Source organism: Chitinophaga horti, from assembly GCF_022867795.2.
In the GTDB taxonomy this organism is placed as follows: domain Bacteria; phylum Bacteroidota; class Bacteroidia; order Chitinophagales; family Chitinophagaceae; genus Chitinophaga; species Chitinophaga horti.
The window spans coordinates 3344148-3401818 of sequence record NZ_CP107006.1; the positions used below are offsets into that span (position 1 = coordinate 3344148).

The following is a 57671-nucleotide window of genomic DNA, read 5'->3' on the forward strand; positions in this document are numbered from 1 at the left end:
CTGTTCTTCTTCGGCAGCGTAGAGAGAACTACCCGTAAAAGCCCCGTAGACTTCAACCCGCTGGAGGCAGATGTGTTTACGGAAGCGGAACTGACCAACATTTCCAACGTATTAAAAGATACTTATGGTTACGATCCAGGGGGATTTGGTGCGCAAACGAGAGAGCGCTCCTCTACTTCCCTGTTCGGCCGTATCGACTGGAACATTAACGAGAAGCACAGGCTGACTTTACGTCACAGCTATGTTGACGGTAGCGATATTAACCCCGGTACCCGTAACAGGGAAACGGTTTCGTTCTTCAACAACGCCTACGAATTTCCTTCCAAAACACATACCTCCGTACTGGAATTGAACTCTGCGTTCTCTAACCGTATGAGTAATGAGCTGAGGATCGGTTATAACAACGTACGTGACCGCAGAACTTCACTCGGTGATCCGTTCCCGTCTGTATCGATCAACGATGCTGCTACCAGCCGCCGTTTCAACTTCGGTAACAATAACTCGTCTATGGCCAACGCGCTTGACCAGGACATCTGGACCATCACGGACAACTTTACCCTGTATAAAGGTAAACATACCATCACCGTGGGTACCAGCAACGAGTTTTACAATATGATGAACACCTTCATCCAGAACGCGAACGGTACTTACAACTACACTTCCCTGGATGCATTTTTGAGCAATAACGCAAAACCTTCTCAGTACCAGATCTCTTATACTACTGCTGATTCTACTGATAAATCAGGTGTAGGCTTTAAAGCGATGCAACTGGGCCTGTATGCACAGGATGAGTGGGATATCAAAAAGAACCTGCGCGTTGTGTTCGGCGTGAGAGTGGATCTCCCTATCTTCAATACAGACGCTCCCTACAACGATGCATTTGCGAAAGACCCTGCCTTCGCCGGTTATTCTACCGCTACTTTGCCTAAGAAACGCCTGCTGGTTGCGCCACGTATCGGCTTCAACTGGGACGTGTTCGACAATGCACAAACGCAGATCCGCGGTGGTGTGGGACTGTTTACCGGCAGGGTACCGTTTGTATGGATATCTAACCAGTACAACAACTCCGGCAACCGTTATACCGCCATTAACCTGAGCAATGCAAACATACCGGCCGCTATGCGCTTCCGTTATGACGCAGAAGATCCGTTCCTGGCCCAGTACACTGCTTCGCAGCTGATCGCCCTCGGTGCTAACGTAAGACCAGGTTTGTCTAACGTGAACATTACAGACCGCGACTTTAAGTTCCCGCAGGTATTCAAAACCAACCTGGCAGTAGACCAGCAATTACCATGGGGCATCGTGGCCACAGCAGAATTTAACTTCTCTAAAACCATCAACAACGCTACCTGGGAGAACCTGAACTTCGTTCCCATGAACGACTCTATCCGTTTAGGTGGTACAGAATGGCGCCCTATGTGGCAGCGTAAAACTACCAACTGGGGCGACCAGGTGGTGCTGATGAAAAATACCAACAAAGGTTATGCTTATAACCTCACTGCCGACTTCCAGAAGTCAACAGCTTCCGGTATGTTCGCGAAAGTAGGTTACTCCTTCGGCCGCTCTTATTCTCTGAACGATGGTACTAACTCTACCGCTGGTTCTAACTATCGCTACTCTCCAAACACTGCGGGTCTTAACGATCCTGCTTACGGTCTTTCCAGGTATGATATGGGACACAGGGTACTGGCAGTTATCAGCCAGAGCTTCAAATACGGTCCTAAGAAAATGTTCGGCACCAACGTGAGCCTGTTCTACAACGGGCAGAGCGGCACGCCGTACTCCTGGGTATACTACAACCTGAACGCCGACCCTACCGGTGACGATATTGGTTCGGGCACCAACAATGACCTGGTGTACGTACCAACTGCAACAGAAGTGGCCAGCATGCGTTTCGTAACAGTTGCCGGCCGTACAGAAGCACAGCAGCGTGAAGATCTCGAAGCACTGATCAGCGGTGACAAATACCTGAGCAAAAGAAGGGGTAAAAATGCAGAGAAATATGCTGCCCGTACGCCGTTTGAGCATGTAGTAGACTTCAAATTAACGCAGGACTTCGTGCTGTATAAAACACACAAGATCCAGTTGTCTATGGACATCCTGAACCTGGGTAATCTGCTGAATCACAAATGGGGCAGAACGCACTTCATCAGCAACTACGTAGCTACGCCGATTACTTACAACTCTAAAGATCCCGTTACCAAAGAAGCCATCTATCAGTTTAACAGAGGCCTGTTGAACTACAACGACGGCGGTAACGATCCTTACTATGTAAACCAGTTCACTTCCCGCTGGAGAATGCAGCTGGGTGCACGGTATACTTTCTAATTAAGCTTGCTTACTACATACAAAGAGCGCTTCCGGCAACGGGAGCGCTCTTTTTTTATAGGGGGGCGGGAGGTTGATCAGTGCTATGCTGCACGCTGCAGTTAGAAGGAGCTTTGTTCATTTATCTTGTAGTGAGAAGTTGATCAGCGCTACGCTGCACCCTGCCGGTAATGGAAGCGTTGTTTCTTTATACCGGGAAAAGAGGCTGATCAGCACTACACAGCGCGTTGCCGGTAATGAGCGCCCCGGGAGACAGAAGGTTAACTAGTATATAAAGCCAATATACCTGCAAGATGAAGGGAGATGCGTTGCTTAAAACGTGGACTTGTTCCAAACAAGCTTTGAAGACTTCATGAAGATTACTTTTAGCGTGAAAACCGGGAAGTGAACGACAAATGCTGGCGAAAAGGCAGCGCAAAACACCCCGCCTGCCCTTGTCACCAGCAAAACCGGGACTTATGGACACGACGAAACGCCGGCTACCCTGGTGTACAGCTGGAAATTCAATACCATCAACAATAAATTCGGAAAAGGGCAAAGACTAGCCAGGTGGGAACCGGGAAGCGACAATCACAGGCAAACTTACCGCTGCCGTGTTACGCGCGCCCCTATCCCGTACACGGGGCTGCTTTTTTGTGCGCGGCGCAGGTTTCATGGGTGGCATTACGGCCATCACGTCCAGTGCATTGAAGTACTTCATGCGCATAGGACCATTGGCGTTATAACAAGTTACCTCCAGCAGGATGATCACTTGTTTGTCTGCCGGTACCGGGAGATGTAACTCCACTCCTTGTTGCGGGGCTGCGGGGTTGAACAATACTGATCCGGAAACGACGGCTGTGCAGGTACCCAGGTTGAAATCGGGCACCAGGGCGATAGCGCGGTACTGGAGCGCAGTAGCCTTCGGGGCAAGATAACTGCACGGGTTAGTGACGCTTACAGACACCGCTCCATCAAAATGACGTACGATCTCTATATCGTCGTGCACGAAAGTATTAGCGTTTACACGGAGGCCGTTAAGGCGGCTTAGGTCGCCGTAACACATGGTACGGCGGCCGCGTTTATGGGTACGGTCGGCGCGAAGCACCTCGCCCATGGCGCGGTTCAGGCGGTTACCGAAAGTAGTATCGTAGGTGAGGTCTGCCACGTTTTCGAGCGCATGCCGCAGGATGCGGGCGCAGCGGGAAGCAGTGCCGAAATCGCGGGCGGCCTGCCGGGTGGCAGTGGTTTGTTTAACAAAAGCAGGCATGGAGCGCATACAACTTTTACCGCGGTAGTTATACCCGATCACGTTGCCCAATTTGCCTGTAAAAGGGAAAATCCCGGTTTGAATGGCCATATCATGCAGTGTTTTAGTGTGTACGCCAATGAAGCAAACATAGTACCGGATTATAATATATTTATTTCGATCAGATGTTTGTGATTGAAACGGGTATTTGGAGGTAGAAATGAAATATATGAAGTTTATCTTTGCAGCATGTCAAACTTGCACTTTCGCAACGCCGTGGCAGCCGATCTGCCGCGCATCGTCGATATATATAATTCCACCGTGGCGGGCCGCATGGTTACCGCAGATACGGAGCCGGTAACGGTGGCCAGCCGGGAAGAGTGGTTCCGCAAACACGACACCGCAAAACGCCCCCTCTGGATGGTAGAGAACGAACAGCAGGAAACGGTAGGCTGGGTCAGCTTCTCCTCTTTCTACGGCCGCCCTGCCTACAGCGGCACGGTAGAAGTAAGCATCTACCTCGACGAGCAACAGCGTGGCAAAGGCTATGGCAAACAGGTACTCGCCCGCGTACTGGACGAGGCGCCCCGGTACGAGGTGCACACGGTGCTTGGCTTCATCTTCGCTCATAACGAACCTTCGCTGAAGCTCTTTTACCACTTCGGTTTCGAGGACTGGGCCAGGCTGCCGGATGTGGCGGTGCTGGATGGGGTGGAAAGAAGTTTGGTGATTGTGGGGAAGCGCGTTGATGGACGATAGGGGCGATGCAAACTTCGCGTATGATCTTCGCATCTGCCAACAAAAAGGCTCTAAGTCCACCGACTTAAAGCCCTTTATATACTACATTCACATAATAACCAATGTTACGCATCTGCCGATACCCACTCCAGGAACTTCGGCATCACACCGGCCCAGGTGGCCAGATCGTGTTTACCGCCTTTCACGAGCGAGTATTCGATCTGCTGCCCCATCACGTACCCTTTCTTCTTCAGGGCTTCTATGAGCGCTTCGGTATCATCTACGGAGTCGATCACGCCATTGTTGTTACGATCGGCCTGCTCGTCCTGGGTGCCGCATTGTAAAAAGAATTTGAGCGAAGGATCGTAGTTGCCTTCCCGGATCTGGCGATGCATGATACGGTCGCTTTCTTCGCGGTAGCCACTGGCCAGATCGCGACTGCGCCACCAGAGGGAGCCGGAGAAGATACCTACGGACTGGAAGTCGCGCGGATGGTTCCAGACGATGTCCAGCGCGGAGAGTCCGCCCAGGGAGAAGCCTGCGATAGCTTTTTTATCAAAGTTAAGATGATATTGCTGCTGCACGAAAGGAACGAGCTCCTTGATCATGAAACGGCTGTACAGGTCGGCCCGGCAGCCCCTGCCCTGGAAGTCGATATAGCCTGCCGTACCATACTCCTGCCCTCGTTGCGGCCCCGCATGCACAGCCACCACGTACAACCGGCTGGGGTTGTTACGAAACAGGTTCTCGAGCAACTGCTCCAGCCCCAGGGCCGGCATATCCTGACCGTCGTTCAGCAACAATAGCCTGGTAGGGCCCTCTGCCGGTGGATTTACAGGAACATAGCAGTCGAAAACAACTTCCCTTTGTAAAAAGGAAGAGAATTGCAGGAAGTGATCAATCCTGACGCTTTTTACGATAGCTTTACTGCCCATACTCTAAATTTAATTATTTTTTTGACGAAATACAATGTGAATAGCGGAAACAAACATTAAAAACGATAAAAAACATTACATATATTTTTTCATCATTTGAAGCTGGCTTTTTTCATAACGCGGTCCTGTTGCCGTAGCCGAACCAATACATGCATCAATCTTTATGCCCCGAAGGGCTGGGGTGGGATATTTAAACAAATCTTTACACAGGAAGGTTCGATTTTACTTGACTTTTCGCCTTTGAAAAGATAAATTTGATAGGCACCATCCTCATTTTTCACCCAAACCCACCCTGCGTGACAGAAAACTACTACACATGGCACTCACCGCATACCGACCGCCCTTTTGAGATGCTCGTATTCGGTGATCGTGGATTTCCGTTGATTTTCTTTCCCACGTCTATGGGGCGTTATTATGAAAGTAAGGACCGGGGATTGATCGACGCCGTGTCATGGTTTGTAGACAATGGCCTGGTGAAGATCTACTGTGTAGACAGTGCCGATGCCTGGAGCTGGTACAACAAGCAGGCGGCGCCTTACGAGCGGGCCCGTAATCATGCAGCGTACGATCAGCTGATCTTGCAGGAAGTGCTGCCGAGAGCGGTCGCGGAAACCGGATTTAACAGGGTAGCCGTGTCGGGATGTAGCTTTGGCGGATACCACGCTGCGAACTTTGCGTTCCGCTACCCGGAGCACGTATCCTACCTATTCTCCCTGAGCGGTGTATTTGACATGCGTTTCCGGATGGACCATTACTACGACGACAATCTGTATTTTCATAACCCGGTGGATTACCTGCCCGGCAATCAGCACCCCGACCTCTGGCGGATGGGCATTATTCTGGGCACGGCCGAAAAGGACATTACGCGCAGGCACAACGAAGAGCTCTCCGGGATATTGACCGCGAAAAACATCTCCCACTGGCTGGATGTGCGGCCGAATGCCGTACACGACTGGCCGGTATGGAAAGACATGTTCCCTCATTACCTTTCACTCATGAAATAAATCACTTCCCATGAAAAAGATAGGCATCCTGTTTGGCCGCGAGAACACCTTTCCGCAAGCATTTGTAGACCGTGTGAACCAGCTGGCACCCAATGGCGTAAGCGCCGAATTCGTGCGGCTGGACAAAGTAATCCAGGGCGACCCGTCGGGCTACAGCGTGATCGTTGACCGTATTTCGCATGACGTTCCCTTTTACCGCGCCTTCCTGAAAAATGCAGCCATCAGCGGAACAGCGGTGATCAACAATCCTTTCTGGGAGAGTGCGGACGAGAAGTTTTTCAATAATGCCCTGGCAGTAAAGCTGGGCATACCCGTACCTAAAACCGTAATACTCCCCTCCCACGAGCTGCCGCCAGATACGAGTGGCGAATCCTTCCGCAACCTGGCTTACCCGATGGACTGGGAGGCGATGTTTGATTACGTGGGCTTTCCGGCATACATGAAACCTTTCGCCGGGGGTGGATGGAAAAACGTGTACCGGTTGGAAGATAAAGATGCCTTTTACGAACAACATACAAGTACCGGTCAACTCGTGATGCTACTGCAGGAAGAAATCGTGTTTGAATCGTACTACCGCTGTTATTGTATCGGCGGCAAGTATGTACGCATTATGGCCTATGATCCCCGTAATCCGCACCATGAAAGGTACCAGGCCTCCTTTCCGGCTAAAGCTAAACTGCTTAAAACCATCGAAGGATATGTGCTGAAACTGAACCGCTACCTGGGCTACGACTTCAACACCGTGGAATTGGCCGTGAGAGACGGTATCCCATACGCTATTGACTTCTGCAATCCCGCCCCGGACGCAGATCGTGCATCAGTAGGAGAAGAAAACTTTGAATGGGTAGTGAACACCATGGCGAAGTATGCACTTGAACGGTCCAACTCTGCCAGGGAGGGATTAGACAACCTCACCTGGGGACAATACATCCATCACGCCGTCGCCCGTACGCCATTGAACGAAACATCGCTGTAAGCCTAAAACAGTTAACTTGCATCCATATGGATTTAAAAGACCTCACGCTCGGCATCGAAGAAGAATATATGGTGTTGGACCCGCAAACGCGGGAGCTGAAAAGCCATGAGCAGAAGATCGTTGAGCAGGCCCACAAAGTGATCAAAGACAAAGTGAAGGCCGAGATGCACCAGGCAGTGGTGGAAGTAGGTACACAGATCTGCAGCAACATTACAGAAGCGTATGAGGACGTGGCCATGTTGCGTAAAACCATATCACAAATCGCCGGCGACCTGGGTTATTCCGTGGGCGCCTCCGGCACGCACCCTTTCTCTAAATGGGAAGCGCAGCTGATTACCGACCATCCCCGTTATATTGAACTGCTGAACGAAATGCAGGATGCTGCGCGTTCCAATCTTATTTTCGGTTTGCACGTACACGTAGGCATGCAGAACCGCGAGATGGCGTTACACATTGCCAACTCCGTTCGATACTTCCTGCCGCACATCTTTGCGCTGAGCACCAATTCGCCGTTCTGGGAAGGGCGTAATACGGGCTTTAAATCGTTCCGTACGAAGGTGTTCGACAAGTTCCCGCGTACCGGCATCCCGGACTATTTCGCGAGCATCGAAGAGTACGACAATTACATCAAACTACTGGTTAAGACCAATTGCATCGATAACGCCAAAAAAGTATGGTGGGACCTCCGCGTACACCCTTTCTTTAACACCGTGGAGTTCCGCATTTGCGACATCCCCGTTACGGTGGAGGAAACCATTACCATGGCCGCGCTGTTCCAGGCGGTATGCGCTAAAATAGTGAAGCTGCGCAAGCAGAACCTCAACTTTATCATTTACAACCGCGCCCTCGTGAACGAGAACAAATGGCGGGCATCCCGCTATGGGATCGATGGGAACCTCATCGATTTCGGGAAGGAAATGGAGGTGAACGCAAGAGCATTGATTTACGAGCTGCTCGATTTTGTAGACGATGTGGTGGATGAATTGGGCAGCCGTGCCGAGGTGGAGCGTACCATTAAAATCCTGGAAGAAGGCACCGGGGCAGACAAGCAGCTGGCGGTTTTTGAACGTACAGGCAGCCTGCCCAGCGTGGTGGATTATGTTCAATCGCAGTTCCTCAAAGGCTGTTAACCACGGTTTTCGTAATTTTGTACCATGCAGAAACAATGGAGAGTAGCTATCCTTGACATGTATGAGGGCGTACCGAACGAGGGTATGCGTTGCATCAGGGATATTGTGCGCCATTACGCAAACGAACACCAGCTGCTATTGCAGATGGACGAGTTCGAGGTGCGGATGGACGGCCAGATGGCAGACCTTTCGTATGACCTGTACATTAGCACTGGCGGTCCGGGCAGCCCGGTAGACAGTGAGGGCAGCGAATGGGAACGAAAGTTTTTTGGATTGATGGGCGACATCGAACAATGGAACGCCACGCAGGAACCTAAGAAGCATGTGTTCCTGATTTGTCACTCCTACCAGATTTACTGTCGCCACCACGGTTTAGGCGAAGTATGTTTACGGAAGTCACCTGCCTTTGGCGTATTCCCGGTACACAAAACAGACGCCGGTAAAAGCGAAGCAGTATTCAGCCAGTTGAACGATCCGTTCTACATTGTAGACAGCCGTAACTGGCAGGTGATCGGCATCAACCAGGATAAGATAAATGCCATGGGCGCTAAAGTGCTGGCCATTGAAAAAGAACGGCCCCACGTACCGCTGGAACGTGCTACCATGGCCATCCGCTTTAACGATTACTGTGTAGGTACCCAGTTTCACCCGGAGGCCGATGCGACCGGTATGCTGAAATACCTTAAAAAAGATCAGAAGAAAACGCAGGTAATAGCCGCGCACGGCGACGAAAAATATTACAGCATGCTCGAGCAGCTGGACGATCCGGACAAGATCCTTTACACGCACGACCATTTGCTGCCGGCCTTTTTTCAACAGGCGGCCACATTGGTGGAGAGCTAAATCCTATACGCTATGGTACCCGCAATCAGACTGAAATACAATAATACTTTTACGGACGGGCAGTACCGGCAGTTCCTGCAACAGCTCGCCGTAAAACAAGGTACCGAAGCGCCCCCGTTCCGCGTAGCCGAAACGCCGGTATTCGTGCCGAAGGCGCTGGGCGATAAATTACTGCAGGCAGGTGAAGATGTGATCAACACCATCCTGCAGCCGGATTTTAAAACGCGTACGGAAAAGTCGATCCCGAAACATTTGCATGTACCCGGCGAGAATGCCCACTCCCACTTCCTGATCGTCGACTTCGGCATTTGCCTGGACGAGAACGGGGAACTCACACCGCGGCTGATAGAACTGCAGGGCTTTCCGAGCCTGTTCGCCTACCAGGAACTGATGGCCCAGGCCTACCGTGACCACTTCTACGTACCGGAAGCTTATCATAATTTCTTTAACGGTTTCGATAGAAACACCTACTTCAATTTCCTGCGGGATATTATCGTCGGTCCGTACGATCCGCAACACGTGATCCTACTGGAAGTGTTACCGCATCAACAAAAAACAAGAGTAGATTTTTACTATACTGGAGAACAGCTGGGCATACCGGTGGTATGTGTAACAGAACTGATCCACGAAGGCAAAAAACTGTTCTACCTGCGGGATGGCGTAAAGACCTCCGTAAAGCGTATATACAACCGCGTTATATTCGAGGACCTGGAACGTTACAAGGAGCAGCTGGGCCCGATGGGGCACCTGTTCCATGAGCTGGACGTGGAGTGGATACCGCATCCTAACTGGTTTTACCGCATCAGCAAGTACACTTTGCCCATGATCAACAGCGCCTATGCGCCCAAGTCGTGGTTCCTGCACGAGCTGCCTGTATTACCCAAAGACCTCGACCAGTACGTACTTAAACCCCTGTTCTCCTTTGCCGGCAGTGGGGTGAAGATAGACGTAACCCCGGCGGACATAGACGCCGTGAAAGACCCGGAGAACTGGATCTTACAACAGAAAGTACATTACGCCCCCGTGGTGCAAACGCCGGAAGGGAACGCTATTTGCGAGATCCGCTTGATGTATGGCTGGCCCGAAGGCGCGGCCCGTCCCGTATTAATGCACAACCTGGCCAGGCTTAGCAAAGGCCGGATGATCGGCGTTGGCTTTAACGACGGGCAAACCTGGGTAGGCGGCAGCTGCGCATTTTTTGAACCATAAATACCCCACATATATGCAAAGAGTAAACATCAGCACCGGCGCGGTATGGGAAAGCAAAGTAGGCTACTCCCGCGCGGTAAGGATAGGCAACCTGGTAGAAGTTTCGGGCACCGTATCGGCCGATGGTGATAAAATTATTGGAGAAGGTGACGCGTACGAGCAAACGAAACATGCCCTGGCCAAGATAGAAGCCGCCCTTATTAAAGCCGGCGCCACGCTGCACGACGTGGTACGTACACGTATGTTCGTTACCGATATATCTTTATGGGAAGATATTGGCCGCGCCCACGCAGAGTTTTTTGGGGCTATTCGTCCCGCTACGACCATGGTAGAAGTGAATAAACTCATCGACCCACGTTTATTGATCGAGATAGAAGCCACGGCGGTAATGGCTCCCGGACATTAAGTGAGCGTATCTGCCATGAACTTACCTCGTGTTACGTTGTTTGCAGGATTGACCGGCCAGGGAAGCGGCCAGTATAATGAAAGCAATATGTTTCACAGGTAGTTGTTGAAGGAACGAAGTATAAAAAAACAGCCGGGCGTTTGGCCCGGCTGCAAGTAATATTAAGCGCCGAATTTTTCCTGCCAGGCCAGCATACCACCTGTAAGGTTTTTGATATTGCTGAAGCCCATTGTTTCGAGGACCATGGCCGCCTGTCCGCTACGGTTGCCGCTGCGGCAGTAAACGATCACTTCTTCGTCTTTCAGGTTGTCGATCGAATCGGTTTGCATAGAGCGGATGTCGCCCAGTGGCAGGTGGGTACCGCCAATGTTGAACTCCTCACGTTCGTGTGGTTCGCGAACATCTACCATGTTTACCTGCTCGCCCTTATCCAGCCTGCTTTTCAGTTCTTCGGGTGTGATATTTTCCATGTTATACGTTTTTAAGATAGGCAACGAAGTTACTCATTTTCCGGCACCACCGTATTTTCTGCCGGTGCAGGCGGTGTAGCACTCAATACCAGGTCGATCACCTCGCCCGCCCTGATCAGGTTACGATCGCCAAACTCATTACGCGCCGACGGTGTTTGTTTGATCACGTAAGCGTTTGATGTATCCGCCACTGGTCCGTCCATGAACATGGTACCCAATACGAGGTTCGTACCGGAGAGTACCGCTTTGGCCTCGATAAACGTGAGACCGATCAGCTCAGGTACCGGGTTTTCTACGTTGCCGGTGCCGCTGCTCAGTACCAGCGAGATGTTGCTTCCTTCAGGCACCATATCCCCCGGTTTTACCGGTTTGCCGTCCAATAATTGCTCCAATACGGTGTTGGCCGCGAAGTCAGGACGATACACTGTATCTCCCACATTCAGCCTGCGGCTTCTCAAGTTCATTTCCGCACTGCGGAAAGTCAGGCCTTCGAGGTCGGGCATTGCCACCATGGGCGGAACGATCTTTCTCACCGTCAGGTACACCGTACGCCCTACTTTCACGACATCACCGCGCTCCGGTGTTTGCTCCCAAACCGTGAGGGCGGGGATAGAATCGATATACACAGAATCCCTTACATCTACTTCAAAACCGGCATCTTCGAGGGCGGCGGTTGCATCTTCTATACTTTTACCCCGCACATCCGGCACCTGTAATGTATCACCATGGCGGGTAATGACACCCAGCGACATAAAGAAGATCACTGCCAGCAGCAGGACCAGTCCAATGGCGACCAGCAGGTTAAACCAGAAAGGCTTTTTCGTAATTTTTTCGAACACGTTTTTTATGTTTTTAGCCGGACAATGCTTCGTGCATTTCCGTTATTAGTTGGCCATCAGGCGATAAGGAAATCCTATTTTTTACGCAAACATTCTTCAATTAACATGCCGTAAAACTCCTGCAAGGTTTTGCCGGCAGCCCTTACCTGTTGCGGCACCAAACTGTTTTCTGACTGTCCGGGCATGGTATTTACTTCGAGGAAATACAGGTTCGCGGTATTATCTTCCAGGATGAAGTCGACACGCACAATGCCACGGCAGTTCAGCCGGTCGTACAACGCTGCCGCCGTCTTCCTTATTTTCTCAGCTGCTTCCTCCGGGATAGGCGCTGGCGTAATTTCTTCCGATACACCCGGTGTATACTTGGCCTCATAATCGAAAAACTCTTTGCTGCTACGGATCTCCGTGAGTGGCAGGATCGTGAGTTCACCGTTCACCTTATACAGTCCGCAGGTTACCTCGCGGCCTTTAATAAATTCTTCGATCAGCACCTGGCTGTCTTCTTTAAACGCTTTAGTGATCGCTGCTTCCAGCTCGCCCGTCTCGTTCACCTTAGACATACCGATGCTGCTGCCTCCTTCGGAAGGCTTCACGAATACCGGTAAACGCAGTCTGGACAAAATAGCTTTGGTATCGTACGTCTGGTCGCGGAAGATATGTTCCGATTTGGATACGTTTACTACGTTATAGGCGGCTACCACCTTGTTGCAATAGCTCTTATTGAAGGTGATGGCGGAAGTCACCATGCCGCAGCTCGTATAGGGGATGCCCAGCATTTCGAAGTAGCCCTGCAGGCGCCCGTCTTCACCCGGCGTGCCGTGTATACCAATAAACACCGCATCGAAGTTGATCTTCTGGCCATTGACCGTGAGGGAGAAGTCGTTTTTATCGATCTGCACCGCTTTTCCATCGGCACCCGTGTAGGCCCAGCCTTCGCGGGTCACCACGATCTTGTACACGTTGTACAGGTTAGCGTCGATATGTTTCTCAATAACGGCCGCGCTTTGCACGGATATTACGTATTCCCCGGAATAACCTCCGGCAACGAGGGCTATATTTTTCTTCATATGAATGACCAGTAAGTCAGCAAAAATAAAATTATCAACTTTAAAAGTTGCAAGTAAAATGATTAAAAATAAAAATAATAATAATTTGAACTGCCTGCGTGGCGAAGGTCGGCATTTCCGCATAAAAAAGCCCGGTTCAACCGAACCGGGCCTCTTATCGAAGAAATTTTCCTTATTATACGTGCAGTTTGTCCTTCTTTGCCATCAGTTCATCCACTGTTTCCTGGTACATTTCGTCAGGTACGCAGCAGTCTACCGGGCATACCGCGGCGCACTGGGGCTCTTCGTGGAAGCCCTGGCACTCGGTACATTTATTAGGAACAATATAGTAAGTATCAACACTCATGGGGGCATTACGCTGATCGGCGTCCATTGTGGAGCCATCCATCAGTGAAAAGCTGCCTTTAACAGTTGTTCCGTCAGCCAGAGCCCATTCTACCCCTCCTTCGTAAATTGCATTATTGGGGCACTCCGGCTCACAGGCGCCACAATTGATGCACTCGTCGGTTATCTTGATTGCCATGTTATAAACTTTTTGTTTAAGTAGTAAGCCATTAATTTTGCAAAACAAAAATAGAACATCTGGAATTTAAAAAATCAATTTATTTCTACCCATTCATGGATATATCGCAAAAAATAGCTGCACTGGTACGTTTAGGGCAATATTTGGACCCGGCTGACAAAGCGGGTAAAGACGAGCTGGAGGCCGTAAAGCAGCGGGCATTCGAGCAGAACGGCTGGTTTACACCGGAATTTATAGACCTGGCGCTGGCGAACATCTCGCGCTATTACCTGGATGGCAACGCCCTGCGCACCTGGCTGGATCAATACCCTAACGCCGGATCGCCTGCTACCGTAAAGGAAGTGGGCATCGTAGCGGCCGGTAATATTCCCCTGGTGGGCTTTCACGACTGGCTGTGCGGCTTCTTGAGCGGGCACAAGGTACGGTTGAAACTCTCCGGCAAGGACGAAGTGCTGATGAAACACATCCTGGCCAAGCTGGCCGAGTGGTACCCGGAAACGGCGGCGCTCACCTCCGTGGAAGAGATGCTGAAGAACTGCGATGCGTATATTGCGACGGGCAGCAACAATTCCGCCCGGTATTTCCATTACTATTTCGCCAAATACCCGCATATTATCCGTAAGAACCGCACTTCTACGGCTGTACTCACCGGTACAGAAACGGAGGAGGAGCTGGAGGCGCTGGCAGCGGATGTGATGGTTTACTTCGGCCTGGGATGCCGGAACGTGACGAAGGTGTACGTACCCGAAAACTACAATTTCGAGCCGCTGTTACAGGCGTTGCGGAAGTACGAGCATCTGATCGACCACAATAAGTATAAAAACAACTACGACTATAATCTCGCTTTGTTACTCCTGAACAACAACTACTACATGAGTAGTGGCAGCTTACTGATGCAGGAAAACCCGTCCCTGTTTTCGCCGCTGAGCGTGTTGCATTATGAATTTTATACGGACATACTCGCCCTGCATGCTGAACTTCGGGCCAATGACGAGGTACAGTGCATCGTAGGCCGCGGTGGGGTCGCGTTCGGGGCCGCACAGCAGCCATCACTCAGCGATTATGCCGATGGGGTTGACACGATGGCATTTTTAACGGGGTTGTAACTAACAAAATTTCAGGTTATTTGTTATTCTGACAGGCACTGCTAAAATTTTGGCAGTGCCTGTTCCGTTTTTATTTAAATGACTTTAACGATTGATATAAAAATGTGTTAAAGTGATTCTCTCTCTGCATTATAGATTAAACGCGGCCATTAAATTTGTATCAAAGGCATACTAATTGATCTATCAACACGAAAGCAAAAACGAAAATTCGATAACAATTTTTAAACCCTTAGAAATATGAAATTTCGACAAATTGCGGCAACCATTTTACTTAGTTCTGCCACTGCTTTTGCCAGCATATTTGTTTACAACAAATATTTACAGGACAAGCCGGGCATGTTCCAGAACGGATCGGACGATATTCCGGTGAACTACGCTAAATATACCAGCATGCCGGGCACGGCAGGCGCTAACGCTGCACCTACTGATTTTCAGCAGGCGGCCAAGGTCGCCTCTCCCGGTGTAGTGCACATCAAAACAAAGATCAACCCACGGAAAGTGAGCAATAACCTGGAGCGCCGTAAAAGCCCGCTGCAGGACCTGTTCGGTGGTGAAGACGACTTCTGGGATGAGTTCCTGGGCAACCGCGGAGGACGCCAGTATTATATTCCCGGCCAGATGGCTTCCGGTTCCGGTGTATTGATCTCTGACGATGGGTATATCGTAACGAATAACCACGTGGTAGATGGTGCCGACGAAGTGAGTGTAACACTTGCCAACAACAAAACCTTCCCTGCCAAGATCGTAGGTATCGATCCTAATACCGACCTGGCAGTGATCAAGATCGAAGCGACGAACCTCCCCTACCTCCTGTACGGTAACTCCGACGAGGTGAATGTAGGTCAGTGGGTACTGGCGATCGGTTACCCGTTGAACCTGGATGCGACCGTTACCGCTGGTATCGTGAGCGCCAAAGCACGTAGCATTGGTATTAACAGGCAGAACAGCCGCCGTGCGATCGAGTCTTTCATCCAGACGGATGCGGCCGTGAACCAGGGTAATAGTGGTGGTGCATTGATCAACACCGCGGGTGAACTGATCGGTATTAATGCTGCTATCGCCTCTCCTACCGGTGCGTACGCAGGTTATTCTTACGCCATCCCCGTGAACCTGGTGAAGAAGGTGGTAAATGACCTGTTGAAATATGGTAACGTACAACGTGCCTACCTCGGTATCAACTATAGTGACCCATCAGTCATGACCGAAAGGGAAAGGCAGGAACTGGGTGTGAGTCCGGACTTTAACGGTGTGGCCGTAGCCGCGGTTCCCGAAATAGGCGCAGCTTACAAGGCTGGTATTAAACGTGGTGATATCATTACAGGTATCAATGGCGTACCTACACCTACTGCTGCCGAAATGATGGAACAGGTGGCCCGTTACAAACCCGGTGACAAAATCACCATCAGCTACCTGCGTGACAACAAGGCTTATACCGTTAGCACCACGCTGAAAAATGCGGCCGGTACTACCGACATCGTAAAAGCAGACGTACTTGACTATCTCGGTGCAGACCTTGAACCCATCCGCAGTGAAGCTGCCCGTGAGGTAGGTATAGATGGCGGCGTACAGGTAATCGGCATCACCACCGGTATCCTGAAAAAGCAGACCACCATGAAGCCAGGCTTCGTCATCCTGAAAGCAGGCGATACGAAAGTAACGAGCCTCGAAAGCCTGAAAAAGGCACTGGAAAAGAATCCAAGCACCCAACTGGTAGGCTTCTACCCTCGTATGGGCGGCGGACTGGTGTACTATAACATCAAGATGACTGAAGACTTTTAGTAACGTTTTTCATATAGGTTTTATAGGTTAGGAACGAAAAGCCCCGGCGATGGCCGGGGCTTTTCTATTGGACAAAAAAAAGCCGGCATCACTGCCGGCTTCCTTAATAATATAGCCGCATCCTATAAGTTGATCACCCCTTTCAGCTGGGTAAAGAACTCGTCCTTTTTGCGGGAGGAGATCGGAATGTTTTTCTGGTCACTCATGATAACGGCGGTACCCAGGCCTTTGATGATTTTCACGATGTGGTGAATATTGATCAGGAAGGATTTGTGTACGCGGTAAAAACCTTTGTCGGACAGCATCTCTTCATACTCCTTGAGAGACTTGGAGATGAGGTGCGAAGCATTGTTGATCAGCTGTATTTTGGTGTAGCTGTCGAACGCTTCGCAATAAATGATATCTTTCAGATCTATTACGTTATACCCGTCGTTTACCGGGATTACGATCTTAGAGAAGGCGTTATCGTTGTTTTTTACGTAGTCTTTAAGGATGGATGCCAGTTCGTTCAGGCGGCCTTTTTTGCTCTTCTTCACTTTTTCGAGCGCATCTTCCACCTCGCTTACCTTGATAGGTTTAAGCAGGTAATCCAAAGCGGCAAATTTAATGGCCTGAAGCGCATATTCCTGGAAAGCGGTAATGAAGATGACTTCAAAATTCAGTACAGGGAACATTTCCAGCAGCTGAAACCCGTTGTGGGGAGGCATTTCGATATCAAGAAAAAGCACATCGATAGGATTCTCCTTGATCATTTCAGCGGCATCATGGATATTTTGCGCTTCGCCGATAACTTTTACGTCTTTGCAATAATTCTCCAGAATATTCCGGAGGATATGTATGTTGCGGACTTCATCGTCAACGATGGCAGCTTTTATAATACTCATAGCATCTTTACAATGGGAATCCGGACCACCACCAGGGTACCTTCCCCGGAGCCTGACCCAGACTTAAATTTATCAATAATTTCTAGTTTTCCAATGCTTCCATTAAAAGATTTAATGATCTGCAGTCTTTCTTTGATTACGCTGATAGCGGTGGATTCGTGCTTTACCAACTTATTGCTTTTTAACGCATTAGACTGTTCCCAGCCGATGCCGTCGTCATCTACCGCGCAGTAGAGCAAGTCGTTTTCAAGCTTCATTTTCACTATAAGCCGCCCGCTCCCGTTTTTAGGAGCAAGTCCGTGTTTAATGGCATTTTCGAGAATTGGCTGAATCAGCATCGGCGGTATATATATGGTATACTCCTTTAGCTCCTCCTCTATTTCAAACTGGTACACGAATGAGCTGGCGAACCTGATCTTTTCCAATTCCAGGTACCTGGTGAGGAATGCGATTTCATCTTCCAGCGAAATAAACGACTTCCGTGAGTTGTTCAGCATCTGGCGCATCAGGGTGGCAAAATCTGCCAGGAAATTGAGCGCTTGTTTCTCTTCTCTCTCCAGTATAAGATGCTGTACTGAATTTAACGAATTGAAAATAAAATGCGGATTCATTTGGTTGGTTAAGGCCTTGGCCTCCAGTTCGGCAATCCGCCGGTTATACTCGGTTTTTCGTTTCTCAGCCGCTTTTATCCGCCGCACAATAAAACGCAATATAATTAAAATTCCCAATACTCCCAGTAGCACCAGTATGCCCCTGGCCCACCATTGCTGGTACCAGCGCGGCATAATATCCATCGTAAGTGCCAGCGCCGGCCCCCAGTCGCTCCTATATTTACGTGCCCGTATCAGCAACTGATAGTGCCCGGGCTGCAAGTCCGGGAAGGGAATAATGTTCGACTTGGTAGTCACCCAGCTGAGGGTGTCGCCAGACAAGTTATATTGATACTCGACCAGGTCGGGCAGATCGTACGCAATAGCACCGAATTCCACCTCGAATGCACCTTTGCTTTCGTAGAGATGGGTGAATTGCGCCTTCGGTAGATAAGAACTGTCGCCGTACCGGATCGCATTCATGTAAATCGTCGGCGGAATGGTATCCATCGGGATGTTGTCTGCATTGAAGTAACACAAACCGTTAGAGGTAGCGATCAGCAAAGTATCCCCATCAGAATGAATATCACGGATATCGTCGGACATGAGGCCGTCGGTGGACGTAATATTCCGCAGCAGCGACTGCGACTTCGTGTCGATCACCGATACACCTCGGTTGGTCGCTACATACAGGCGGCCGTGGCCGTCGTAATATAGCTGCTGGCAAATATCGCTCGCCAGGTTTTCGCGGGAGGTGAATTGTTTTTGTACTTTATTATCGCGCACCATGTATATACCCTGGTCACTGGTGCCCACCCACAGGTCGCCGTTAATCCACTCCAGGTCCTTAATGCTTTGCTTCAGTCGCATATCCCCGCTGTTAGCGAGTTCGGGCGCTACCGATTCGGAACCATAGTAAAGTCCGTTGTTCGTGCCGATGTAATAAGAGGTATCCGTAGGACAACTTACCGCCATCGCCAGTACATCCAGCGGCACCGTTTTTTGTTCCCCGTTTCCCAATGTGACCAGTTTTTTATCTGCCGCCACTCTTATCTTTCCCGAGGGCGTTACCTTGATATCTTTGATCATACGGATAGCCTGCAACAAACGTACCCGCTGGCTGAGGCGGTCGAGCAGAAATATATTATTATCCGTACCGACGAGCATGTCCTTCTGCTTGTAAGGCGAGATGTACAACACACTGTTTCGGCCGCCTGTCGAGTCGAGACTGAACTGGCGCACACGCCCGAGGGTATCTACCCGGCTGAGCATGCCACCGTTCTGGCCCACATAAAGGCTGCCATCCTGCTTGTCCTTACGCACGCTAAATACAGAGTGCGACATCAACCCATTCGTATTATCAAGATAGCTGAAGTAGAAGTTTTTGTAGGGAATATGATACACTCCATCCCCATACGTGGTGATCCAGATATTGCCGTCGCGGTCGTTCAGGATAGATGTGATGAAGTGATTGTTCAATAAACGGCTTGCCTTTTTAGCGCCTTTAAAGAAATCCTTGATGAAATACAGCGCGCGCGGCGTACCTATCCAAAGGTTGTCACGGTCGAGGCAGATACTGCTGATTTCTTCATTGATGCCAAAATCGCGGCCATTGAAGAAAGGCACCACGTCCTTTTTGGTGTAAGAGAACGCCATGTTCTTATACGTCAGCACGGCGCGCTGGCGGATGCGTTCGATGAAACCGATCTCGTTCAGGCCATATGGAACGGTGGTATATACCGTTTCCGTTTTGTCTTTCAGGTCCTGCAACGAGTTCAACCTGAAAAATGCCTGTAGCGGCCGGAACGTACTGTCATTCTTCAGGAAGAAGAACTTATCCGTAGGAAACGTTTTCCATTTATCGTAAACCGCGGTGCGGCCGTTGTAGAACACAACGCGGCCTCCCCCGTTCAGGAAGTACAATCCCTGAGCGCGGTCTTCGAAAACATTTTCAAGTTCTGATAAGCCGTTATTTCCCAGGCGAAGCGTGGAGTCGTTTTCGGCGTTATGTACGAAGTGATTGCCGAAAAATGACAGCTTGCCATTATAACTAAAGAACCAGACCCGGTTGCGCGAATCTGCCGCCAGTTTTATTACGTCATTATCTGTGAGTCCGTCCTTTTTGGTATAGTTACGAAAACGTTTACCGTCAAATTTGCTCACACCGGTGGGCGTAGCAAACCAGATGAAGCCGTCCCGGTCCTGGGCGGCTGCATACACGGTAGCATTTGCCAGTCCGTCTTTTACGTTGTAATTACGGATAAACAGGCCCTGTCCATGTGAAGAAAGGGCCAGCAGCAGGCATACGGGCAACCACCTCGCGATATACTGTATAGATGGCATCAGCTAAATTTAACTCTTTATCCTGATATTAAGTTAGCGACTTATATCTTCTAAGTTATTTCCCAACGAGGTGTATCGGTTAATAGTGTGTTTAGTAAGCTCTTGCGAAAAGTACGCGCTCTTTCGACGGTTTGCCTGTCAATATACAAACACCCTCTTCCTGTGGATTATCCAAAGGAATACAACGGATGGTCGCTTTTGTACGTTCCTTGATTGCTTCTTCCGTTTCGGCAGTGCCATCCCAATGGGCAGATATGAAGCCGCCTTTTTCGTCGAGCAGTTTTTCGAACTCTTCGAAGCTGTTGGCCGGTGTGATGTTTGCCTGCTGGAAAGCTTTCGCCTTGTCGAACATACCCTGCTGGATCTCGTCGAGCATGGTTACGATCGTACCTGCCAGTCCATCCAGGGAAAGACTTGCTTTCTCTTTTGTATCGCGGCGGGCCACTTCGGCTACGTTATTTTCCAGGTCGCGGGCGCCGATCGCAACGCGAACGGGTACACCTTTCATTTCGTACTCGGCAAACTTCCATCCCGGACGGGCATTATCGTTGTCGTCGTATTTTACACGGATACCTGCTTTTTTCAGTTCGGCTACGATTACACTGATCTTTTCGTCGAGGGAGGCTTTTTGATCAGCTCCTTTGTATATAGGTACGATTACCACCTGCAACGGGGCTATTCTCGGAGGCAATATCAATCCATCGTCGTCGCTGTGCGCCATTACCAGGGCTCCTATCAGGCGGGTTGATACGCCCCAGGAAGTCGCCCACACATAATCGAGTTTGTTCTCCTTGTTGGAAAATTTAACGTCGAATGCTTTAGCAAAATTCTGGCCAAGAAAGTGTGAAGTACCTGCCTGAAGGGCTTTACCGTCCTGCATAAGCGCCTCAATGCAGTAAGTATCAACAGCACCGGCGAAACGTTCCGAAGGAGATTTTACCCCTTTGATCACTGGAACAGCCATATAATTCTCTACGAAATCGGCATAAACTTCCAGCATCTGTTTGGTTTCAGCTACCGCCTCTTCCGAGGTGGCGTGTGCGGTATGCCCCTCCTGCCAGAGGAACTCGGCGGTACGGAGGAACAGGCGCGTACGCATTTCCCAACGTACAACGTTGGCCCACTGGTTAATGAGGATCGGCAGGTCGCGGTAAGATTGGATCCAGCCTTTGTAAGTATTCCAGATGATGGCTTCGCTGGTAGGACGGACCACGAGTTCTTCCTCCAGTTTCGCTTCCGGGTCGACCATAAGGGCGCCTTTTTTATCCGGGTTGGTTTTCAGACGATAGTGAGTCACTACGGCGCATTCTTTGGCGAAGCCTTCGGCGTTCTGCTCTTCCGCCTCGAACAGGCTTTTGGGCACGAACAGCGGGAAATAAGCGTTCTGGTGGCCGGTTTCCTTAAACTTGCGGTCCAGCACATCCCTCATGTTCTCCCACAATGCAAAGCCATAGGGCTTAATCACCATGCAACCCCTCACGGCAGAATAATCCGCCAGCTGGCCTTTGAGGACCAGGTCGTTATACCATTGGGAATAGTCTTGTGAGCGGGCTGTGATCTCTTTACTCATATCGTTTTTCTTTTAACCTTTAGTCATGTTTAAAATTGCATAAGCCTATGAATGTCAGCTAATTAAAATAATTCGAAACCATCCATCCCGGAATTTAACTGTAACATAACAGCCAGTCTGACCGTTTATGTTATTGGCTTACTTTTTGTTTCATTATAATATGAAACAAACGCAAACATAATACGAAATCGGCAAATGCTCAATTGGTTTGCGAAGATAATAAAACCGGATTGGGCGTTGGCATGTTTGGGCGACAAAATTGCATGTTTCAACGGGAATTTCGCGTAAAAATGATTAAATTTGATATAAATAAAATACACTCAAGATGATGAAACCTATGACATACAGTGCGGCAGTGGCGATGCTCATTTTGAGCAGTTGTTCTTCCGCATACAAGACAGCGCAGACGCCGGATGACGTGTATTATTCTCCATCCAAACCTGTGTACGCCAGCAATACGCAAAGGCAGGCATCTTCGCAGGCTGTTGACCAGGATTCTGAACGTTACGTTACTTATGATGATAATGGCCGTAGTACGGACACTTACGTGACTTATGAGGATGAGGATGAAGAAAAGTACGACTACGCACGCCGTCTCGACCGCTTTAACAGGCCTTATTCCGGTAGCTACTGGGATAACTATTACTACGACGACTTCTACTTTGGCGGACCAAGCCTCTATTCCGGTATGTACAGCCCTTATTTCGGCAGAGCCGGTTGGGGCATGTCTATGGGCTTAGGCTGGGGTGGCGGTTTTAACAACTGGTACTCTCCTTACAGCGCCTGGGGCTGGGGTTCTCCGTACAATCACTTCTATTATGGCATGCCGGCCTACAGCTATTGGGGCGGTGGTTATGGTGGATGGTACGGCGGTGGTTCACCGTGGTTCGGTTCACCGTGGTACGGCGGGTTTTATCCCGGTGGTGTTCATGGTGGCGGTGGCAGCTACAGACCAAGACCTGCGAATGCATGGAGCCCACGTGGTTCTACGTCTTCACCTGTTTACGGCAACAGCCGCGGACGTTTATCCAACGGAAGCGGTAGTGGTAACTACAATGGCGCCGCTCCTGTAAGAACTTTTGACAGGACGCGTACAGGTGGTAACACTGGCGGCAGGGTTGCGGCACCAAATACAGGTGATCGTGGCAATGCAGGCGTTCCCCGCAGAACATTCGACAGATCTGGTTCAGAACGTCCGGTGACTGCTCCGTCAAGGCCAGCAAACAACCAGCCTACACGTAGCTTCGACCGTTCCAGCTCGAACAATAACAGTCAGCCGTCTTATAACCCTCCACCATCAAGGTCCAGCTCACCGTCTTACACTCCAAGTAACAGCGGTTCCAATTCAGGTAGCAATAGCGCTCCTGTAAGGTCTGGACGCAGAGGCTAGTCACAATATTGAAATACCCCGGGCCGTTACTAACCCGGGGTATTTTATACCAGCCTATTTTTGCCGTTCCATTTTAAAATACTGTTTACAAGATGAATAAAAGAATCACAGGTCTTTTAGTAGCCCTTTGTGTATCCGGTCAGTTAATGGCGCAGGATGAAGCAGATGCGCTACGTTACAGCCGCACCGTTTCGGGCGGTACAGCACGCACCCAGGCCATTGGCGGAGCGATGGGCTCTCTCGGTGGCGATTACTCTGCAGCACATATGAACCCGGCAGGTCTGGGCTTTTTCAGAACGAATGAGTTCGTGATCACGCCAGGATTTTATTTCCGTAATAACGAATATACTTACCGCGGTTTCAAGGGAGACGACAGCAAGTCAGGCGCCGCGCTGCCTAATGCAGGTCTGGTGTTTGGCATGCCGACTAACAACCCGAATTCCAAATGGAAGAACGTAACCCTGTCACTGGGTTTCAACCGTACGGCGAACTTCAACAACCGTCGTTATGTGGATGGCGACAACTTCGATCATTCGCTGACAGAGAAGTACCTGGAGGACCTGATTAATAGCGGAACCACTTCTATATCTGCCGCTACGAACAACTTTCCGCTTGGCGCGAGCCTGGCTTTCAATACGTTCCTTATTGATACGATTGCCGGCGCGGGTGGACAGATTGACGGTTTTCGCAGTAATGTATTTCCGAGCTATGGCCTTCGCCAGATCGATGAGATCGAGGAGAAAGGTGGTACCGATGAATTTGCGATCGGTTTTGCCGGCAACTATTCCGACAAGTTATATGTGGGCGTAAGCCTGAATGTGCCGAGCATTCACTATGAGCGCAACCGCACGTACACGGAAGGCGACATCTCCAACGACTCTCCGGATAATGATCCCGGGTTTTACTACTGGACATTGACCGACCGTGTTAAAACAGATGCGGTAGGCTTCAATGCTAAATTGGGCTTGATTTACAGCCCCAATGGCGCGTTCCGCCTGGGTGCTGCGTTTCACCTACCTGGTACAACCTGAAAGACGCATCTACAGCAGAAATATTTATCGACTCTGAAACTTATGATCCGAATGGTGATGGTACGCAACGTTTCATGAACACCACCGACCTTACCGACGGCTACCCGGTTGAATACGAATACAACCTCCGTACACCCTGGAAAGGTATGGTGAGTGCCTCTTACATCATCGGCGCCAATTCTTCGGATGTAAAGCAGCAACATGGTTTTATTACGGCTGATGCGGAATATGTGAACTATGCCGCGATGAAGTATAAGTTTAACAAAGGCAGCCAGTCCGACCGTGACTATGCCAATGCACTGAACAACTCCATCGACCAGATGTATAAAGGTGCATTGAACGTGCGTGTGGGTGGTGAGCTGAAATTTAACGTATTCGCGGCGAGAGCAGGTTTTGCGTACTACAGCAGCCCTTACGAAGATTCCAACATGGACGGCTCTAACATGAAACTGAGCGGTGGTGTGGGTTACCGCAACCGTGGCTTCTTCATCGATCTTACTTACGTACACACGATCGCCAAAGATACCTACTATCCATTCCGTTTGCAGGACGATGGTGGCGTACCCGTTACAGCAGCGCAGGGCAACCTGACAGGCGGTAACATCCTGGCCTCCGTGGGCTTCAAATTCTAAAAGGATTCAATCGAGAAATAATGCAGAAGGCCGGTCACTGACCGGCTTTTTGTTTTAGTACCCATTGCAGCACCTCCTCCCCTTTGCGGGCGTCGAACCAGGTGGTGGCGGGGTCTTTACGGAACCAGGTGAGCTGGCGTTTGGCGTACTGGCGCGTGTGCACCTTAATATTTTCAGCCGTTTGTGCGAGTGTAGCGTTGCCGTCGAGGTAGTCGAACACCTCGGTGTAACCAACCGTTTGCAGGGCGTTGTGTTTGCGGTAATCCATTACACTTTTCACCTCTTCTACCAGGCCGTCGGCGATCATCATGTCCACCCGGCGATTGATATTTGCGTGCAATTCTTCTTTGGGTAAAGTCACCCCTATCTTAATGATCCGGAAGTTGCGCTGTTGCGGCGTAGCAGTACGATACACCATGATCGACTGTCCCGTGGCTTCCAGCACTTCGAGCGCGCGCATGAGGCGGGCAGGATTTTGCGTTTCGGCTACCGCGTAGAAAGCGGGGTCGCGTTGCTGCAATGTTTCCTGCAGCCAGGTGAGGCCATTTTGTTCATAGCCTGCCCGCACAGCATCCCGCACCTGCGGCGGAATAGCTGGGATTACATCCATGCCCTCGCAGAAGGCGCGGACATACAACCCCGTGCCACCGCACATGATGGCCGTATCGTTCCCTTTAAAAATATTAGAAGCATATTGCAGGGCCAGTTGCTCGAACGTGGCTGCATTCACCTCTTCGCGGATGGAGTGGGAATTGATAAAATAATGCGGCACGGCCATCAGTTCCGCAGGGGAAGGTTTGGCCGTGCCTATAGAAATTTCTTTATAACACTGTCGGGAGTCTGCGGAGATGACCGCTGTTTGAAAGTGTTGTGCGAGCTTTATGGCGAGTGCGGTTTTGCCCGCTGCCGTAGGGCCCGTGATGATGATAACGGTTTTGCTCATCGGCTAGAAGTAGTTCTCCTCGCTGCCGCCTTCGTCGCTGCCGCCTTCGTCTTCGCGTTCTGTTTCTTCCCCGTCCTCTCCTTCTTCGCCAAAGCCGTCTTCGGACGTGCTGCCTTCGCGGTTCAGGTCATACTTTTCTTCCATCTCTACGAGTTTATCGCCGATGAGGCCTTTGGTACCGTACTGGCTTGGCGCAAGGCCTTCCTTACGTACACAGGCAGGGTATTGTACTTTAATGCTTTCTTCTTTGGATACGCCGATCAGTTCTACCATGAACGTCCAGTTCTTGGCGAAGTCGTATACGTAAATAAACTTCTGGTTAGGATCTTTTACTGCTGCAGCGATCTTGGTTTCGTGCATCAGCAAAGGTTCTGCCTTACGTGGCTGATCATCTTTTTCGAGAATGATTTCGCGGCCACGCTGCCAGTTATCGTTGCTGCGATGAAAAGTGGCTTTGTGTTTGGAGTCAAACTCATATGCCTTCAAGATGGCTTCATGAAACGCTAAAAAAGACTGATCAGGCTTGATAGCAATATCTCTGTACACACTTTCGTCTTCCTCCCAGTAAACTCTGAATTTCAAAACCGGCATATATAACAGTTAAGGTTTGCAAAATATGGCTGATGATAAACGGTAACCAGCGATGAATTTAAATCAATTTGTTATAACCTGAAAATTACGGACAACCCTTAATTGGTCAAAATTAACACTTTATTTGACAGGTATCAAGTTCAGTTCCCTGGCCTTTTGCAGCATAAACTGGTAGGCAGCATCGTGGCTATTCTCAATTTCGCCGTCCAGGATTGCCTCACGGATGGCGGTTTTAAGATCACCTACCGCCTTGCAGGGGGTAATCCGAAGGTTTCCATGATCATCTCTCCGGTAACGGGCGGCTGCCAGTTGCGGATGCGATCTTTCTCTTCTACCTCCTTCAAACGTTCGCGCACCAGTTCGAAATTCTCGAGGTAGCGCTTCACTTTTGCTTTGTTCTTGGAAGTGATATCCGCCTCGCACAGCATCATCAGCGACTCAATATCATCGCCTGCATCGAACAGAAGGCGACGTATAGCCGAATCGGTTATATTTTCCTTGGTGAGCGATATGGGGCGTAGGTGAAGTTCTACCAACTTCCGTACCAGCTTCATCTTTTCGTTAAGCGGAAGCTTCAGGCGTGTGAAAATACGGGGTACCATTTTTCCACCTACTGCGTCGTGACCATGGAACGTCCAGCCATGGCCATCTTCGAAGCGTTTGGTAGCCGGCTTGCCAATGTCGTGTAAAAGGGCGGCCCAGCGTAACCAAAGATCGTCTGTGTTACGGCAAATATTGTCGATCACCTGTAAGGTGTGGTAAAAATTATCTTTATGTCCTTTGCCGTCCATGGTTTCCACACCTACCAGGTCCGTCATCTGCGGGAAAATGATCTTGAGCAGGTTGGATTTATAGAGCAGGTCCAGCCCCACGGAGGGCTTGGGCGACAGCAGAATTTTATTCAGCTCGTCGGTAATACGCTCCTGCGAAACGATTTTGATGCGTTCTGCATTTTTGCGGATGGCTTCAAAAGTTTCGGGCAGGATAGTAAAATGCAGTTGCGAGGCGAAACGAATCGCCCGCATCATCCGTAAGGGATCATCGCTAAAAGTGCGGGAAGGCTCCAGCGGCGTGCGAATCAGCTTCTTGCCCAGGTCTTCCTGTCCACCGAAAGGGTCGATCAGTTTACCGTAATCCTGTTCATTCAGGCTGATAGCCAGTGCATTAATGGTAAAATCCCGGCGGTCCTGGTCATCTTCGAGCGTACCGGTTTCCACGGCAGGTTTGCGGGAATCGGAGCGATAGCTTTCGCGGCGGGCGCCTACGAACTCAACCTCCACATCCTGCCAGCGGATTTGCGCTGTACCAAAGTTTTTGAAGAAAGCCACGTGAATGTTGGGGCCGAGCAATTCCGCGGTGCGATGCGCCAGCGCGATGCCGTCTCCAACACAAACAATATCAACATCTTTCGTTTTACGTCCTAATATCTTATCCCTCACAAATCCACCAATCAGGTAGCAGGGCACGCCGAGCGACTTAGCCGCTTGTGCAATGCGCTCGAACAGCTGTCCTTCCGCGGGTGTAAAGGGAATGTCCATATGCCTGAAATTCATATCCAAGGCGCAAATGTAAATGAATTAAGTCAAGAAAAGGAATCGCCTAAGGCCTTATTACCTCCATTTCGCCGGAGGGCAACAGCCTTACGATGCGCGAAGCCTGGGCCGCAGCCGCTTCCTCCCGGCGGTATAGCACCGCATAATCCACGCCATTTATGATCCGGGGCGACACGGCGCTGAAATTTGCCGGCGAAGGTTCCCCACTGATATTTGCAGACGTGGAAACCAATGGTTTACGTAGTCTTTTTACCAGGTGCCGGCAAAAATCTTCCTTCACGATACGGATGGCTACGCTGCCATCCTCGTTAATGACATTGTCTGCCAAGCCGAGCGCGCCCTGGTAAATCACCGTGGTGGGCCGGTCGAAGCCAGCGATAATATCTGCGATATCCGGAGGCGTGTGGGCCACATATTTGAGCAAGTCGCGCACGTCGGCCAGGAGAATGACCAGGCTCTTTTTTTCATCGCGGTCCTTGAGTTTAAACACTTTTGCCACAGCCGCCGCGTCGGTGGCATCGCAGCCTATCCCCCAGATCGTATCAGTTGGATAGAGAATGGTGCCGCCATTGCGGAGCGCTTCCAGGCTGTTAACGATGTCCTGTTCGAAGTTCATGTTGATAAATTTCCATTACTACTTCCGCCGTTTTTTGAGCGGTAAATTGTTGTGCATGGTCGAGCCCCTTCAGGCGCATACTGTTGACCAGGGCTGTATCGCCCGCTACCCTTTCCATCGCATGCGCGATACTCTCGGGCCGAAGCGGATCGATGTAGAGCGCAGCCTCGCCGCCCGTTTCATGAAAGCAGGAACCCTGCGAAGTGATTACCGGCGTCTGGCTCCAGAGCGCTTCCAGGATGGGGATGCCGAATCCCTCGAAAACAGAAGGATATATGAGTCCTGCGGCCCCCTGATAAAGGGCGGGCAGGTCGTGGTAAGCGAAGCTGGCCATCTCGTTAAGAAAGAAAACCTTTTGCCCCAGCCCATGCTCACTCACATATTCCTTTACCTTCTTTTTATATCCTGAGCCATCGCCTAACACCACCAGCGGCAGCGACGCGCCGTTGAGGAGAGACATAGCTTTTACAATGCCCAGGAGATTTTTTCGCTCTATAATAGAACCCACGTACAGGAAATATTCCTTTGGCAGGTTATACTTATCCAACATTACGTTGATATGTGCTTTCGGGTGTTCGATCGCAAAAGCCGGATCACACGCCTGGTAGGCAACGGAGATCTTTTCCGGCGGTGTTTGATAATAATGCACCAGGTCATCCTTCGTCTGCTGACTGATCGCAACTACCCTGTCGGCCTTTTCGCAGGCGTATTTCGCCTTTTTGCGGTAGGTGTATACATCGATGGGATTGTACTGCTCCGGGTAGCGCTCAAAGATCAGGTCGTGCATGGTAACGATGCTTTTCACCCCTGTTTTATGGATGCCGAAAGGAAGTTCGTGACTAAGGCCGTGAAAAATATCCAGCTTATGACGCGAAAGTTCGCCGGAAATAAAACGGCTGCGCCAGGCCGAACGAAACAGCTTATGCAAAGCCTGCTGCGGCTGTACCGTGTGCATATTGGAATAAGCGCCGGCGGCAAACATGCCGGTGATTTTAGGAGCGAACAGGTAATATTGATGTTCCGGGTGAAAAGTAGCAAGGGAATGGATGAGCGTCCGGCTATAATTGCCGAGCCCTGTTTTGTTCTGATAAGCCCTTTTGGCGTCGAAACCGATATTCAAGCGTAGGATACTTTGATGAAACGCCAAAAGTAACAGGAAAAATCGGCAATCCGGCCCATCTCTACATTTTTCGCTTTCTTCTTTTATTTTTGCGGAAAAATTATCAATCCGATGGAATTACAGCAACAGATATTAGCGGCTTGGAACGACCGGGCGCTTTTGCAGCAAACCCAGTACTCCGATGCAGTAAGGGCAGTGATTGAAAGTGTGGACAAAGGTAAACTGAGAGTAGCAGAGCCAACCGCAGATGGATGGCAAGTGAACGAGTGGGTAAAACAGGCCATCCTGATGTACTTTTCCATTCAGTCTATGGAGACTATGAGCCTGCCTCCTTTCGAGTTTTATGATAAAATGAAACTGAAAACCAATTACGCGGAACTCGGCGTTCGTGTAGTACCTCACGCGGTTGCACGTTACGGCGCATTTATCGCAAAAGGCGCTATTCTTATGCCTTCTTATGTGAACATTGGTGCTTATGTGGACGAGGGTACCATGGTGGATACCTGGGCGACCGTAGGTTCCTGCGCGCAGATCGGTAAGAACGTACACCTGAGCGGTGGCGTAGGTATCGGCGGCGTACTCGAGCCCCTGCAGGCCAGCCCCGTAATCATTGAAGACGGTGTGTTCGTAGGTTCGCGTTGCATCGTAGTAGAAGGCGTACACGTAGAGAAAGAAGCCGTACTCGGTGCAAACGTGGTACTGACAAAATCTACTAAGATCATCGACGTAACAGGTGCAGAGCCTGTTGAATTTAAGGGTCGTGTACCAGCGCGCAGCGTGGTGATTCCTGGTTCTTACACCAAGAAATTCCCTGCGGGTGAATACCAGGTGCCTTGCGCGTTGATTATTGGTCAGCGTAAAGCATCTACCGATTTGAAGACGAGTTTGAATGATACGTTGCGTGAGTTCAACGTGGCTGTTTAATTTTACTTGGTGGCCCTGCTTTGGCGGGGCTGCTCTTTTTTTGTTCCTGTTTTGAAAAAAAATTTGGAAATAAATTAAGGTTGCTTACCTTTGCAATCCCTTAACACGGAACAAGATGCCCAGATGGCGAAATTGGTAGACGCACTGTGTTCAGGTCGCAGCGCCGGCAACGGTGTGCTGGTTCGAATCCAGTTCTGGGCACCTGAAAGAAAGGTCGGAGTTTTACTCCGGCCTTTTTCTTTTTTACGTTTAGGAAACGCACTACATATTGGAAGGATAATCCGTCTTTTTAGTCACGAGCGTATTACATCCGACAACGAGGGAATAACTGTAAAAATTCGTTACAACAAAATGCCTTTGGGGCTGAAATTTTTGATGGGTCTGTTGTTTTTTAGTGACAGGTATATTCCAGTTCCTTTCACTTAGGTAAATCTTCTCCCACGGCTACGTTTTCTATACTTCTCAGTTAAGGCGTTGATCAGTCCATCCAACGATAACAAAAACATCGCGTAAAAAAATCTTGCTACTCTAATTTACGCTTATTATTTTCGCCTTGTTATTCACCTGGAATGGCCGTTAATCTGATACCTGTACCGTGACCCGTAATTGAATCCGCAAAGACGCAGATCGCTAACATCCGCCAGTAACATTATTAACCTATTAGTGCAAACCCGATGTGGCAAGTGGTGCACCTATGCGATTTTTTTATTGACGAATGTTCGCTCAGTCGTGTATGGCCATCTCTTTACCGCTTCAATTAACCAGTTAAACACCTGTTGGCCGGTTATTCGCCGCTTTGGACGAGACTAAGCATATAAATTCGCTGCCATAGCAGGGCGGACGCTCCCTGTATGCGGCTCTGGAACATTAAAATCCCTGTAAGAAAAAGTATTAACTATGAAGAAACGCATTATACGTAGGATCATCATCATCCTAACCTTGTTTGCTAGCTGTAACCTCTCGGTCCGAGCCCAAACGAACTATATTCCACCCGCACCGCAGGTGTCCTTCGCAGCCCCTGAGCAGTCCGCGATTGCTAAATTTATCAATTACCCGGTGAGTTACAATGCCGGGCTTCCCAATGTGTCCATACCCATATATGAGATTAACACCGGCGAGCTTGTGCTGCCAATTTATCTGAGCTACCACGCCTCTGGTGTAAAAGTATCCGAGTACGGTGGGTGGGCCGGTATTGGCTGGACGTTGAATATCAATCCGTCGATTTCGAAAAGCATTAATGGGTTCGATGATGATATGGGATACTTAGCGAACACTAACTTTGGAAAAGTATTTACGGATGTTCACTATAAAAAAGACATCATCAACGGTGAAAAGTGGACGGATGAAACGCCGGACGATTTTTACTATAAGTTGCTGAAAAAGAGCGGTCGGTTTACCTATAGGAAGGATTGTAGTAACTGTACCAGTTATGGGATTGAAACATTTCCTTTCGAGCCAATTACTATAAGTCGCGCCGGCAGTCAGTTTAACATAACCGATGAAGACGGCACACTATACAAGTTTGGTGGCGTCTCCAGCGGACCTGCATACGATCAGGATGCCAACAGCCTTCATATTGTGACCTTTAAGGCACGCGAAATTATCTCGCCTTCCAAAGGCGATACGATCAGGTTTTCCTATGAGCAAAACCAATTCCCAACTGCTGTGTCCTCCGGTGCACATAATGACTTCATCACACTAGAAGATAAGACTACGGAAACAGCTTTAGTAGTTACTACAGGATGTTCCCCCCAGGACTATAATAAGTTTACGCCTGCTATTGCAGAAAATACATTGGCGGCATTGCAGTCTCGATACATCTGGGGGTATCAGCAAAACGGTTCCTTCAGCGTGCAAACTTGCCCGCCGGGTGTGGGTGCAGGGGCTCCGGGCAGTTCTATCAGGGAGTCGCGGCTAACTACTATTCAGTTCAGGGGAGGACGTATTGAAGTTATCGGAGCGTCCGGTAAACTCAGCAAAATAAGAGTGTTTAACAGTCATAACGTTTTGCTAAGGGAGATTGAATTTGTACTCAACAGGAGGACTGAGCGGGAATACCTGGACGCTTTGCGTTTCAAGGATGCTAGCGGTAACATTATTGAAAACTACACATTCAATTACTATGGCACCGCAATTCACCCTCTCTCTGCCTCGTATGATCACTGGGGGTATAACAATGCTGGTGTAAATCCGATTTCGTCTGGTTCGAGCGCAGTCCCCTTCTTTTCAACACTCGCATATCCGAAACCAGATGTGGCCTGGACGCCGCCTTCCGTTTCACTTAACCTCGGATACGCAAATAAAGCATCCGATGAATCCAGTGCGTGGCAAGGAACTTTGTCGAGCATCAAGTTCCCCACTGGGGGACAAACCTACTTCGATTATGAGCTAAATAAATATGTAGATGACATATCTGGCTTGCTAATGAATGCAGGAGGACTCAGGATCAGAGAAATCAGAGAATACGAAGCCCCGGGCAGGCTAGCGTTACATCGGGTTTTTAAATATGGGAAAAATGAATCAGGAGGCGGAGTCATCAAACATATACCAGTGATTGATGACTACCGTACAGACCAAACCAAGTTATACTATCATGCTAATGGCTCCATCAACTATTTTAGCCGCCGCTTCCAAACGTGGCGTTCTAACCTGCCTTATGATCCTTTCTTTGCTGGGGGGGCGAGTGTTTTGTATGATGAAGTAACGGAGTACATAACAAGTTACGGTGATGTAAACGTGAACACTGGTAAAACTGTTTATGAATACAATGTGACGGAAGACTTAAAAAATCGTAGGATAAAACTCGATCCTGGAAGCTCTGTATACATCGATTTTAAGAATGACTCATGGCTGTATGGGCAATTGATTGGCACAAAGAAGTATGCAAACGACGGCGGCATTTACAGGTTGATCACCCTCGATACGCTCATTTACAACCGTAAAACCTTTGCAAACCGCGCCGTGATGGGTGCTAAATGGGCGCCATCTACCATATCCATGCTTACGGCAGGTCAAAATGCTTACCCAATCGATGCCTGGATTCATAATGTCGGCATGTGGGGTTATAGTTATGATGATGTTCCGGGTTACACGTACCTTGAGAAGGAGTTGCACCGTGAGGTGACTACAGCCGGGGATTTGATGTCTACTAAAGAATATTTCTATAATAATGACGAATTACCGCGTCCCAGTAAAGTACTAGAGGTCAACAGCAAAAACGATACAGTGATCACGCATGTAACATACCCGGGCGACTACGGGCCTGGTCTGATGGGTGCCATGGTCGGACAAAACTTTGTCGGCGTTCCTGTAGAACAGTACCGGGAAGTGCTGAAAGGCGGTATTGGCAATGTTACAGATGGAAAACTGAATCAATTCGTTTATGGCTCTAATCATGGGGCCGGCGGCTTCTTGCTGGAAAAGCAGCATTCCTGGGCAAACGTTGCTCCGGTACCCGAATCATCATTTACGCCGTTTGATGGGTTTCAGGGATTCGATTCACGCTACTCGGAGGATATAGAGTTTTCCGCATACACATCGAGCGGCAGGATACAGGAATATAAGACGAAGGATGGTGTTGTTATTGTGATCCTTTGGGGCTACCACGGGCGGTATCCGGTGGCCAAAATTGCCGGAGCGGACCATATGTCGGTGCTAAATGCCCTCACTAACCTTCAAGCGCAGATCAATAGCAGCACTAGCGTACCGAATAACGATGCCAACGTACGCACCCTGTTGAATGTAATACGAACGCACTTCGCTACCAATCCCACCATACAAGTTTCTACTTACACCTACATTCCGCTTGTAGGCGTTACTAGCGAAACAAACCCTGCTGGTAAAATCACATATTATGAATATGACAGTTATGCAAGGCTGAAAGTAGTTAAAGACCAGGACGGCAATATTCTAAAGCAATACGATTATCAATATCAGGTTAACCCATAAAATATCCCGACCATGAAAAGTACTTATAATTTCGTTTGCCGATGCCTTCCGCTTCTCATTGGGGGTATGGTTGTCTTTACCAATGTTATCGCGCAGGAAATACCCGATAATATTCTACCACCGGTCAAAACGCCACAGCCTATCCAACCGGCTTACCCGCCAGGGATGACCGTCAACTACGTACGTACATATAATCTACAGAAACCCGTCAGCACCACAACCGGCGTAACCGCCCTGACGGATCCGAAAGACGTACTCCAGGTAACAGCGTATGTTGATGGCCTAGGCAGGCCATTACAAACTGTATCAAAGGGCATATCTCCTGCCAAGCTAGACCTGGTGGCTCCTTTGTACTATGATGTTTTCGGCAGGGAGGTCACTAAATATCTACCGTACGTCGCCAATACAGGCAACGGTGCATTCAAGATGTCCCCTTTTATGAGCCAGGACACCTTCGCGAGGTCTCAGTACCTGAATGAACAAATCTTCTATAGCAAAACTGAATACGAAGCTTCTCCCTTAAATAGAGTGGTGAAAACAATGCCTGCCGGCAACAACTGGGCAGGCAGCAACCGCGGTATTGCAGAAAGCTACCTGGTAAATACTGTGTCTGATTCTGTAAAGATATGGGACATTGGATATGAGAACGGGGCATATCCAGTTGCCCGCGCAGGATTTTATGCCATTGGGCAGTTGCGTAAACAAACTACCACTGATGAGGCAGGCAACAGCGTTGTTGTTTTCAAAGACAAAAACGGGCAAGTGATACTAAAAAAATTAATGCTACTCCCAACTGCCGCTGCTGGTTACGCCGGCTGGCTATCTACTTACTACGTATACGACGATTTCGGCCGCCTGCGTTATGTGATGCCACCCAAGGCGGTGAATACACTAGCAGCCAACGGCTGGAACCTTTCATCCGCTTCGCTCCGCAGCGAACTATGTTTTCGCTATGAGTACGATAGCCGAGGGCGCATGTGCCTGAAAGAATTACCAGGCGCCGCCGCCGTAGAAATGTTATACGATACACGCGACAGGCTGGTTTTTACCCGCGATGCCAACCTCCGGAAAGCCAGCAAATGGCTGGCTACCTTCTACGATGATTTAAACAGGCCCGTCATGTTGGCCTTCTTTGAAAGCCAGCAGACGGCAACACAACTTAGCAACCTATTGGATGGCGCAATAGGTGGACTGGCAATGAACCAGCCAACACTGGTGCCAGGATCGTTGTCTGTGAATGTGCACGACGGCAGGGCTATCTACAAAGCAGGTAAAGAGATTATTTTCAACCCTGGTTTTGACACAGGAGAAGGGATCGAAACAGAGACGCTGATCGACAGCACCCAAACATTGTACGCGGATGCGCTGCAACTTAGTGTGCCCGCAGGGTTATTGTCTGCCGGCACTATAGCACCCCTGAAGTATACATTCTATGACAACTATTCTTATATGGGTAGCAAGCCACCTGCTTCGACGAGTGGCCTTACTAATCTTGGAGAAACATATACAGACGAACTGCCTATAGATATGGCAATGAAGGGCATGATGACCGGTATCAGAGTAAAACTGCTGGATGGCGGCAATAAATGGCTGACCGCTACGACTTACTATGATAAAAAAGGTCGTGTCAGGCAAATATTATCGGATAATGTTGCCGATGGTTTGGATATCACAACATCGTTGTACAATTTTGCAGGCCAACCTGTACATGTGAGACTTCAGCACACACAGCCAGCAAGCGCTGCTACGCCACAAACCACCGTTCATACCTGGACTACCTATGATCATGCCGGGCGCGTGTTAAGAGTAGCAAAGCAGCTAAACGGGGGCAGCGTGGTAGATATCGCTACCAACACCTACGGTAGGCTAGGTCTACTGCAGTCTAAGACCTTCAAAACAAGTGATGACACACCGATTGAGAGTCTTCACTATGAGTATAATATTCGCGGCTGGCTTAAAAGTATTAACAAAGACTACTTCAACGGCGGCGCCCATTATTTCGGCCAGGAACTGAGCTATGATCATGGCTTTACAACACCTCAGTATAACGGCAATATCGCTGGCATCAAATGGAAAGGTGCTTCTGGTTCCACGCGCGCGTACGGCTATCGTTACGATCGTGCTAACAGGCTGTTAAAGGCCGACTTTACGCAGGAGTCGGATAATTGGACCCGAAACTCACTGGTGAATTTCGATGTGAAAATGGGCGATGGCATTAATCCCGAGCAGGCATACGATGCCAACGGCAATATCCTCCGAATGCAACAGTGGGGCATATTGGCAGGCAACAGTCCAAAAATTGATGATCTGCAATATGACTATCTCGCAGGCGGCAACCGACTCAAGGGCGTAACAGATGGCGGTCTCGCTTCCACGACATTGGGCGATTTCAATGAACTGTTAGTGGGCCTTGACGATTACGGTTACGATAGCACTGGTAATATGATACGTGATGAAAACAAAAGTATCCGGGGTATCGGGTACAATTACCTTAACCTGCCCGAAGATATCGTGGTAACAGGCAAAGGCCGCATCCGTTACGTGTACGATGCCTTAGGCGTAAAACACCGGAAGATCGTCACGGACTCCACTCAACCCATAGTGAAAGAAAATAAGACAGATTACATCGGTGGCTTTGTTTACGAAAACGACACCCTGAAACTTGTTAGCCACGAGGAGGGGCGCATCCGCCTGGATTATGCCGGCACGTCGCCCGCATATACATATGATTACTTCGTGAAAGATCACCTTGGAAACGTACGCCAAGTACTAACTGAGCGTTCCACACAGTCCGTGTACCTGGCCACTATGGAAAGTGAGCGATCCGCTACGGAGAACGCCTTGTTTGCAAATATTGATGCCAGCAGATCAGCAAAGCCGGTAGGCTATCCACAAGATGGCAGTGCGAATGCCGTCAACCATTTTGTCGCGAAGCTAAATGGCAGGAGTAAAGACAGGCGAATAGGCCCATCACTGGTACTGAAAGTTATGGCTGGCGATACTATTTCAATCGGTGCACGGGCCTTCTATAAATCGCAGGGAACCCAGCCGCCCCCAGGCAAAACTACAGCCACAGATATGGCGGCTGCACTGGCACAAGTCTTCAGTGGTACACCTGGTGGGCATGCTCACGCCGGCGCAGCTGGCGAGGGAGTGCGTACGCCCTTTGGCGGTGGATTTACGGAAAATCAGTACCAGCGTTTGAAAGATAAGGAGCCCGGCTCCCAGGTCATGAAAAACCGCCCCAATGCCTATTTAAATTTTGTCCTGTTCGACGAACAGTTTAAATTGGTGGAAGAGAATAGCGGCGTTCGGCAGGTACAGGAAAAGCCAGACGAGTTGCAGACACTCGCCGCTGACAAGATGGTAATGAAAGAAAGTGGCTTCCTGTATGTATACGCGAGTAATGAAAGCGCACAGGACGTGTATTTCGACAACCTGGCAGTGATGTCAGGAAGCAGCCCTGTGCTGGAAGAAACGCATTATTATCCATTTGGGTTGACGATGGCGGGGATATCGACGAAGGCAGTGGGACCGTTGGAAAACAGATACTTGTATAATGGTAAGGAGTTACAGCAGAAAGAATTTAGCGACGGCAGGGGCTTGGAGTGGTATGACTATGGGGCGAGGATGTATGATGCGCAGATCGGCAGGTGGTTAATGATTGACAACAAAGCCGAAAAGTACATTTATGCGTCTCCTTATACATATGTCTTGAACAATCCAGTCATCGCCATAGATCCTGACGGAAACGACCTGATCTACGTTGTTGTGCCTAAAGGGCGAGACAAAGTCGGCGTTATCACCACCCAACGAATATTGGTAGATAGCCACATAGCGGAGAACGCACACAAATTTGCATGGGCTATGTTTCACAAGTATGGCGCAACGGTGAACGAGCATTATCGTACGAGAGCGAAGCAACAGCAGCTTTATGATAACAGGCATAATAATTCTAATCCTGTCGCCCCGCCGGGAACAAGCAACCACGAGGGCGGATTCGCGCTGGACTTTAGCGGCCTAAAGGTTAGTAAAAAGGGAGGAATAAGTGACGATGAAGCCAAAAAAATTGCGGAATATAAAGCTTTTGCTGCTGAATTTGGATATGACTATCTGGCTGCTAAAGACCCTCCACATTTTATGATAAATCCTAACAAATTCTATAAGAAGAAGCGGGACGATATTGAAGCTAACTCGAATTACTATATCAATACCGAAAGCGAAGATATTCCCGAATACGTTCCGGTTGATAAAGTAGATATCAAAAAAACTTTCCTCTACCGATTCTTTACAGAAGAGGATGAAGAAAGGGTGAAGTTAGATTTTCAGATATGGCTCCTTAAAATACGACTTAAGCAGCTCGATGGCGAAATTCAGGATTTAACAAATACAATGAATGCAAACACTAAAAAATAATAGCGGGTTATCAAGCGCATTGCTGATTGTCGCCACCCTATTAATCAACTGCGGTGGCGAACGTGCACCTGTCGCGTCAAGTAATTCTACTTATGCGCCTTCCATGAATGGGCCGAAAAAAAGGGTGGAGAAGTGCTTGTTTTAGCTTCCGAAATGTCCAGTATTGACGACTCCAAAGATGTCTTTATCAAACGGCCAGATAGTCTAAATGACAACAGCTGGGTGCAATTAAAGGATATCAGGATCGGGCTTATTAAAACAGATCTAGTAACCACGGACATAGGAGACTTCGACGTATTCTCGTTTTATATTGAAAAAGAGGCCACGAATATATTCTCCGCAGGTAACATCTATGCTGCCTACATGCCTGAATATGATAGTACATCCGGGCTCGCAACGATCACGTTAACTACCGAGCCTGCAGAGTCCGAAAGCCGGGCAACATTGTTCGTCATCGATGTTAATACAGGCATAACCCACAAGGCAGACACTAATTTATACAATGCCACCAATGCGCCCATTGTCCAATACAACCGCGAGGCTTGTGTGTTGTACCTGAACGGCAGCGAATTGGTGTGTTATCGACCGGGCAAGGATAGCAAGACAGTGGTTACTTCGTTTTCCTTCGAAGACGGCTTTGAAGATCGCTTTTCATTTTATAAACTGGAGGTGGTCCAATTGAAGCCCACTATGCGTGTTCGGCTGGTATTTAAAGAGGGAGATCGTTATGTTTATGTGATGAAGGAATTCAACACTAGCGCTACCTAATAGAGACTGTGGAGGTATGCGCAATGTCACTAGCTAATCGTTTAAACATTGGCTACGTTTGGTTTCGGGAGGGATGGCGTTAGACCTAGCTTGGGGCCAAAGGAGTGGAAACGATTGCGGCCTCACAAGTCACAATAAAAAAGCCAACAGTTCACCTGAAAGGTAAACTGTTGGCTTTTTGTAACTAATGAAAATCCGGCAAACGGTGTTCTAAAGCGTCAGGAATTCTTTGCTGCCGAAGCGGGAATCCGGCCACGAACTAGACATCTAAAGTAAGATCGCAAAACCGTTAAGCTTGACCATAGTAAACGACGATTACATTATCCGCTGACCGCTTCCTGGAACGATCAGCACATCCTGATCCTGCCAGCCAGCGCTCAAGCGATCAATGCCGCTGAAAGAGAGGCCGGATGTCAACTCCCGGAAGATTTCAAAGACTTTTACGCGGCAGTAAACGGATGGGCGCGCTGTATCCTAACACTGCAGATGACGAAGGCTTCCTGTTTCCGGTGGAAACCATTTCGCCAATCACCGCAGAACTGGGAAATGTTCATTTTCCCAGCAAGCAGAGAATCTTTGCCTTCGCTGAATATATGCATAAAAGCTGGTGGTATAACGTACACATCATCGATGATGATGCATCTGAAGTCGGGATCATTCCTGACAGCTCGTCATTCAAACCGATTACCCAGTCGCTGGCAACATTAATAGAACTCTACCTTAGAAATTCATCGAAACTATATGATTACGCGTAGTCGCATTTCAAAAAAAGCTACGACACTTTTAGTTTACTGATTTTGTCGCTAGTATCATAATACGGTGCAACAGCCGGACCGGCGGTTGCACGGCAGCCAGTCGAGACATCATCCATGTGAGGATGACAGAATTAAAATCCTGTGCTCGACCGGTGGTCTTTTTGTCCGCGATCCAACTGAAATGAACGCCACAAGCTGTGGAATTAGACGACATCAAAATTGGCTTACTCAAAACTACAATAGCCACAATCGATTTGGCCGGCCTGGATTTTCATTCTTCTACTTTGAAAGAGATCATAAGTCTATATTTTCGACCGACAACATTTACGCAGCTTACAGCTAGAATATAAAAAGGCATCCGGACTAGCAACAAACACGTTAACTACCGAGCCTGTAGATTTCGAGAGCCGGGCAACAATGTTCGTAATCGATATTTGCCACAGGCATGCCCCGATGGTGATCACAAATTTTATAATGCCCCAATCGCTCAATATAACAAGGAGGTTTTGTTTTTCCCCTGAACGGCGACAACCTTGCGTGTTACCAGCCCGGTAAGAACAGCCGGGTCAGTGGTCACTTCGTTCTTCTTCGAAGAAGGCTTTGTAGAACGCGTTTCGTTTTACAAACTCAGGGTGGTCAGGACGCAGCCTACCATGCAAATCCGGCTCAGTTCTAAGGAAGATCGTTGTTATGTTGATGTGATAAAGAACTAATACCATAGTGGTAGCTAACTACAGCCTCTCTTTTGGCTAGAAGAAAGGCTTAAATCGCTCGAAGTCAAAATACTCCTCTTGCGTTTCGCTATCGATTACTCTCGTCATTACAATTACGCCTCGGTCATAGAAAATCTTGAAGGGTTTACGTCTTGTGAAACGCCGCCCCCAATAATCTGAAAGAGATGAAGTGAATTCATGCCAAAATTCATTTACTTGGCCATTTACGGCTAAGCATATGTAGTGGTGTTCATGAGAGTGAGAAAAATACCAACTTGCTTCCCCTGTGCGATAGGGAAGACTAGGAGTGCGGTAAAAGCGCGGATACTCTTCCTCGTAAAAGAAAATTCCGTCATAAGCACTGCCAATTAACAATCCTCCCGGTATGGAAACTGGGTAGATCGGCGGTGTAAATGTTACTCGTCCGGGAGTATATCGCAACTGTGCCCGTATAGCCGCACCATCTTTCTTTTCATAACGGTAAAATGTAGGCGTGTCATCCAGTGGTAATCCATAAATGCAGGACATCTCTGATAGTGCCCCCAGTTTTGCCAGCCGCATTCCCGGTTTTCCATAAGCCTCTTCGAATAGTGTGTTTCCAGCTGAGCTAAACACCTTCACCGCCTTATTGCCTCCATCGCTGGCGTCGTGAGTGGCGACGTAATAGTAACCTTTATCGTGAACAACAGAGCTTATTCCTTGACTGCTAACCTGTAAGCTGTCCTTCTTTTTGAGGCTGGTCGCATCCAGTAAAAATAATCGCCCGTCCTTACATGGCACGTAGAGAACATTATTATCGCCAAGATCGCTATAACCAATATTCTGAAACAGGTCTATTTTTGCAAGCTCATATCCCGTAAAATAGTTAAGCAGCATAATGCTGCCTTTCGTCCGGTCAATGGCGTATACATGGTCTCGCAAAGTGTCGACCAGAATGTCAGACACATTCATCTTGTGAAATGCGGCCTTACGTTCATAAAGAATCTCACTTCGAAGAATCGCTTTCGTTGTATGAACTTCAACGGTTAATTTAGCATGGATCACTCTCGGTATGGAGATCGTATCTCTGGTCTTATTCCGATCCTGAACCGTTCTATACAACGAACGGTAATCCAAAACATTTCCATGCAAGGTTATCCCGGAAGCAATATTTACATAATTTCGAAAATCTTTCCCGAGGTATTTCTCCCATTTTATTACAACAAGAGAATCATTGATAACTTCTTCCAATACAACAAGCCCGCCGGGCTTCACAGGTAAAGGGGTATCGTCAGTTGGATGCGCATCCTTTCTACAGCCTAACAAAAAAATAATGGCAATAATATTGACTAACAGAAAAGGACAATGCATCAGTTGGGGATCTTTATATACGAAAATAGCAACAAAAAAGCGTATTCAAATAACACAAACAGGTTACCACTATTATCTTCACACGAAATGCTATTACCAACTTATAATGTATTGCTTCAATCAGGCAGCATTAACCCACCCTCACTACCTCCTATCCACCCCAAAAGCATTCTCCAACTTCCGAAAACCCACCGCCGGATAGTAACTAACCGCGCCGGGTGCCGACAATAACACCAACATACAATCCCCCGCCTCCACCCGCGTAAATTCAATCAACCTCTGCCCGATCCCCTGCCCTGATAACTAACAGCTACTGCCAGGTCCGCCAGGTAACACCAGTAACCATAGTCCGTCATCGCCCGGGAAATACCCACCAGCTGTTCGTTATCCCATGCGGTTACGATCACCTTCGAATGACAATACATCTTTGCTTTCCTGGCCCTGTCAGCCACCGGGCGTTTCAGGCCGGCGTTTACATACAGGCTGATCACCTGGTGTATGTCAGGCATCACGCCTGTTTGATATGTTATCATAATTTATAATTGAGGTTCGCGGCCTGTCGTGATACCTACCCTGTTCCAGGCGTTCATGGCGATAATGGCCATCATTACTTCCGTGAGGTATTGTTGCCCCAGCACGTGGAGGGCGTGGTTATAAGTTTCATCGCTCACACCGTGTTGCGCGATAAGGGTCATAGCTTCAGCCAGTGCAAGTATGGCCTGTTCTTCCCGGGAAAATAAGGGTGTTTCCCGCCAGGTAGATAATACGAACAACCGGCATGGATCTTTCCCAATCCTTAGTGCGTCTTGTACATGCTTGTCTATACAAAAGGAACAACCATTAATCTGGGATACCCTGATCTTGATCAGTTCCGCATGGATGTTACTTAACGTGCTTTTCGCGAGGTATTTCTCGAAGCCAAGCATGGTGTCATACGCCCTGGGATCAGCATCTTTTAAAAGCTTCCTTATCTCTTTTTTTTACGAATGCAAACAGGAATTGGACTACTTTAGGATACCAGATATCAGAACATAAATAGTCCAGATGTTACCTTACAAAAATCTTCTTAAGGTTGATGGTCATAGCAAAAAACCAGTGTATGAACAGCTGGCCGCCGGCCTGCACCGTCTCATCAACAATGGCATCATTCAACCAGGCACAAGACTGCCGAGTTCCCGCGTTATGGCAGATTTGCTGCAACTGCATCGCAAAACCGTGATGGCAGCCTACGAGGAATTGATTCTCCAGGGATGGATAACGGCCAGGAATAAAAGCGGCTACTACGTAAATGCGGAAGTGTCTGTTGCCGGGGTGCCACCGAAAAAGACAATGACGCCCCGGTACCCTGCAAAGTCGCCCGTACCGCTGCAGACCGATGCGGCAAAGCTTAGCACACTTATCGGCAGGCCGCGAACTATCTTCCTGGACGATGGGTTGCCCGAGCGGCGCATGAAGCTGCTCCCGCTGGCACACGCGTATAATTTTATCATCCTGGAAGATGATTATGATTACGATTTTCATTACATCTCCTCCCACGCCTGCCCATGGCCAGCTACCATCACGAGGGCCGGGTGGTTTATATCGGCAGCCTGTCCAAAAGCCTGTCACCGACACTCAGGTTAGGTTTTATAGCCGGTACGGACGATCTGATCAGCATCACTGAAGCAGGCGATGACTGACTAAAAACAAACGCCCGCAAACTCAGTGTCTGCGGGCGTCGCCTATAAAAGATTATAAACTATTCGCGATCCAGCGTCTCATTCATTTTGATCACCTTCTCATTATTCTCCTTCTTCATCGCCGCCAGTTTCTCACGCAGTGAACTGTTACTGATAGCCAGCATCTGCACTGCCAGCAAACCCGCGTTACGGGCACCATTCACACTTACAGTAGCCACGGGGATGTCACCGGGCATTTGTACGATCGATAACAGGGAATCCCATCCGTCGAGTGAGTTGGAAGATTTGATAGGAACACCTACAACAGGCAGTGTAGTAATGGCTGCCACCATACCGGGAAGGTGGGCGGCGCCGCCGGCACCGGCGATGATTACTTTGAGGCCGCGTTCTTCTGCGGTAGTGGCGTAATCAAACATTCTCTGCGGGCTGCGGTGTGCGGATACGACGTTGAACTCGTAACCGATATCGAATTTCTTCAACACCTCTATTGCCTGACGCATGATAGGCGCATCTGAACTACTGCCCATAATAATGCCTACTTCTACCTGTTTCATATTGTTAGTTTAAAATTTTCCGAATGGTGTCTGCTTTCGCAAGTGTGCCTTCTATCGTGTTATCGGTGATGGTGATGTGTCCTACTTTCCTGCCTAAACGGATGCCTTTTTTGCCGTACCAGTGCAGGTGTGCGCCAGGTACTTCTAACAGGCGGTGGAACTTTCCTTGTCTGTCAATGCTCAGGGCTTCTGTTTCCAGGATGTTCATCATTAAGGATGGGAAACGGAGGCTGGTATCGCCCAGCGGCAAACCAAGTATCGCGCGGAGCAGTTGCTCGTACTGCGAGGTGGTGCTGGCTTCGATCGTGTGGTGACCGCTGTTGTGTGGCCTTGGGGCCAGTTCATTGACGATCAGTTTACCGTCTCTTGTGATGAACATTTCAACGGCGAGGATGCCTACGAGTTGCAATGCATCGGCGATCTTTTCGGCGAGCGCGAAAGCTTCGTTACGAATTGCTTCATCAATCTGGGCGGGCGCTTCCTGGAACTCGAGCACGAATTTTTCTTCAGAGAAGACCATCATCACGGGATCATAACACTTTACTTCTCCCTGCTCGTTCCTGCCGACGATCACAGCGATCTCATTTTTAATATCGACGAGTTCTTCCAGCACGCTGGGTGCGTCAAAAGCCTTTTCGATGTCGGCTGCGGTTTTCAACACCATTACGCCATAACCGTCGTAACCGTCGCGGCGTTTTTTAAGGCAGCCGGGGAGTTTATTTTCGAGTTTAAGAAGATCGTTCTTATTATCCACGGCTACCCCGGGCACTACCGGGATATTGTGAGAAAGCAGGAATTGTTTCTGTGTATACTTATCCTGGATCACGGCGATAGTGTCGGGACGGGGGAATACTTTTACACCTTGCTTCTCGAGTTCACGGAGAGCATCGATGTTCACGGCTTCCATTTCGATGGTGATCACGTCGAGGCCTTTGCCAAAGTTCAACACATCTTCATAAGAAGTAGGACTACCCAGGGTGAACGATGACGTGTAACGGGCACAGGGCGCGTTGGCGTCTTTATCCATCACAGAGATGCGAAGGCCGAAATCGATGGCGTGCCTGATGAGCATACCTCCCAGCTGACCGCCCCCGAGGATTCCTATTTTCAAATTTTCAAACATAATCTTCAATTGGGAGGCAAAGGTATAAAACTATTGTCAATCGGACAACCAGCCTTAATTACTGATTATCAAACGAATACCCATACAGAAATACCTCCCGCAGGACAATTAAACTCACCCCATCCGTCTGCATCTGTTTCTACCTCACCCTGCCCGTCACTTAACACGTTGCGTAAGCGGCGGCCTGCGTGTTGTTTGCCTAACTCCATCCGTTTCTGGCCATCACCGGCGTTGGACAATAGCACGGCACATCCTGATCCGTCCACCTCCCCACTACCCTCGCGCGTCCAACCAATGCAGTTGGGATTGTCGAAATAGTCGCGCTGCAGGCCGTAGGCGGCGCTTTTACGGGTATTGATCAGTTGCTCCAGGCCAGGAACAGGGCTTATGGTGATATTGTTGTCCTGGTCGGTGTATGCAGCGCCATACAAATCGGGGTAAAACACGCAGGGATAGCCTTGTTCGCGCAACAGGATCAACGCATAGGCATGCGGCTTGAACCAATCTTGCAGGGGAGCCTGCAGCAATTGCAGGGGTTGCGTGTCGTGGTTACCGATGAGGGTAACGGCGAGCGCCGGCTGCGTTGCCACGAGAGTGTTGTCGAAAATGCATCGGAGATCATATTGATCGCCCTGTTGAGAGGCGTTGAACAAATTATGTTGAAGTGGCGCGTCGAACAGTGATAACTGGCCGTTAACCAGGTCGATGAAGCGTAACATGTCATTGAGCTTTTCGGGTGACCAGTACTCTCCTACCGCGAACAGTTTTTTGCCGGCAGTATCGCGTACATGTTGCAGCCATTCGGCGATGAAAGCGGGTGGCACATGTTTTACAGCATCCATGCGAATACCATCGAACTGCGCGGTTTGCCAGTACCAGGCTCCCCAGCGTTTAATCTCCTCGCGCACTGCGGAGTTACGATAATCGATATCCGCCCCCAATAAAAAATCATAGTTGCCTACTTCGTGTTCCGCAACATCCTGCCAGCCTTCTCCATATTCATTCTGGATGCTAAATATGCCCGTTTCCTGCAGATCTTCGGCAAAGTCAACACCGGTGAAACAATGGTAATCCCACTTGAAATCAGACAGACCTTTGCGACCGTTATACTCAAATTTTGTATACGCATCTATCTCAAATGTATCAGAGATAAACTCATCGCGTTGATCAGGATTTACCTTTCTTACCGGAACGCGTTCGGTACCATCGGCGCCGCAAAGGTGATTGATAATGACATCTGCGTAAACCTGGATGCCCGCATTGTGAGCGGCTTCAATTGCGGACAAGTAATCTTCTTTGCTGCCGTACTTAGTGCGCACCGTGTTTTTCTGCTTAAACGCTCCAAGGTCGTAGAGGTCATACACGTCGTAGCCTTCGCTTTGTAATCCTTTACTGCCTTTAAATGCAGGCGGCATCCATACCGCTGTAATACCCATATCTGACAGTCGTTCGGATTCGTTTGCCAGTTGTTTCCATAAATCATTTTCGGGTGTGATATACCAGTGAAAGTATTGTAACAGTGTGCCGTTCTTTTCCATGTTTTCTCCTTCTTTTAGCTGGATGCAGATCAACAATTATTCCGCGCTCACGGCAACGTACGCCTGCGCAAAAAGATGGGGAACACAGCCTGGTAAAGTGTTTCGCCGTTTCCCCAGCGGCTTGCCGGCATTCAGTAACGCCTGACCACGGCGCAACGTGCACACCGTGGCGGGATTGCTATACGCAGTGCCATGTCCGGTAGAAAAGACTTTTAAACAAAGGAATAATTATAGCCGCATCATCTTGCCTGCAAAGGCTTCCACCCGATCACCCTCCGACAGCAATATCATACATGATTCATTAAAAGTTAAAAACACAACTTATGTTTTATCACGATGGAAAATTACAATACCCGGTAAGGGTGGATAAACCCAACCCGCAATTCGCAAAGCTTTTACAACAGGCAATCGGCGGCGTTGAAGGCGAGATACGGGTTTGCCTTCAATACCTGTTTCAGGCCTGGAACAGCCGCGGACCTAAGAAGTACCGCGATATGCTGATGGAAACAGGCACGGAAGAAATCGCGCATATTGAAATGCTGTCTACCGCCGTAGCCCTGAACCTCGAAGGCGCATCCATGAACATGAAAGAACAGATGGCAGCCGCAAACCCACTGGTAGAAGCGGTGATGGGCGGAAAAGATCCGCGTCATATTCTGTCGGCCGGACTCGGTGCAATGGCGGCCGACGCGAACGGCGTACCGTTCAATGGCTCGTGGATTATCGCCACTGGCAATACCGCTTCCGATATGTATGCGAACGTGCATGCCGAAGCTTCCGGTCGCGTGCTGGCGACGAGACTGTATGAACTCACCGATGATCCTGGTATGAAAGACATGCTCGCCTTCCTGATTGCACGTGACGCCATGCACCAGAATCAATGGTTGGCCGTACTCGAAGATCTTGGCGGCCCGGCCGTGAACCTGCCGATACCGAATACCTTCCCGGAAACGCAGCAGGTAAGCGACTTCGCCTATTCTTTTGTAACCACCAGCATCAACAAAGAAAATTCAGAATCGACATCGGGAAGATGGGCCAGCGGCACATCGATAGATGGCAAGGGCGCCTTCCATGTAAGACCGGCCGTACCGCTTGGCGACGAACCGGCATTAAACGCAACTGACCCTACCGTACACGCACAGCAACAACAGATGCTATTGTCGGACAGCGAGGGCAAATCGTTCCTTGATAAGGCGGCCGACTTTATAGCAGGAAGCTAGGTCACCGTGCAGAAAGTGGCTTTGTGGAGGATGTAAGAAGGGTGTCTCACATTGTTGGGGGCACCCTTCGCTATTGTGTTGGCTGCCTGCGGATAATGATCGCTTCTGTTGGCAGGGCAAATTCAACACCCATGGTGGCGAAACGATTCACCAGCGACAGGTTGATGGCCTGCTGCCGGTCCATGTATTTGTTGAAATCGTCTGTCAGTACAAAATATACCACTTCAAACACCAGTCGCGAATCACCGAAGGAAAGAAAATGCGCGCGATCAAACTCAAGGTCTGGCAGTACCAGGATCACATCTTTGATCATCGGTGGAATTTCCGCCAGTTTATCTGCCGGCGTATGTAACGCCACGCCTACCTGGAACACGATACGCCGGCGTTGCATCCGTTTGTAGTTATGCACCCGCGAGTTGGTGAGATCTGTATTTGAAAACACCAGTTGTTCGCCAGTCAGGCTTCGCAGGCGGGTTGTTTTGATGCCGATATACTCCACCGTACCCATCTTATCTTCCACGATGATGAAGTCGTCTATTTCAAAAGGGCGGTCGAAAAAGATGACGAAGTAGCTGAACAGGTCGGCCAGGATCGTTTGACCGGCCAGCGCAATCGCCACGCCACCAATACCTAATCCCGCAATGAACGTAGTTACATTTACGCCCCAGTTATCGAGCAGGAACAGCAGCCCGATGATCCATACGAACGCAGTAACAATGATCATGATACCCTTCACCTGTTTGCTTTTTTCGCGGGCATGCTCCTGCCGGGAAATGTAGCGCTGCAGCAGGAAATTGAACAATCCGGTAACCAGCCGAAGCATGAAGAAGGTAACAGCGGCAGAAAGACCGATGCCGATGATTTGCCAGGTGCGTGCCGTTAACTGCAGATGTTGCAGCGACATGTAAAAGGCAGCGATATACAATACAGGCACTAGTGAGCGCTCGACACTCCGTACGATAAAATCATCGATCTTATTAACCGAGCGTTCGGCAATCGCCTTTAGCCGTCTTAACACCACATGCCGGAGTAACCGCAGCAGGATAATCGCTACCAGCAAAACTCCGAGCGTAGTCAGGTAATCCAGTATAGTATTATTCCAATATTCCTGATTAAGTATGTTTTGCATAGCGTCCTGCTGTATTGATGTAACAGCCCGTTATGCGGTTGCCAAAAGCATTCCAACTGCGGCGGACGTAGCCCTTGGGGGAAGCGGTTTGGCATTAAATTCTACAATTGCGGGAAATACCTGTAAGCACTTACACTGCGCACAGTTTTGGTACAATAATTCGCACGTCATGTGTTTAAACTGATGATATGGAACCATTGCATACTATGAATACACTGTGCGACATTTTGAACAAGCTGCAGCGTAAGGGAATCACCAATGACTTCAGATGGCTGAACAATGGTTTTACGCTGGACGCCGAACATGTCTACGCGCCAGATGCGTTGCTGATCGTTAAAGTATTCCGGTTCGAGGAATTAAAAGATCCCGGTGACCAGTGCATACTATACCTCATTGAAACGAATGACGGCAAGGCCGGGTACGTATTGGATACGTACGGCGTGTACAGCAATTACGACGGCGATCATGAGAACGGGCTGCGGCAGATCAAGGAACGCACGATGCAGGAACAGCTGACGTTTACATTGTAGCCGTCCTGATAAATTTCCCCATTCTTCGTAAGATCGCGTCTGCTGAATCTGCGCGCCCGCGTACCCATTTCTCTTAAAACTCTTTGTGGTCGATACTTTCACCATGCCTGCCAGCCAGTTAGTCCGTAAAAAGATCGGCGTAAACTATCTGACTACTTACACCGTTCCTCATAAAAAAAAATACCAGGTGGTATGTTTTCCCTTATCTTCGCATCTCCAAATACGACTACCTATGTATTTTACACTCCTGTCGCTACACTCGATCAACCGCTGGCTCGTCCTTATCAGCCTGCTCGCCGCCATTGCCGCTGCCGCGAATGGTTACCTGGCGAAAAGGAAATTTTCGGGGATGGACAATACGCTCCGGCATGTGACGGCTACGATCGCGCATATACAATTGATGCTCGGGTCGGTGTTGTATTTCTTTAGCCCGATCGTAAAGCTGAACAGTTCTGCCATAACGGACAGCACCATCGCCAGGGACCATACTTTTTTCAGCCTGATACATGCGGGACTGATGATCGTGGCGGCGGTGGTGATAACCATCGGGTCGGCGATGGCGAAGAGAGTGGAGCTGGATCAGCAGAAGTACAAAACGATACTTACCTGGTTTTCGATCGGGCTACTGATCATCCTGGTGGCAATTCCATGGCCGTTTTCGCCGTTGGCGAAGCGATCTTTCATTACAGTATTTTAATTATCGGTTACTATGTTACAACTTTTTAAAACGCCTATCGGGCGACTGCGGATCATTGGATTTTTTGAGGGTATCTCGCTGATCGTACTGATGTTTATCGCGATGCCATTAAAATATTGGGCGGATGCTCCTTTAATGGTTAAGATCGTAGGACCTGCGCACGGGGTGCTGGTGGTATTGTTTATTATGATGACGCTGAGCGCGGGTGTTACCTATCGCTGGAAATTCCTGAATGTATCGTGGAAGGTACTGGCGGCGTGCATCATACCTTTTGGTACGTTTTACGTGGATAAACACATCCTGGCACCGGAAGATGCACGGCTTCGCAATGAGGTAAAGTAATCCGCCATCTTCATCAAACAATCACGCTATGTCCAAATCGACGGATACCCGGGCAGGCATCCTGCAGCAGGCGTTTGAACTCATCTACCAGAAAGGATACCAGGCAACGAGTATCGATGAGATTATTGCCAGAACGAATGTGACCAAAGGGGCGTTTTTCTACCATTTCAAAAACAAGGAAGAAATGGGGCTGGCCGTTATCGACGAGATACTGTATACGGGCATCACGCCTTATATGGAAGCGGCGCTAAGCCAGTCGGGCGATATTCGCCGGGACTTGTATACGATGATGGAAGGGCTGTTGCTTAAAAACCCTTTCTTTATCGTGGAGTATGGCTGCCCGGCAGTGAACATGATTGAAGAAATGGCGCCACTGAACGAGTCGTTTAAAAAAGCGCTGGTGCGCATTCTCGACCGGTGGCAGGCGGCGATAGAACAGGCGGTAAAGCGCGCACAGGCGCAACAGCAGCTGAGTGCGGAACACCGCCCGAAGCAGCTGGCTACCTACATTATATCAAATTATGCAGGCATCCGTAACACCGGGAAACTGCGCGGGAAGGGCGCTTACAAAACTTTCCTGGCGGAATATAAACGTTACCTCGAACAGTTAATTTAATGCTTTGTATATTTAAGCATGATACAGAAACTCCGCGTCTTTTTGCTGCTGCTTTTCATCAGCACTACCACCTTTGCACAACAACCTTTGCGACTGGCAGTGGCCGGACTTAGTCATGGGCACGTAGGCTGGGTATTTAACCGTAAAGAGAAGAAGGACATGGAGCTGGTAGGCATCTACGAGCCCAACACGCAGCTGGCCGACAAGATCGCGCGTCAATATAAACTGGATAAAAAATTGTTTTATACAGATCTGGATGCGATGCTGAAGGCCACCAAACCTCAGGCTGTGTCTGCATTTGGGGCGATCAGTGAACACCTGGCCGTTGTAAAGGCCTGCGCACCGTTGAAAGTGCACGTGATGGTGGAAAAGCCACTCGCTACTACGTTCAAAGATGCACAACAGATCGCAGCCCTGGCACAACAGCATGGCATACACGTGATTACCAATTTTGAAACCTCCTGGTACGCAGGTAATCAGTATGTAAAACAATTGCTGGACAGTGGCCGCCTGGGGCCCATCAAAAAGGTGATGGTGAACGACGGGCACCAGGGGCCGCAGGAAATTGGCTGCAGCAGGGAGTTTTTAGAGATACTTACTGATCCTGCGAAGAACGGTGCCGGCGCGTTGTACGACTTTGGTTGTTATGGCGCGAACCTGATGACCTGGCTGCTGAAAGGGAAAAGGCCGCTGTCCGTAACGGCCGTAACGCATCAGAATAAACCAAACATTTACCCGAAGGTGGATGATGAGGCGACTATTGTATTACAGTATGCGTCGTCGCAGTGTGTGATACAGGCGTCGTGGAACTGGCCTTTTTCGCGGAAAGACATGGAAGTGTATGGCGCTACAGGTTATGCCGTGGCGGTGAATGATTTGCAGGTGCGTGAAAGATTAAAAGGACAGCAGGAAAAAACGATCACCTTAGAGGCACGTCCCGCCCCATTCACCGATCCGTTTTCGGTATTGGCACAGGTGGTGAGCGGGCAGCTGAAGCTGGAGGAGTACGATCAGTATGGCCTGAAAGTGAACCTGCTCGTGGTGGAAATACTGGAAGCGGCTAAAACCGCCGCCCGTACCGGCAAAACGGTTGTACTCCGCCCGTAAAAATCCGCCGGGCAATCCGCAAAAATGTATATATTAGTAGCACCACTACCCGCGTTATGAAAAAGGAATTTATCAGCCATCCCGCCGATTTGCGCGAGCGCCTTGCCGCAGGCGAGGAACCGGCGTTCCTGGAGTTTTTTCATACGTATAGTCATCATATTTACAATGTTGCGTTCCTGATGACCAAATCCACCACCCTGGCGGAAGACATGGTGCAGGAAGTATTTTTGAAGATCTGGCTGCAGCGTGCGCAGCTGGCGCAGGTAGAAAACCTGAAGGCCTACCTGTACGTTTGCGCCCGCCGGCATATCTTAAATGAACTACGTAAAAAGTCGGCCAGCCGTGAGTTTACCGGTGCGCTGCACGCGTATTTTTCCGAAACTGCCGACAACCCCGAACAGGCCTTATTGCGTAAGGAATCACGCGGCGTCCTTCATGAGGCGATCGACCGCCTGCCCGACCGGCAGCGGCTGATATACCGGCTTAGTAAAGAAAACGGGTTGAAGCAGGAGGAGATCGCGCATCAACTCAATATCAGCCAACATACGGTCAGGAACCATCTGGCCCAGGCACTGGTGAACATACGCCACTTTTTAGAACAGTCTGCCACCGGGCTTCTTCTCCTTATTTGCCTGCTACAGGCCGGGATGTAATATTTTTTTTCAGACAGACTAGTAAGTTCCTTCCGCACATGTGTCTTTATTAGTACACATGCCTACCCGATTCGACATATTGCTGCAGGGTTACGTATCCGGCTCCCTTACACCAGCCGAGCTGGAAGAGTTCCTGCAACTGGTAAAAGACCAGGACCTGCGCCTGCCTGCGGCAGTGGAGCAGCTATTGGAAACGAGCAACCAGCCCCTCCTTCCGCCGGAGAGAGGAGTAGAGATGGCGCAGGCCATATTGGCTAAAGCACGGCAGCAGGAACGTTCACGCCGCAAAGTATACTGGCTGGCTGCCGCCTCGGTTATGCTGGTCGTGGGTATGGCACTACTGCTGGAGCAGCGACCCAAAAGGGTCATCACTGCGCAGGTCAAGACCATTAGTAACACCTTGCCCGATCAACCCTCGCTGGTACTGGCCGATGGTACCGTGGTACCGCTGGACAGTGCCGGCAACCGGCAGATTAGCGCGGGCATCCGTCAACGTAACGGACAACTTCTTTATAGCACTACGGCGGAAAGCTACAGCGCACCGCAACTCAATAAACTTGTAACGCCCAGGGGTGGCCGCTTTGGCCTTACCCTGCCCGATGGCAGCCGTGTATGGCTCAACTCTGCATCGTCGTTAAGTTACCCCACTGCTTTCGCGGGCGAGAAACGCGTGGTCGAACTTGATGGACAAGCGTACTTTGAAGTCACGGGCAATACTGCGCAACCCTTTATTGTGAAAGTGAACCAGCTGGAAGTGCAGGTGCTTGGCACCCGCTTCGACGTGATGGCCTACAGCGACGAGCAGGTGATTAATACCACACTACTCAGCGGCGCCGTGCGTGTAAAAAACGCGGCCGGCGAAAGAATGCTGCAACCGGGGCAGCAGGCAGTACAGGAAAGGGACGGGCGATTTATCGTACAGGCGGCAGATACCGCCAAAGCGGTAGCCTGGAAAAACGGCATCTTCCTGTTCGACAACATGAATTTAGAAACGATACTTCGGGAAGTAGCCCGCTGGTATAATGTAGAAATCGTATACAGCGTTCAACCAAGCAAAGAATTATATGGAGGAGCGATCAGCCGCAACATGGGCCTGGAGGCCGTGTTACGGATGCTCGAAGGCAATGGATACAACCACCTGGAATTACGGGGCAATAAAATTACGGTACTGCCTTAACGGCACGGCATCAACACAAAATATGTTTATAGGAAAACAAAAACCGGAAGTGGTGGCACACCTCCGGCTGAATCTGGTATTCCTTATAATCTGCGATCGACTATTGTAGAACCACCAAACACCACTAATGTATGTATTTTAATGTGAATGAAAAAGGCCGGCGGCAACGCGGGCTTTTAACCACGTTATGCAAAATGATCAAACTCACTGCATTCCTCCTTTTTGTTGCATGCCTGCATGTAAGCGCTACGGGCCTCTCGCAGCAGGTAACGCTATCGGTCAGAAATGCGCCGTTACAGAAGCTCTTTAAAGAAATTACTGCGCGTACCGGCGTATCGGTGATTTACGGTGAAGCTGTACTGCGTAACACATCGGCTGTTACCCTTTCGGTAAAGAACGCACCGCTGCGCGAAGTGCTGGACCTCTGTATGCGCAATCAACCCCTTACCTACACCTTTGAAGGTAACAGCATTATTATTAAACGCCGGGCAGCGGAAGACCTGCCGCCCCCTAAACTGGTGGCAGACACCTCTATCATTGTTTCCGGCCGTGTTACGGACGCTAAAGGCGATGCGATACCTGGCGCCACGGTGATGGTAAAAGGCACAAAAAACGGCACGCAAACAGACGCAGGCGGGCAGTTCCGGCTAACGGGCGTGCGCACAGGGGCTATGTTACATATTACCTCCATTGGCTTCGAGGCGCAGGAACTCGCCGCCCGTAGTGGAACCATCACCGTGGCGCTCAGTACATCTTCCAGCAGTTTGAATGAAACGGTGGTAGTAGGATACGGTACCGTGAAAAAGAACGACCTCACGGGATCGGTGGCACGCGTGGGTGAATCTGCCATTAAAGCCACGCCTATTCCTTCCCTCGACAGGGCGATGCAGGGACGGGCGGCGGGTGTGCAGGTGGTGACCAACTCGGCGCGGCCGGGTGGCGCCGCAACCATTCGTATTCGTGGCTCGGGCTCTGTAAATGCCGGCAACGACCCGCTGTACGTGGTAGATGGGTTTCCCATTTCGGGCGGACTCAATTCCATCAACTCCGATGACGTAGAATCTATCGAAATATTAAAAGATGCATCAGCAACTGCGATCTATGGCTCCAGGGGATCCAACGGGGTGGTGATGGTCACGACCAAACAGGGCAAACCGGGCAAAGCGATCGTATCCTATAACGGTTACTACGGCTCGCAATCTGTTCGCCGGACTATCCCACTCCTTAATGCGCGGCAGTTCGCCACATTCGTAAACGAAGCGCTGGTGAACAACGGCTCGGCCCCGTACTTTAATGGCAGCTCAGAAGAAAGAGCCCTGCCTGAAACGTTCGGCAAAGGCACCGACTGGCAGGATATAGTGCTACAGGAAGCACCGATCCAGAATCATCAGCTCGGCATCAGTGGCGGCTCCGAGAAGAACCGTTACGCGATTTCAGCAGGTTATTATGACCAGGAAGGCATCATCAAAAACTCTGGTTTCAAACGATACACGCTGCGCGCGAACCTTACCAACGAAATCACATCGCGCGTTAAAACGGGATTATCGATGCAGGGCGCTTACACCAAAAGTGACAACGCACGCACTGATGTAGATGGTAATGAAGGTGGTGGCGTTACCAGTGCTGCATTGAGTTACTCTCCTACGTTCCCGGTATTTAACCCGGATGGGAGTTATTACAAAAACCAGGGCTCGTTGAATGGATATGCGGTGGACAATCCGCTCGCGATCACCAATGAGATCATCAACAAACAATCACTGATCAGGATACTGGCGAATGCGTATATCGATTACGAGATTATCGACGGACTGCATTTCCGTACCAGCTTAGGTACCGATCTGCAGGCTGGTAAAACCAATGCCTATACCACACGCAAAGCGCTGGCAGGCGCTACGCTCGGCGGTTCAGCGGTTGTGTCCAGCTCACAAAGCATCAACTGGCTGAATGAGAACACGCTGAACTACACGCGGACGTTTAACGACATCCATAACTTCAGCGCCCTGCTTGGCTATACGATTCAAGGCATCGATGCAGAGAATGTTACTGCGCGGGCCAACACCTTTTCCGATGATTTTGCGCAGTACCATAACCTGGGAGCCGGATCCACACTCGTTGCGCCCAGTTCCGGCGCCAGTAACTGGAAACTGATCTCCTACCTGGCCAGGGTGAATTACGGTTTTGATGATCGCCTCCTGCTCACACTCACCGCACGCAGAGATGGATCCAGCAGGTTCGGGCCCTCGCGTAAATTCGGGGTGTTCCCCTCCGGTGCATTGGCCTGGAAGCTGATGAACGAAGCGTTCATGCAAAAACAAACTATTTTTTCGGACGCGAAAGTACGTGTGAGTTACGGCTTGTCTGGCAACCAGGAAATCGGCGACTACCAATACCTGGCGAATATTACGATGTCACCTTACGTATTGGGAGGTACCCTGCAATCGGCCGCCAGCACGGCCGGCATCGCCAATCCCGACCTGCGTTGGGAAAAAAATAAGCAATTCGATGCCGGTGTTGATCTGGGCTTCTTAAAAAACCGTCTGCATATCACGGCAGACTATTATAACAAGATTACCTCCGACCTGCTGTTC

General features: G+C 49.5%; 49 protein-coding genes and 1 tRNA gene (2 of these 50 cut by a window edge). 29 read left to right on the plus strand and 21 right to left on the minus strand.

Going from position 1 to position 57671, the window contains the following annotated elements; genetic code table 11:
- Positions 1 to 2328 carry the 3' portion of a TonB-dependent receptor gene (locus tag MKQ68_RS13430; RefSeq protein WP_264279574.1) on the plus strand. Its footprint begins 900 nt before the window's first position, so only the last 2328 of its 3228 coding nucleotides appear in the window; its start codon lies beyond the left edge, outside the window; its stop codon occupies positions 2326 to 2328.
- Positions 2329 to 2869: 541 nt separating this feature from the next.
- Here the strand turns inward: MKQ68_RS13430 and MKQ68_RS13435 are convergent.
- Positions 2870 to 3667, minus strand: coding sequence for a hypothetical protein (locus MKQ68_RS13435; protein WP_264279575.1), 798 nt, complete (start codon positions 3665 to 3667; stop codon positions 2870 to 2872).
- A gap of 138 nt (positions 3668 to 3805) precedes the next feature.
- Between MKQ68_RS13435 and MKQ68_RS13440 the strand changes: the two genes are divergently transcribed.
- On the plus strand, positions 3806 to 4315 hold the full coding sequence (locus tag MKQ68_RS13440) for a GNAT family N-acetyltransferase (protein ID WP_264279576.1): 510 nt from the start codon (positions 3806 to 3808) through the stop codon (positions 4313 to 4315).
- Between the two features lie 104 nt (positions 4316 to 4419).
- Here MKQ68_RS13440 and MKQ68_RS13445 read toward each other — a convergent pair whose 3' ends face one another.
- Positions 4420 to 5229 (minus strand): alpha/beta hydrolase, encoded by an 810-nt coding sequence (locus MKQ68_RS13445; protein ID WP_264279577.1) that lies wholly within the window; start codon positions 5227 to 5229, stop codon positions 4420 to 4422.
- A 296-nt stretch (positions 5230 to 5525) separates the two neighbouring features.
- On the opposite strand from MKQ68_RS13445, the gene MKQ68_RS13450 reads away from it, so the two are divergent.
- Genes MKQ68_RS13450 through MKQ68_RS13475 form a run of 6 tightly spaced genes read left to right on the plus strand, consistent with a single transcriptional unit; the run spans position 5526 to position 10797 of the window.
- Complete coding sequence (locus MKQ68_RS13450) at positions 5526 to 6233, plus strand: alpha/beta hydrolase-fold protein (protein ID WP_264279578.1); 708 nt, start codon at positions 5526 to 5528, stop codon at positions 6231 to 6233.
- Positions 6234 to 6243: 10 nt separating this feature from the next.
- Positions 6244 to 7209, plus strand: coding sequence for an ATP-grasp domain-containing protein (locus MKQ68_RS13455; RefSeq protein ID WP_264279579.1), 966 nt, complete (start codon positions 6244 to 6246; stop codon positions 7207 to 7209).
- A gap of 26 nt (positions 7210 to 7235) precedes the next feature.
- Entirely contained in the window at positions 7236 to 8339 is a 1104-nt protein-coding gene (locus MKQ68_RS13460) for a carboxylate-amine ligase (RefSeq protein WP_264279580.1), read from the plus strand.
- 24 nt (positions 8340 to 8363) lie between these two features.
- Positions 8364 to 9182 carry a type 1 glutamine amidotransferase gene (locus tag MKQ68_RS13465; protein WP_264279581.1) on the plus strand — a complete coding sequence of 273 codons (819 nt, stop codon included), beginning with the start codon at positions 8364 to 8366 and terminating at the stop codon, positions 9180 to 9182.
- A gap of 12 nt (positions 9183 to 9194) precedes the next feature.
- The gene (locus tag MKQ68_RS13470) at positions 9195 to 10391 is read left to right on the plus strand and encodes a hypothetical protein (protein ID WP_264279582.1); all 1197 of its coding nucleotides are present in this window, start codon (positions 9195 to 9197) and stop codon (positions 10389 to 10391) included.
- 13 nt (positions 10392 to 10404) lie between these two features.
- Positions 10405 to 10797 (plus strand): RidA family protein, encoded by a 393-nt coding sequence (locus MKQ68_RS13475; RefSeq protein WP_264279583.1) that lies wholly within the window; start codon positions 10405 to 10407, stop codon positions 10795 to 10797.
- A 161-nt stretch (positions 10798 to 10958) separates the two neighbouring features.
- Here the strand turns inward: MKQ68_RS13475 and MKQ68_RS13480 are convergent, their stop codons facing one another.
- The 4 genes from MKQ68_RS13480 to MKQ68_RS13495 all read right to left on the minus strand — a co-directional run bounded on the left by MKQ68_RS13480 (position 10959) and on the right by MKQ68_RS13495 (position 13696).
- Positions 10959 to 11267, minus strand: coding sequence for a rhodanese-like domain-containing protein (locus MKQ68_RS13480; protein WP_264279584.1), 309 nt, complete (start codon positions 11265 to 11267; stop codon positions 10959 to 10961).
- 29 nt (positions 11268 to 11296) lie between these two features.
- Complete coding sequence (locus MKQ68_RS13485; RefSeq protein ID WP_264279585.1) at positions 11297 to 12106, minus strand: PASTA domain-containing protein; 810 nt, start codon at positions 12104 to 12106, stop codon at positions 11297 to 11299.
- 74 nt (positions 12107 to 12180) lie between these two features.
- Complete coding sequence (locus MKQ68_RS13490; protein WP_264279586.1) at positions 12181 to 13173, minus strand: D-alanine--D-alanine ligase; 993 nt, start codon at positions 13171 to 13173, stop codon at positions 12181 to 12183.
- A 175-nt stretch (positions 13174 to 13348) separates the two neighbouring features.
- Positions 13349 to 13696, minus strand: coding sequence for a 4Fe-4S dicluster domain-containing protein (locus MKQ68_RS13495; protein ID WP_264279587.1), 348 nt, complete (start codon positions 13694 to 13696; stop codon positions 13349 to 13351).
- Between the two features lie 95 nt (positions 13697 to 13791).
- Here MKQ68_RS13495 and MKQ68_RS13500 point away from each other — a divergent pair, with 95 nt between their 5' ends.
- On the plus strand, positions 13792 to 14802 hold the full coding sequence (locus MKQ68_RS13500) for an acyl-CoA reductase (protein WP_264279588.1): 1011 nt from the start codon (positions 13792 to 13794) through the stop codon (positions 14800 to 14802).
- Between the two features lie 237 nt (positions 14803 to 15039).
- Entirely contained in the window at positions 15040 to 16581 is a 1542-nt protein-coding gene (locus MKQ68_RS13505) for a S1C family serine protease (RefSeq protein WP_264279589.1), read from the plus strand.
- Between the two features lie 122 nt (positions 16582 to 16703).
- On the opposite strand, the gene MKQ68_RS13510 is transcribed toward MKQ68_RS13505, so the two are convergent.
- The 3 genes from MKQ68_RS13510 to proS all read right to left on the minus strand — a co-directional run bounded on the left by MKQ68_RS13510 (position 16704) and on the right by proS (position 21968).
- The gene (locus tag MKQ68_RS13510) at positions 16704 to 17465 is read right to left on the minus strand and encodes a LytR/AlgR family response regulator transcription factor (RefSeq protein ID WP_264279590.1); all 762 of its coding nucleotides are present in this window, start codon (positions 17463 to 17465) and stop codon (positions 16704 to 16706) included.
- Positions 17462 to 20398, minus strand: coding sequence for a sensor histidine kinase (locus MKQ68_RS13515; RefSeq protein ID WP_264279591.1), 2937 nt, complete (start codon positions 20396 to 20398; stop codon positions 17462 to 17464). Before MKQ68_RS13515 ends, MKQ68_RS13510 begins: the two co-directional genes overlap by 4 nt.
- 91 nt (positions 20399 to 20489) lie before the next feature.
- The gene (proS, locus tag MKQ68_RS13520) at positions 20490 to 21968 is read right to left on the minus strand and encodes a proline--tRNA ligase (protein ID WP_264279592.1); all 1479 of its coding nucleotides are present in this window, start codon (positions 21966 to 21968) and stop codon (positions 20490 to 20492) included.
- Positions 21969 to 22293: 325 nt separating this feature from the next.
- On the opposite strand from proS, the gene MKQ68_RS13525 reads away from it, so the two are divergent.
- The 3 genes from MKQ68_RS13525 (at position 22294) to MKQ68_RS13535 (ending at position 25021) form a co-directional block, all read left to right on the plus strand.
- Positions 22294 to 23358 carry a hypothetical protein gene (locus MKQ68_RS13525; RefSeq protein ID WP_264279593.1) on the plus strand — a complete coding sequence of 355 codons (1065 nt, stop codon included), beginning with the start codon at positions 22294 to 22296 and terminating at the stop codon, positions 23356 to 23358.
- A 92-nt stretch (positions 23359 to 23450) separates the two neighbouring features.
- Positions 23451 to 24389 carry a porin family protein gene (locus MKQ68_RS13530; protein WP_264279594.1) on the plus strand — a complete coding sequence of 313 codons (939 nt, stop codon included), beginning with the start codon at positions 23451 to 23453 and terminating at the stop codon, positions 24387 to 24389.
- 74 nt (positions 24390 to 24463) lie between these two features.
- Positions 24464 to 25021: an outer membrane protein transport protein gene (locus MKQ68_RS13535; protein WP_264279595.1), complete on the plus strand. Its 558-nt coding sequence runs from the start codon at positions 24464 to 24466 to the stop codon at positions 25019 to 25021.
- 34 nt (positions 25022 to 25055) lie between these two features.
- Here the strand turns inward: MKQ68_RS13535 and miaA are convergent, their stop codons facing one another.
- From miaA to MKQ68_RS13560, 5 genes are all read right to left on the minus strand, one after another.
- Positions 25056 to 25964 (minus strand): tRNA (adenosine(37)-N6)-dimethylallyltransferase MiaA, encoded by a 909-nt coding sequence (miaA, locus tag MKQ68_RS13540; protein ID WP_264279596.1) that lies wholly within the window; start codon positions 25962 to 25964, stop codon positions 25056 to 25058.
- Between the two features lie 3 nt (positions 25965 to 25967).
- Positions 25968 to 26555, minus strand: a complete 588-nt coding sequence (locus tag MKQ68_RS13545) for an IS1096 element passenger TnpR family protein (RefSeq protein WP_264279597.1) — start codon at positions 26553 to 26555, stop codon at positions 25968 to 25970.
- Positions 26556 to 26797: 242 nt separating this feature from the next.
- A complete protein-coding gene (locus tag MKQ68_RS13550; RefSeq protein ID WP_264279598.1) occupies positions 26798 to 28108 on the minus strand; it encodes a CCA tRNA nucleotidyltransferase in 1311 nt (436 codons plus the stop codon).
- A gap of 46 nt (positions 28109 to 28154) precedes the next feature.
- On the minus strand, positions 28155 to 28724 hold the full coding sequence (locus MKQ68_RS13555) for an L-threonylcarbamoyladenylate synthase (protein WP_264279599.1): 570 nt from the start codon (positions 28722 to 28724) through the stop codon (positions 28155 to 28157).
- A complete protein-coding gene (locus MKQ68_RS13560; protein ID WP_264279600.1) occupies positions 28699 to 29844 on the minus strand; it encodes a glycosyltransferase family 4 protein in 1146 nt (381 codons plus the stop codon). Before MKQ68_RS13560 ends, MKQ68_RS13555 begins: the two co-directional genes overlap by 26 nt.
- 111 nt (positions 29845 to 29955) lie before the next feature.
- Between MKQ68_RS13560 and MKQ68_RS13565 the strand changes: the two genes are divergently transcribed.
- The 6 genes from MKQ68_RS13565 to MKQ68_RS13590 all read left to right on the plus strand — a co-directional run bounded on the left by MKQ68_RS13565 (position 29956) and on the right by MKQ68_RS13590 (position 40608).
- Complete coding sequence (locus MKQ68_RS13565; protein WP_264279601.1) at positions 29956 to 30768, plus strand: 2,3,4,5-tetrahydropyridine-2,6-dicarboxylate N-succinyltransferase; 813 nt, start codon at positions 29956 to 29958, stop codon at positions 30766 to 30768.
- Between the two features lie 117 nt (positions 30769 to 30885).
- Positions 30886 to 30969, plus strand: a tRNA-Leu gene (locus tag MKQ68_RS13570).
- A 696-nt stretch (positions 30970 to 31665) separates the two neighbouring features.
- Positions 31666 to 34716, plus strand: coding sequence for a hypothetical protein (locus tag MKQ68_RS13575; protein ID WP_264279602.1), 3051 nt, complete (start codon positions 31666 to 31668; stop codon positions 34714 to 34716).
- A 165-nt stretch (positions 34717 to 34881) separates the two neighbouring features.
- Entirely contained in the window at positions 34882 to 39132 is a 4251-nt protein-coding gene (locus MKQ68_RS13580; protein WP_264279603.1) for a DUF6443 domain-containing protein, read from the plus strand.
- A gap of 153 nt (positions 39133 to 39285) precedes the next feature.
- The gene (locus tag MKQ68_RS13585; protein ID WP_264279604.1) at positions 39286 to 39900 is read left to right on the plus strand and encodes a hypothetical protein; all 615 of its coding nucleotides are present in this window, start codon (positions 39286 to 39288) and stop codon (positions 39898 to 39900) included.
- Positions 39901 to 40284: 384 nt separating this feature from the next.
- Positions 40285 to 40608 (plus strand): SMI1/KNR4 family protein, encoded by a 324-nt coding sequence (locus MKQ68_RS13590; RefSeq protein ID WP_432803744.1) that lies wholly within the window; start codon positions 40285 to 40287, stop codon positions 40606 to 40608.
- Positions 40609 to 41404: 796 nt separating this feature from the next.
- Here MKQ68_RS13590 and MKQ68_RS13595 read toward each other — a convergent pair.
- The 3 genes from MKQ68_RS13595 to MKQ68_RS13605 form a co-directional block, all read right to left on the minus strand.
- Positions 41405 to 42718, minus strand: a complete 1314-nt coding sequence (locus tag MKQ68_RS13595) for a PQQ-binding-like beta-propeller repeat protein (protein ID WP_264279606.1) — start codon at positions 42716 to 42718, stop codon at positions 41405 to 41407.
- A gap of 272 nt (positions 42719 to 42990) precedes the next feature.
- Positions 42991 to 43251 (minus strand): GNAT family N-acetyltransferase, encoded by a 261-nt coding sequence (locus tag MKQ68_RS13600; protein ID WP_264279607.1) that lies wholly within the window; start codon positions 43249 to 43251, stop codon positions 42991 to 42993.
- A gap of 3 nt (positions 43252 to 43254) precedes the next feature.
- On the minus strand, positions 43255 to 43644 hold the full coding sequence (locus MKQ68_RS13605) for a carboxymuconolactone decarboxylase family protein (RefSeq protein ID WP_264279608.1): 390 nt from the start codon (positions 43642 to 43644) through the stop codon (positions 43255 to 43257).
- A gap of 118 nt (positions 43645 to 43762) precedes the next feature.
- Here MKQ68_RS13605 and MKQ68_RS13610 point away from each other — a divergent pair, with 118 nt between their 5' ends.
- Positions 43763 to 44341 carry a GntR family transcriptional regulator gene (locus tag MKQ68_RS13610; protein WP_264279609.1) on the plus strand — a complete coding sequence of 193 codons (579 nt, stop codon included), beginning with the start codon at positions 43763 to 43765 and terminating at the stop codon, positions 44339 to 44341.
- A 115-nt stretch (positions 44342 to 44456) separates the two neighbouring features.
- Here the strand turns inward: MKQ68_RS13610 and purE are convergent, their stop codons facing one another.
- From purE to MKQ68_RS13625, 3 genes are all read right to left on the minus strand, one after another.
- Positions 44457 to 44951, minus strand: coding sequence for a 5-(carboxyamino)imidazole ribonucleotide mutase (gene purE / locus MKQ68_RS13615; protein WP_264279610.1), 495 nt, complete (start codon positions 44949 to 44951; stop codon positions 44457 to 44459).
- A 4-nt stretch (positions 44952 to 44955) separates the two neighbouring features.
- A complete protein-coding gene (locus MKQ68_RS13620) occupies positions 44956 to 46062 on the minus strand; it encodes a 5-(carboxyamino)imidazole ribonucleotide synthase (protein ID WP_264279611.1) in 1107 nt (368 codons plus the stop codon).
- Between the two features lie 80 nt (positions 46063 to 46142).
- Positions 46143 to 47612, minus strand: a complete 1470-nt coding sequence (locus MKQ68_RS13625; RefSeq protein WP_264279612.1) for an alpha-amylase — start codon at positions 47610 to 47612, stop codon at positions 46143 to 46145.
- 323 nt (positions 47613 to 47935) lie between these two features.
- Between MKQ68_RS13625 and MKQ68_RS13630 the strand changes: the two genes are divergently transcribed.
- Positions 47936 to 48832 carry a manganese catalase family protein gene (locus tag MKQ68_RS13630; protein ID WP_264279613.1) on the plus strand — a complete coding sequence of 299 codons (897 nt, stop codon included), beginning with the start codon at positions 47936 to 47938 and terminating at the stop codon, positions 48830 to 48832.
- Between the two features lie 70 nt (positions 48833 to 48902).
- Here the strand turns inward: MKQ68_RS13630 and MKQ68_RS13635 are convergent, their stop codons facing one another.
- Positions 48903 to 49961: a mechanosensitive ion channel family protein gene (locus tag MKQ68_RS13635; protein ID WP_264279614.1), complete on the minus strand. Its 1059-nt coding sequence runs from the start codon at positions 49959 to 49961 to the stop codon at positions 48903 to 48905.
- Between the two features lie 188 nt (positions 49962 to 50149).
- On the opposite strand from MKQ68_RS13635, the gene MKQ68_RS13640 reads away from it, so the two are divergent.
- The 8 genes from MKQ68_RS13640 to MKQ68_RS13675 form a co-directional block, all read left to right on the plus strand.
- Entirely contained in the window at positions 50150 to 50491 is a 342-nt protein-coding gene (locus tag MKQ68_RS13640; RefSeq protein ID WP_264279615.1) for a hypothetical protein, read from the plus strand.
- Between the two features lie 232 nt (positions 50492 to 50723).
- On the plus strand, positions 50724 to 51188 hold the full coding sequence (locus MKQ68_RS13645; protein WP_264279616.1) for a hypothetical protein: 465 nt from the start codon (positions 50724 to 50726) through the stop codon (positions 51186 to 51188).
- A 12-nt stretch (positions 51189 to 51200) separates the two neighbouring features.
- Complete coding sequence (locus MKQ68_RS13650) at positions 51201 to 51530, plus strand: DUF3817 domain-containing protein (RefSeq protein WP_264279617.1); 330 nt, start codon at positions 51201 to 51203, stop codon at positions 51528 to 51530.
- 28 nt (positions 51531 to 51558) lie between these two features.
- On the plus strand, positions 51559 to 52146 hold the full coding sequence (locus MKQ68_RS13655; RefSeq protein ID WP_264279618.1) for a TetR/AcrR family transcriptional regulator: 588 nt from the start codon (positions 51559 to 51561) through the stop codon (positions 52144 to 52146).
- An 18-nt stretch (positions 52147 to 52164) separates the two neighbouring features.
- A complete protein-coding gene (locus MKQ68_RS13660) occupies positions 52165 to 53253 on the plus strand; it encodes a Gfo/Idh/MocA family protein (RefSeq protein WP_264279619.1) in 1089 nt (362 codons plus the stop codon).
- Between the two features lie 56 nt (positions 53254 to 53309).
- Complete coding sequence (locus MKQ68_RS13665) at positions 53310 to 53906, plus strand: RNA polymerase sigma factor (RefSeq protein ID WP_264279620.1); 597 nt, start codon at positions 53310 to 53312, stop codon at positions 53904 to 53906.
- 58 nt (positions 53907 to 53964) lie between these two features.
- The gene (locus MKQ68_RS13670) at positions 53965 to 55083 is read left to right on the plus strand and encodes a FecR domain-containing protein (protein WP_264279621.1); all 1119 of its coding nucleotides are present in this window, start codon (positions 53965 to 53967) and stop codon (positions 55081 to 55083) included.
- A 194-nt stretch (positions 55084 to 55277) separates the two neighbouring features.
- Positions 55278 to 57671: the 5' portion of a TonB-dependent receptor gene (locus MKQ68_RS13675; RefSeq protein ID WP_264279622.1), read on the plus strand. The gene runs 918 nt beyond the window's last position; only the first 2394 of its 3312 coding nucleotides appear in the window; it begins with the start codon at positions 55278 to 55280; its stop codon lies beyond the right edge, outside the window.

Excerpts from the sequence above, each read along its gene's own strand:
- MKQ68_RS13640 (WP_264279615.1), top strand. The coding sequence starts at position 50,150 with ATGGAACCATTGCATACTATGAATACACTGTGCGACATTTTGAACAAG.
- MKQ68_RS13460 (WP_264279580.1), top strand. The coding sequence starts at position 7,236 with ATGGATTTAAAAGACCTCACGCTCGGCATCGAAGAAGAATATATGGTG.
- MKQ68_RS13655 (WP_264279618.1), top strand. The coding sequence starts at position 51,559 with ATGTCCAAATCGACGGATACCCGGGCAGGCATCCTGCAGCAGGCGTTT.
- MKQ68_RS13545 (WP_264279597.1), bottom strand. The coding sequence starts at position 26,555 with ATGCCGGTTTTGAAATTCAGAGTTTACTGGGAGGAAGACGAAAGTGTG.
- MKQ68_RS13645 (WP_264279616.1), top strand. The coding sequence starts at position 50,724 with ATGTATTTTACACTCCTGTCGCTACACTCGATCAACCGCTGGCTCGTC.
- miaA (WP_264279596.1), bottom strand. The coding sequence starts at position 25,964 with ATGAGCAAAACCGTTATCATCATCACGGGCCCTACGGCAGCGGGCAAA.
- purE (WP_264279610.1), bottom strand. The coding sequence starts at position 44,951 with ATGAAACAGGTAGAAGTAGGCATTATTATGGGCAGTAGTTCAGATGCG.
- MKQ68_RS13465 (WP_264279581.1), top strand. The coding sequence starts at position 8,364 with ATGCAGAAACAATGGAGAGTAGCTATCCTTGACATGTATGAGGGCGTA.
- MKQ68_RS13530 (WP_264279594.1), top strand. The coding sequence starts at position 23,451 with ATGAATAAAAGAATCACAGGTCTTTTAGTAGCCCTTTGTGTATCCGGT.
- MKQ68_RS13475 (WP_264279583.1), top strand. The coding sequence starts at position 10,405 with ATGCAAAGAGTAAACATCAGCACCGGCGCGGTATGGGAAAGCAAAGTA.
- MKQ68_RS13565 (WP_264279601.1), top strand. The coding sequence starts at position 29,956 with ATGGAATTACAGCAACAGATATTAGCGGCTTGGAACGACCGGGCGCTT.
- MKQ68_RS13440 (WP_264279576.1), top strand. The coding sequence starts at position 3,806 with ATGTCAAACTTGCACTTTCGCAACGCCGTGGCAGCCGATCTGCCGCGC.
- MKQ68_RS13610 (WP_264279609.1), top strand. The coding sequence starts at position 43,763 with ATGTTACCTTACAAAAATCTTCTTAAGGTTGATGGTCATAGCAAAAAA.
- MKQ68_RS13550 (WP_264279598.1), bottom strand. The coding sequence starts at position 28,108 with ATGAATTTCAGGCATATGGACATTCCCTTTACACCCGCGGAAGGACAG.
- MKQ68_RS13455 (WP_264279579.1), top strand. The coding sequence starts at position 6,244 with ATGAAAAAGATAGGCATCCTGTTTGGCCGCGAGAACACCTTTCCGCAA.
- MKQ68_RS13660 (WP_264279619.1), top strand. The coding sequence starts at position 52,165 with ATGATACAGAAACTCCGCGTCTTTTTGCTGCTGCTTTTCATCAGCACT.
- MKQ68_RS13535 (WP_264279595.1), top strand. The coding sequence starts at position 24,464 with ATGAACACCACCGACCTTACCGACGGCTACCCGGTTGAATACGAATAC.
- MKQ68_RS13490 (WP_264279586.1), bottom strand. The coding sequence starts at position 13,173 with ATGAAGAAAAATATAGCCCTCGTTGCCGGAGGTTATTCCGGGGAATAC.
- MKQ68_RS13650 (WP_264279617.1), top strand. The coding sequence starts at position 51,201 with ATGTTACAACTTTTTAAAACGCCTATCGGGCGACTGCGGATCATTGGA.
- MKQ68_RS13510 (WP_264279590.1), bottom strand. The coding sequence starts at position 17,465 with ATGAGTATTATAAAAGCTGCCATCGTTGACGATGAAGTCCGCAACATA.
- MKQ68_RS13605 (WP_264279608.1), bottom strand. The coding sequence starts at position 43,644 with ATGCTTGGCTTCGAGAAATACCTCGCGAAAAGCACGTTAAGTAACATC.
- MKQ68_RS13445 (WP_264279577.1), bottom strand. The coding sequence starts at position 5,229 with ATGGGCAGTAAAGCTATCGTAAAAAGCGTCAGGATTGATCACTTCCTG.
- MKQ68_RS13670 (WP_264279621.1), top strand. The coding sequence starts at position 53,965 with ATGCCTACCCGATTCGACATATTGCTGCAGGGTTACGTATCCGGCTCC.
- MKQ68_RS13505 (WP_264279589.1), top strand. The coding sequence starts at position 15,040 with ATGAAATTTCGACAAATTGCGGCAACCATTTTACTTAGTTCTGCCACT.
- MKQ68_RS13595 (WP_264279606.1), bottom strand. The coding sequence starts at position 42,718 with ATGCATTGTCCTTTTCTGTTAGTCAATATTATTGCCATTATTTTTTTG.
- MKQ68_RS13635 (WP_264279614.1), bottom strand. The coding sequence starts at position 49,961 with ATGCAAAACATACTTAATCAGGAATATTGGAATAATACTATACTGGAT.
- MKQ68_RS13600 (WP_264279607.1), bottom strand. The coding sequence starts at position 43,251 with ATGATAACATATCAAACAGGCGTGATGCCTGACATACACCAGGTGATC.
- MKQ68_RS13665 (WP_264279620.1), top strand. The coding sequence starts at position 53,310 with ATGAAAAAGGAATTTATCAGCCATCCCGCCGATTTGCGCGAGCGCCTT.
- MKQ68_RS13435 (WP_264279575.1), bottom strand. The coding sequence starts at position 3,667 with ATGGCCATTCAAACCGGGATTTTCCCTTTTACAGGCAAATTGGGCAAC.
- MKQ68_RS13625 (WP_264279612.1), bottom strand. The coding sequence starts at position 47,612 with ATGGAAAAGAACGGCACACTGTTACAATACTTTCACTGGTATATCACA.
- proS (WP_264279592.1), bottom strand. The coding sequence starts at position 21,968 with ATGAGTAAAGAGATCACAGCCCGCTCACAAGACTATTCCCAATGGTAT.
- MKQ68_RS13515 (WP_264279591.1), bottom strand. The coding sequence starts at position 20,398 with ATGCCATCTATACAGTATATCGCGAGGTGGTTGCCCGTATGCCTGCTG.
- MKQ68_RS13525 (WP_264279593.1), top strand. The coding sequence starts at position 22,294 with ATGATGAAACCTATGACATACAGTGCGGCAGTGGCGATGCTCATTTTG.
- MKQ68_RS13575 (WP_264279602.1), top strand. The coding sequence starts at position 31,666 with ATGAAGAAACGCATTATACGTAGGATCATCATCATCCTAACCTTGTTT.
- MKQ68_RS13500 (WP_264279588.1), top strand. The coding sequence starts at position 13,792 with ATGGATATATCGCAAAAAATAGCTGCACTGGTACGTTTAGGGCAATAT.
- MKQ68_RS13495 (WP_264279587.1), bottom strand. The coding sequence starts at position 13,696 with ATGGCAATCAAGATAACCGACGAGTGCATCAATTGTGGCGCCTGTGAG.
- MKQ68_RS13580 (WP_264279603.1), top strand. The coding sequence starts at position 34,882 with ATGACCGTCAACTACGTACGTACATATAATCTACAGAAACCCGTCAGC.
- MKQ68_RS13470 (WP_264279582.1), top strand. The coding sequence starts at position 9,195 with ATGGTACCCGCAATCAGACTGAAATACAATAATACTTTTACGGACGGG.
- MKQ68_RS13555 (WP_264279599.1), bottom strand. The coding sequence starts at position 28,724 with ATGAACTTCGAACAGGACATCGTTAACAGCCTGGAAGCGCTCCGCAAT.
- MKQ68_RS13630 (WP_264279613.1), top strand. The coding sequence starts at position 47,936 with ATGTTTTATCACGATGGAAAATTACAATACCCGGTAAGGGTGGATAAA.
- MKQ68_RS13480 (WP_264279584.1), bottom strand. The coding sequence starts at position 11,267 with ATGGAAAATATCACACCCGAAGAACTGAAAAGCAGGCTGGATAAGGGC.
- MKQ68_RS13585 (WP_264279604.1), top strand. The coding sequence starts at position 39,286 with ATGTCCAGTATTGACGACTCCAAAGATGTCTTTATCAAACGGCCAGAT.